The following is a 57,671-nucleotide window of genomic DNA, read 5'->3' on the forward strand; positions in this document are numbered from 1 at the left end:
ATAAGTTGGAGTCATTACCGAGAAATAGTTTCCTTATTTGCATATTCATTACAAAACGCCATTTCATTTTATGAGCTAAGGCGAAAACATTTTTGGCTTAATCCCTGACACTGTATAGGGATAAGATGACGTTTAAGCTGACTTAAAAATGTACGATTTGGCCGCCGACAGCTAACGTTATAGTGGCAGCGATCACACTTTTCGCTCATCCCTGCGACTCCTCCCCGGCTAATCCAGGACAGGAGGAGGAAGTCGCGCAATCAGCCCGGCACACTAGCGCTAATGTTTATGTAAAAAGGATTCTAATTCGCTATGTCACAGCCTACTTTTAATCACGATTCATTCCAGGCTGCCCTGACGCGTCAGTGGCAGCGCTTTGGCCTACAGGCCGCTTCCGAAATGACGTCTCACCAGTGGTGGCAGGCTGTGAGCGGCGCGCTGGCAGAGCAGCTTTCCGCACAGCCGGTAGCTAAGCCGGCAAAAAATCAGCGCCATGTGAACTACATCTCCATGGAGTTCCTGATTGGCCGTCTGACCGGCAACAACCTGCTCAACCTCGGCTGGTACGAAGGCGTCAGCGAGGCGCTGAAAGGCTACAACATCAACCTGACTGACCTGCTGGAAGAAGAGACCGATCCGGCTCTGGGCAATGGTGGGCTGGGGCGTCTGGCAGCATGCTTCCTCGACTCAATGGCCACCGTTGGCCAGTCGGCGACCGGCTACGGCCTGAACTACCAGTACGGCCTGTTCCGTCAGTCCTTTGACGACGGCCATCAGATGGAAGCGCCGGACGACTGGAAGCGCGGCAGCTACCCGTGGTTCCGCCATAACGCGGCGCTGGACGTTCAGGTAGGTATCGGCGGTAAAGTGGTGAAAGGAGAGTGGCAGCCGGCATTTACCATCACCGGTGAAGCCTGGGATCTGCCGGTGCTGGGTTATCGTAACGGCGTGGCGCAGCCTCTGCGTCTGTGGCAGGCGACCCACGCGCACCCGTTTAACCTGACCAAATTCAACGATGGCGATTTCCTGCGTGCAGAACAGCAGGGTATCGACGCCGAGAAGCTGACCAAAGTGCTCTACCCGAACGACAACCATACCGCCGGTAAAAAGCTGCGCTTGATGCAGCAGTACTTCCAGTGTGCCTGCTCGGTAGCCGATATTCTGCGCCGTCACCATCTGGCGGGCCGCAAGCTGCACGAACTGGCTGATTTCGAAGTCATTCAGCTTAACGACACCCACCCAACCATCGCGATTCCAGAACTGCTGCGCGTACTGATTGATGAGCATCAACTGAGCTGGGACGATGCCTGGGCCATCACCAGCAAAACTTTCGCCTACACCAACCACACGTTGATGCCAGAAGCGCTGGAATGCTGGGATGAAAAACTGATTAAAGCGCTGCTGCCGCGTCATATGCAGATTATTAATGAGATCAACAAACGCTTCAAAGTGCTGGTCGACAAAACCTGGCCGGGCGATGAGGCAGTTTGGGCGAAGCTCGCCGTGGTGCATAACAAGCAGGTTCGCATGGCGAACATGTGTGTGGTCAGCGGCTTTGCGGTTAACGGCGTGGCTGCACTGCACTCGGATCTGGTGGTGAAGGATCTGTTCCCGGAATATCACCAGCTGTGGCCGAACAAATTCCATAACGTCACCAATGGTATTACCCCACGTCGCTGGATCAAACAGTGCAACCCGGCGCTGGCCGCGCTGCTGGATAAATCGCTGAAGAAAGAGTGGGCCAACGATCTTGATCAACTGATCAATCTGGAAAAATACGCCGACGACGCGAAATTCCGTCAGCAGTACCGCGAGATCAAGCTGGCGAACAAACAGCGTCTGGTGAAATTTATCAAAGCGCGTACCGGTATTGAGATCACCACCAACGCTATTTTTGATATTCAGATCAAACGTCTGCACGAATACAAACGTCAGCACCTGAATCTGCTGCACATTCTGGCGCTGTATAAAGAGATTCGTGAAAATCCGCAGGCAGACCGCGTACCGCGCGTGTTCCTGTTTGGCGCGAAAGCGGCTCCTGGCTACTACCTGGCGAAAAACATCATTCTGGCGATCAACAAAGTTGCCGAAGCGGTGAACAACGACCCGAAAGTGGGCGATAAGCTGAAAGTGGTGTTCCTGCCGGATTACTGCGTGTCGGCGGCCGAGATGCTGATCCCGGCGGCAGATGTGTCCGAGCAGATCTCCACCGCGGGCAAAGAGGCTTCCGGTACCGGCAACATGAAGCTGGCACTGAACGGCGCGCTGACCGTCGGTACCCTGGACGGTGCGAACGTTGAAATCGCCGAGCAGGTGGGCGAGGAAAACATCTTTATCTTCGGTCACACCGTCGAGCAGGTGAAAGCGCTGAAGGCGAAAGGCTACGATCCGCTGAAATGGCGTAAAGCCGACAAGCAGCTGGACGCGGTGCTAAAAGAGCTGGAGAGCGGTAAATACAGCGACGGCGACAAACACGCGTTTGACCAGATGCTGCACAGCATCGGCAAGCAGGGCGGCGACCCGTATCTGGTCATGGCCGACTTCGCCGCCTATGTAGAAGCGCAGAAGCAGGTTGATGTGCTGTACCGTGACCAGGAAGCCTGGACGCGTGCCGCCATCCTGAATACCGCGCGCTGCGGCATGTTTAGCTCCGATCGCTCTATCCGCGATTATCAAAAACGTATCTGGCAGGCAAAACGCTAAGGACAGGCAATGGAAAGCAAACGCCTCGATAATGCCGCGCTGGCGGCGGGGATTAGCCCAAACTACATCAATGCCCACGGTAAGCCGCAGTCTATCGGTGCCGACACCAAACGGCGTTTGCTTGACGCGATGCACCACGGCGCTGCTGCCGATGTGGCAGCCACGCCGGTGCCGAACGTGATGGTCTGGACGTACGGCAAGAAAATGGCGCTGCCGGTGGAGGGGAAAGGCGAGTTTAGCTGGATCCTCACTACCGAAGAGGGCAAGCAGTATCAGGGGCAGGTGGCTGGGGGGAAAAACCTCAGCCTGCCGACCCGCTTGTCGGAAGGGTATCATTCACTGACTTTGACGCAGAGCGATGAACGCTGGCACTGCCGGGTGATTGTAGCCCCTGAGCGCTGCTATGAACCGAAGCCGCTCAAAGAGGCGAAAAAGCTGTGGGGCGCCTGCGTGCAACTTTATACGCTGCGTTCGGAGAAAAACTGGGGGATTGGCGATTTTGGCGACCTGAAGGCGATGCTGCCGGAAGTCGCCAAACGCGGCGGCGCGTTTATTGGCCTCAACCCAATCCACGCGCTCTACCCGGCGAACCCGGAAAGCGCCAGCCCGTACAGCCCTTCTTCGCGCCGCTGGATGAACGTTATCTACATCGACGTCAACGCGGTGGAAGACTTTGCCAAAAGTGAAGAGGCTCAGGCATGGTGGAAACTACCGGCAACGCAGAAGAAGCTGAAAGCCGCGCGTGACGTGGAGCAGGTGGACTACACCGCGGTCACCGAACTGAAAATGGCCGCGCTGCGTATGGCGTGGAATCGCTTTGCCAAACGCAATGATGAGCAGATGACGGCCTTCCGCTACTTTGTCGACAAAGAAGGCGAGAGTCTGTATTGGCAGGCGGCATTTGATGCGCTGCATGCGCATCAGGTGAAAGAAGATCCGATGCGTTGGGGCTGGCCGGTATGGCCGGAAGCCTATCGCACGACCGAAAGCCCGGAAGTGCACGCGTTTTGCAAGAAACATGCTGACGAGGTGGATTTCTACCTGTGGCTACAATGGCTGGCGTATAGCCAGTTTGCCGACTGCTGGCAGACCAGTCAGCGCGATGACATGCCAATTGGCCTCTACCGCGATCTGGCGGTAGGTGTGGCAGAAGGCGGCGCGGAAACCTGGTGCGACCGCGAGCTTTACTGCCTGAAGGCATCCGTTGGGGCACCGCCGGATATCCTCGGGCCGCTGGGGCAAAACTGGGGATTGCCGCCGATGGATCCGCATATCATCGCGGCCCGCGCCTATGAGCCGTTTATCGAACTGCTGCGCGCTAATATGAAGAACTGCGGCGCACTGCGTATCGACCACGTGATGTCGGTGCTTCGCCTGTGGTGGATCCCGTACGGTGAAACCGCCGATCATGGTGCCTACGTGCAGTATCCGGTGGATGCGCTGCTGTCGATTTTGGCGCTGGAAAGTAAGCGTCACAACTGTATGGTGATTGGCGAAGACTTAGGAACGGTGCCGGTTGAAATCGTCAGTAAGCTGCGTAAGAGCGGTGTTTACTCCTACAAAGTGCTCTATTTTGAGAATGACCACGAGAAGACCTTCCGCTCGCCAAAAGCGTATCCGGAGCAGTCGATGGCCGTGGCTACCACCCATGACCTGCCAACGCTGCGCGGCTATTGGGAGAGTGGAGATCTGACGCTGGGCAATGAGCTGGGGCTTTACCCTGACGCTGACGTTCTGCGCGGGCTGTATCAGGATCGCGAACTGGCGAAACAAGGGCTGCTGGATGCGCTGCACAAGTACGGCGCGCTGCCGAAACGTGCGGGTCACAAGGCGTCGCTGATGTCGATGACCACCACCTTAAGCCGCGGTATGCAGCGCTATATTGCGGATAGCAACAGCGCGCTGCTGGGACTGCAACCGGAGGATTGGCTGCAAATGTCCTCGCCGGTGAATATTCCGGGAACCAGCACTGAATACCCGAACTGGCGGCGTAAGCTCTCCACCTCGCTGGAAGCGATGTTTGCCGATGACGGTGTGAACAAGCTGATTAAAGATTTGGATAAGCGCCGGAAAGCGGCGAGTAAGAAGAAGTAAAAATGAAAACGCCGGAGGCTTGCCCCGGCGTTTTTTTATCTGTCATTTGTGGTGTTAAACCACCATCCCCAGCAGCAGACAACCTACCAGACCGCAAACCGAGATAATGGTTTCCAGCATCGACCAGGACTTGATGGTCTCGCCGATAGTCAGGTTGAAGTACTCTTTGAACAGCCAGAAACCTGGATCGTTCACGTGAGAGAAGATGACGGAACCGGAACCGACCGCAATAACCATCAATTCTGGGCTGACGCCGGTGGTGGCAATCAGTGGTGCCGCGATGCCGCCTGCGGTAATGGCCGCAACGGTCGCTGAACCCAGCGCAATACGCAGAACGGCGGCGATAGACCATGCCATAAACAGCGGAGAGACGTTAGATTCGTGCATGATAGAGGCGATGTATTTATCCACGCCGCTGTCGACCAGAACCTGTTTGAACGCACCGCCACCGCCGATAATCAGCAGCATCATGGCGATGATTTTGATAGAGGAGATCAGCGTATCGTTGATTTCGTCCATCGAACGACCACGGTTCAGGCCGAAGGTGAAGATAGCAATCAGCACGGCAATCAGCGTCGCCATCACCGGGTCGCCGAAGAACTCAGCGGCAGGCAGCAGGGCGTGACCTTTCGGCAGCACCATTTCAGCAACGGCACGCAGTGCCATCAGAATAACCGGAACCAGAGAAGTCCAGACGCTGACGCCGAAGGACGGCATTTCTGCATCGGTGAAGGTTTTCGGGTTGTGCAGACCTTCCGGGATTGGCTTGTCGATGCCTTTCAGGCAGCGAGCGTAAACCGGGCCCGCCAGAATAACGGTAGGGATTGCCAGCAGCGTACCGTACAGCAGCGTTTTACCCATATCCGCGTGGAAAATGGTGGCGATAGCGGTTGGGCCTGGGTGCGGTGGCAGGAAGCCGTGGGTAACGGACAGCGCCGCAGCCATTGGCACACCGACGTACAGCAGTGGAATACGCGCGGAAGCGGCGATGGTGAAGACCAGCGGCAGCAGCAGCACGAAGCCCACTTCATAGAACAGCGCGAAGCCTACGGTGAAACCGGTCAGAACAACGGCCCACTGGATGTGCTTGCGACCAAATTTGTCGATAAGGGTGGTAGCGATACGCTGTGCACCACCGCAGTCGGCCAGCATCTTACCGAGCATGGCGCCGAAGCCCATAATCAGCGCCAGACCACCGAGGGTGCCGCCTACGCCGTTTTTAATGGAGACGATCACTTTGTCCAGGGGCATGCCCTGCATCAATCCGACGGCAAGTGCCACCAGAACCAGTGCGATGAATCCGTTCATTTTGAAGCGGATCATCAACAGTAATAAGAGGATAACCCCGATTGCTACGATGATTAATGGCATAATTTTTCCAGCCTTTAATATGTTATGGGTAACGTCATTGTTGCTGCGACAACTTCCAATTGTCCCTACAGAGGGAATAGGCACTGACTACTTCACGCCACCGCAATGTTGTATGACTCAGACAGAGAATAGCTGGCTATTATTTAACTCGGTGGCGTATGGCGGGATGATACGGGTAACATGGCGTGTTTGAGAATATGCCAGAGGGTGGAAATGTGAAATATGCGACTCCAGTCAAACTATTGGCTGGTTTTATGCAGCGTTGCGGATAGCAAAATGAGAGAAATGTTGCGCGGTAACATGGGAAATGAGGGGATATTGTTCAGACAGGCTAAGCGCCATCAGGAGAATGCTGATACTAACCCGGGGTCGGCAAAACGCCTTGCCCGGGCCGAGGGAAAACACTCGAATACTTAGTAGTAAGAGTGCTCGCCGCGCTGGTGTTCGGTGAGATCGCGTACGCCTTTCAGCTCAGGGAACTCGACCAGCAGCTGTTTCTCGATGCCTTCTTTCAGGGTCACGTCGACCATGGAACAACCGTTACAACCGCCGCCAAACTGTAGGATGGCCAGGCCGTCGTCGGTGATTTCCATCAGCGTAACGCGGCCGCCGTGGCCTGCCAGCTGTGGGTTAATCTGTGATTGCAGCATGTACTCAACGCGCTCCATCAGCGGTGCGTCGTCGGTCACTTTACGCATTTTGGCGTTTGGCGCCTTCAGCGTCAGCTGAGAACCCAGCTGGTCGGTGACGAAATCAATTTCCGCATCTTCCAGATACGGAGCGCTCAGTTCATCGACATAGGCGGTGATCTGTTCAAATTTCAGTGCTGTGTCACTTGCTTCCACCGCATCCGGCGGGCAATAAGAAACGCCGCATTCTGCGTTAGGCGTACCAGGGTTGATCACAAATACACGGATCTGTGTCCCTTCTTCCTGATTTTGCAGAAGTTTGGCAAAGTGCGCTTGCGCAGTATCGGAAATACGGATCATAGCTTTGACCTAATAGTTGACTACTTTAGTTGGTTATAATACGCCCATCGCTGGGGGTCTACAAGGTGCGACACAGACACCATACCTGAACGCTTGCCGCGCCATTTCGCAAAAGCAGGCGGGAAATCTCGGCCACGGTGCTGCCCGTCGTCACAACATCATCCACAATAACCATATGGCGACCCTGTACCGGTAATTCAAGCTGGAAAGCATTTTTCAGGTTGTGCCGACGTCGCCTGGCGTTGAGTTGATGTTGCGTAGCGGTGGGCCGGATGCGGGAAAGCGTTCGTGGGTTATATTCGCAGGGCAACCACGCGCTGAGCGCCTTACACAGCAGTTCACTTTGATTAAAGCCGCGCCGCCAGTGCCGTCGCTGCCATAGTGGCACGCTGATAAGTTGCTCAGGGGCCGGCAGCCCCGAGTGCTGGCGAACGGCTAAAAGCAGCAGGCGAGCCAACGTGGATGCCAGTTCGGCCTGGCCGCTGAACTTGAAGCGATGCACCATCTGACTGAGCGGCGGCTGATAGTCATTCACCGCCACTAACCGCTGCCATGGCGGCGGTTTTTGCAAGCAGCGGCCGCACGGTGTATTCATGCTGGCTGATGGTAATCCACACTGCGGGCAACCGCACATCTTGCTAAATAACGTTCTGGCACAGCGTGAGCAAACGCCCCATGCCGGTAGCGCCAGCGGCATTTTGCATAGCCAGCATAAGCCGTGGACTGTTAGCATAATCCCCCCTTGAAGCGAAGAAATGAGAACAATAGCTGATGAACGACATCTGGTGGCAAACCACGGGCGAAGGAAATTGTCATCTTGTGCTGCTGCACGGATGGGGACTGAATGCACAGGTCTGGGATTGCATCACGGCGGAATTAGGTGCGCATTTCACATTGCATCTGGTCGATTTACCGGGCTACGGACGCAGCGTCGGTTTTGGCGCTTTATCGCTGGAAGAGATGGCCGAGAAGGTGCTGGAGAAAGCGCCAGCGCAGGCCGTCTGGCTTGGCTGGAGCCTGGGAGGGTTGGTCGCGAGCCAAATTGCATTACGCCATCCTGAACGCGTACAGGCGCTGGTGACCGTTGCGTCATCGCCATGCTTTGCTGCGCATGATGAGTGGCCGGGGATCAAACCCGAGGTATTGAGCGGTTTCCAGCAGCAGCTCAGCGATGATTTTCAGCGTACCGTCGAACGTTTCCTGGCGCTGCAAACCATGGGCACCGAGAGTGCCCGCCAGGATGCCAGAGCGCTGAAGCAGACGGTACTGTCTTTGCCTATGCCGTCATCAGAGGTCCTTAACGGTGGGTTGGAGATTCTAAAAACTGCCGACCTGCGTCAGTCGCTGGTGGAACTGAGTGTGCCATTTTTGCGTATGTACGGGCGGCTGGATGGGTTGGTTCCGCGTAAAATCATCCCGCTGCTTGATGCGTTGTGGCCAGCGAGTGAATCGGTGATGTTTGATAAGGCGGCGCACGCGCCGTTTATCTCTCATCCGCAGGCGTTCTGCGAACCGCTGGTGGCTTTGAAAAAGCAGTTAACGAATTAATTCCTGCAGGACGTGGTAAAACAGATATTCATAGCAATACTTAAGCTGTTGCGACAGGTGATTATTTCATCCGAACGTCGTGGCGCAAAAACAACCCTTATGGAGAGTAGAGGCTATGAAACTTATTACAGGTATTGTTGCATCTCTGGTAATTGGCTCCCTGTCGTTCGGTGCGTTTGCTGCTAAAGAGATCCAAAAAGATGATGTCGCCAAGATGAAGTTGACCAAAATCGGCAACATCACCACCTCAAGAACCACGTCACCAATGGACGCTAAGCGCGATCTGTCTAAAAAGGCGGATGAGCTGGGCGGGAAGTACTACGTGATCATTGCGGGTGGGAAAAACGAAAAAACCGTTCACGGTAATGCGGACGTCTATAAATAGCTTCTAACCTTCTATTCCCGGCGTCAGGTTAACGCCGGGAATAGGGTATCAACGCAGTGCCCACCATTCTCGTAAGCAGGCTTTCCCTTCCGGGCAGCTTTTGCAGCTGCCGGAAAGGCAGCCATCAGGATCTTCGCTAATCTTCACGACTTTCCCCATGGCTTCCAGGCGGCCCAGCATGGCATCGACCAGCGCCTGTGGCGTATGCAGTTGGGCGCTAAGCTGTGCGGCTTCCATGCGTCCTTGCAGTGCCAACATATCGCGTACTTCGATCAATGATGCCATTTTGACTCCTAGTGGCAATCGCCAGCCGGGCTGGAGCAGCATGACGCTGGCGTTTTGCGTGTTGCCAGCAGCGAAACTTCTACGCGGCTACGGGCACGGCGCAGCAGCCCCAGTAGCACGACGTTGAACAGAATCACCGCCAGAATGCACACCAGGCTGTAGCGCGGATGCTGGCTAAAGCTGACGGTCTGGTAGTACAGCGTGGAAAGCGAGTAGGCGATGTTCAGACCCCAGAGGATAGAGAAGGTCATCCAGCCACGGCTCGACTCGCGGGCTACCACCCCCATTACCGAGATGCATGGAATATAGAGCAGAACGAAAATCAGGTAGCTGTAGGCTGCTGCAGCGCTGCCGAACTTGCTGCCCATCACGCCCATCGCGCCGGTTTCCATTTCACCATCGCCTTTGCTGGCTTCAATTGGGTTTGCCAGTACGCTCAGGCTGAAGGTGTCTTTCAGCCCCTGCCAGGTTTCATCCGCGGCGGCCAGCAGTTCATCTCCAAGGTGGAATTCCTGCGGGTTAAACTCTTCGTTCTGAATATTTTCCGCGGTGTAGAGGGTGTTCAGCGTACCGACAACCACTTCTTTGGCCATCGCGCCGGTAAACAGCCCGACGGTCGCCTGCCAGTTATCTTCGTGCACGCCAATCGGTTTAAACACCGGCGTGATGACTCGGCTAACGGATGCCAGCGCAGAGTCGTTGATGTTATCGACAATCTTGCCGCTGAACGAGAAGCTGTTCAGCGCGCTGAGGAAGATACTGACGATGACGATAACTTTACCGGCGCGCAGCACGAAGCCTTTCAGGCGCTGCCAGGTCTGGATAATCAGGCTCTTCACGTGCGGTACGTGATACACCGGAAGCTCCATCACGAACGGCGACGCTTCACCACGCATGATGGTGTATTTGAGCATCAGGCCGGTCAGGATGGCGATAGCAATACCCAGCACGTATAGCGAGAAGACGACCAGCGCGCCGCCCTGACCGAAGAAGGCCGCGGCGAAGACGGCAAAAATTGCCAGACGCGCGCCGCAGGACATAAACGGTGCCATCATGATGGTCATCAAACGCTCGCGAGGTGCATCAAGCGTACGCGCACCCATCACCGACGGCACGTTACAGCCGAAGCCAACGATCAGCGGTACGAAGGATTTCCCTGGCAGACCTAAAGCCTGCATCAGACGGTCCATCACGAACGCGGCGCGGGCCATGTAACCGGAATCCTCAAGGAAGGAGAGGAACAGATACATCATGCCGATTTGCGGTACTAACGGCAGGACGGTGTTGATACCGCCGCCGATACCTTGCGCCAGGAAGACGGTGAGCCAGTCAGGGAAGTGTAGCGTGTAGCCAATCCACTGAATGCCGTGGATAAAGATAGCGACCGAACCGCCGTCAAAAATAGGCTGTAGCGCGCCGCCGATGTTGATCGCCAGTAAGAACATCAGATACATGACGAACAGGAAAATCGGTAATCCCAGCACCCGGTTAAGGATGATTTTGTCGAGAGCAGTGGTGAAACGGCTCGGTTCAGCGGTTAAGGTATTGCTGACGGCGTCGCAGATGGCGGCGATGCTTTGATAGCGCGCATCGGCGATATACAGCGCCGGGTCATCCATCTCTTCGCTCAGATTAGCGAGCGAAATATCCAGCTTGTGCGCGGCGTCACCGGCGTAGGCGCGGCTATAAATATCACCTTCCAGCATCTGCATACCTAACCACTGACGCTGACGCTCTGGGATATCCTGTGCCATTTCACCGGCCAGAATATTGGCTTCGCGCAGCAGCGGCTGCGGGTAGTGCACCAGTTCCAGCGGGTTGTTCGCCTGGTGGCGGTCGATGGCCATCTTCAGCGCTTCAATACCGCGACCACGGGTTGAAACCAGTGGTACAACCGGGCAGCCCAGACGAGCGGCGAGGGCGTCAACGTCGATGCGGATTTGTTGCTTTTCAGCAATATCGAGCATGTTCAGTGCGACAACGCAGGGAATGCCCAGCTCCAGCAGCTGCAGCGTCAGGTAGAGGTTACGCTCAAGGTTGGAGGCGTCGACAACGTTAATCAACAGGTCCGCATCGCCGCTGAGGATATAGTGACAGGCGATTTGTTCGTCCAGCGAGGTCTGCGACGAGATGGTGGTGAGTGAATAGGTGCCCGGTAAGTCGACCAGCGTGACCTGATTATCGGTGGTGGAAAATGCCCCTTCTTTACGCTCAACCGTGACCCCGGCCCAGTTCCCCACGCGCTGGCGCGCCCCGGTTAACTGATTGAATAACGTTGTTTTGCCGGAATTAGGATTGCCAATTAAACCAATGGTTAATTTTTTCATATTTCAGACTCTTAGTACCAGGCTGGAGTTATTGTGCAACGGCTTCTAATTCAATGAGCGCGAGATCTTTTTTACGCAGTACCAGGCTAACGCGACGGGTTTCGATATGAATAGGATCGCCGAGCGGAGCCACGCGAACTACGTTAAATGATGAACCCGGCAGCATCCCCAGAGACAGCAGTTTCTGACGATAAGCTGGGCTAATTTCGCGGGAGAAACCGACAATCTTCCACGCAGTATCAGGTGTAAATTGCATATAACCTACTTGTGTATCAGCTAGCCGAACAGCGGAGATACCGCCGCGCGCTGTGAGCAGCGGCAGGGATATCGTCAACAAATGAAGAGTAAAGACTTACTGGGAATAATGGTAATGAGAATGGTTTTTATCATCAATACATAACATGCGATTGAAAGGAATTTCGGCGGAAATTTGCACTTTTTTTGATATGACGCAAGCAACGCCTTGTAGCGGTAAATGAATTAAATATTCTTTAGTTCACTTAATGTTTAATTAAGGTTTCATTGGTTAATAAAATAAAAACGGCTGAAGCGTATTATTACAAATGGAAAATAATATAACGTTGGAGAGAGGTTCCGGAATTATTGCGCTCGATTTCGGGTATTGCTGGATGATGGGGTGAACGTCTGATTGGCTCTGTGAGGGATTATGTAGCCCGGCGTTGCAGCGCTCGGCCGGGCTAAAAGAACGACCGATTAGCGCTTTTTACCCATGGCGGCTGCCAGGGCATCCATCATGGCGCTGTTACCCGCAGGCTGAGCTTCGCGAGCGCGTGGTTTAGCCGCTTTCGCCGCCGGGCGGTTATTGCCCTGGCTACGTTCGTTGCCTGAACTGCGGCGGGCGTTAGTTTCCCCTGGCTGTTCGTCCAGACGCATAGTCAGCGCAATACGCTTACGCTGCAGGTCCACTTCCATCACCTTCACTTTGACAATATCGCCTGCTTTCACCACGGTATGTGGATCTTCGACGAACTTATCTGCCAGTGAAGAGATGTGGACCAGACCATCCTGATGCACGCCAATATCGACAAAGGCGCCAAAGTTGGTGACGTTGGTCACTGCACCTTCGAGGATCATCCCCGGCAGCAGGTCGTTCATGGTTTCCACACCGTCGGCAAACTTCGCGGTTTTAAACTCAGGACGCGGATCGCGGCCCGGTTTTTCCAACTCTTTGATGATGTCGGTAACGGTTGGCAGGCCAAAGCGCTCATCGGTGAAATCAACCGCTTTGACGTTGCGCAGCTCGCTGCTGTTACCCATCAGGTCTTTTAGCGCCTGTTGGGTCGCCGCCAGAATACGTTCAACGATAGGATACGCTTCCGGGTGAACGGTGGAGGCATCCAGCGGGTTATCGCCGTGGTTGATACGCAGGAAGCCAGCGCACTGCTCGAACGCTTTCGGCCCCAGGCGGCTTACTTTCAGCAGCTGTTGGCGGTTCTGGAACTGACCGTTTTCATCGCGCCAGGCGACGATGTTTTGCGCCATCATACGCGTTAACCCGGCCACGCGGGTCAGCAGCGGTACGGAAGCAGTATTCAGGTCTACGCCAACGGCGTTTACGCAGTCTTCCACTACCGCATCCAGTTTACGCGCCAGTTGAGTCTGGCTAACGTCGTGCTGGTACTGGCCCACGCCGATGGATTTTGGGTCGATTTTCACCAGCTCGGCCAGCGGATCCTGTAAACGACGGGCGATAGAGACTGCGCCACGCAGGGAAACATCAAGATCCGGGAACTCGAGTGCAGCCAGCTCGGAGGCGGAATAAACCGATGCGCCCGCTTCGCTGACAATCACCTTCTGGGCAGTAACTTTCGGGAACTGCTGCTGCACATCGAGGAAGAAGCGTTCCGTTTCACGTGAGGCGGTACCGTTACCGATAGCCACCAGTTCAACGTTATGTTTTTCACACAGTGCGGCAACGGCAACCGCGGCTTTTGCCGCCTGGCCGGTGTGCGGATAAATAGTGTCGGTGGCCACCAGCTTACCGGTGCCATCCACGACCGCGACTTTAACGCCGGTGCGCAGACCGGGATCGAGACCCATGGTGGCGCGCAGGCCAGCCGGCGCGGCCATCAGCAGATCGTGCAGGTTGCGGGCGAAGACGTTGATCGCTTCATCTTCCGCGCGCTCGCGCACGGTACCCATCAGCTCGGTTTCGAGGTGCATCAGTACCTTGATGCGCCACGTCCAGCTAATCACCGCTTTACGCCAGCTGTCCGCCGGGGCGTTGTTCAGGCGCAGACCGAGGTGGTCGATAATGATTTGTTCGCAGTAGCTCTCTTTTGGCGGCTCATCGAACTGCGGATCGGCATTCAGCGCCAGCTGCAACACACCTTCGTTACGCCCGCGGAACATGGCCAGCGCGCGGTGGGAAGGGGTGGTGGAAATCGGTTCGTGATGGTCGAAGTAGTCGCGGAATTTGGCGCCTTCCTCTTCTTTACCGCTGACCACGGTGGCGACCAGATGGGCATTTTTCCACAGGTAGTCACGCACTTTTGCCAGCAGTCCGGCGTCTTCAGCGAAACGCTCCATCAGGATATAGCGTGCGCCATCGAGAGCAGCTTTGCTGTCGGCAATGCCTTTATCGGCATCGACAAATTTCGCCGCTTCCGTCTCCGGATCGTGGGATGGGTCGGTCCACAGCAGATCCGCCAGTGGTTCCAGACCGGCTTCAATGGCTATCTGCCCACGGGTACGGCGTTTTTGCTTATAAGGCAGGTAAAGGTCTTCGAGCTCGGTTTTATTCAGCGTGCCGTTGATGGCTTTCGCCAGTTCATCGGTCAATTTGCCCTGCTCGGAAATGGATTTCAGGATGGTCTGACGACGGTCTTCCAGCTCACGCAAATACCCCAGTCGGGTTTCCAGATTACGCAATTGCGTATCATCCAGACCGCCGGTGACTTCCTTACGATAACGTGCGATAAACGGCACGGTGTTCCCTTCATCAAGCAGGCGAACGGCGGATTCCACCTGTTCTGCTCTGGCCTGAAGTTCACCCGCAATAATGCGGCAGAGCGAATCATTCAACATGGCTTGGTTTCACTGTTAGGTCATAAAATCAGGGGACAGTTATACGGATTGACTGGCAAAAATGCCAGCCATCAGCAGGGTCTTCGGATTGTTCCGGCTCATTTAACGTATTCAATCTCGTTAACGTACCAGCTGGCTTCACCGGCAGGGGTATTGACCACCGCCAGGTCGCCCACCTCTTTTTTCAGCAGCGCGCGGGCCATCGGAGAGTCGATGGAAATGTAGTCGTTACGGCCAAAGATTTCATCATAGCCGACGATGCGAAAGCGCTTCGTCGCGCCGTCGTCGTTTTCTATTTCGACCCAGGCGCCAAAGAAGACTTTGCCTTCCTGCTGCGGTGAGTAATCAACTATCTTTAAGTATTCGAGGCATTTCGTTAAATAACGCACGCGGCGATCGATTTCTCTTAACCGCTTTTTATTATATTGGTAGTCAGCATTTTCACTGCGATCGCCAAGGCTTGCGGCCCAGGTCACTTTTTTGGTGACTTCCGGGCGTTCTTCGCGCCAGAGATAATCCATCTCTTTTTTGAGCTTTTCGTACCCTTCACGGGTGATCAACGGTGTTTTCATCTTTGAGTGCTTACCTGTCCGCCGGGTTATCTTTGCGCACAATACGTAGTACGCCAGCATACCGACAGAATAAATAATGTGTACTAAGATCCATTGTATACTTAACTCGCTGTTAAATATGCTTTGTAACAATTTAGCCTGGAATATATACCAGATTTAGCTGGTCGTTCGTGCGGGCTTTTTTGAGAATACGTACTGAATAATTGTTGCGAACCTTTGGGAGTAAAAACAATGCAAGAGAATTATAAGATTCTGGTTGTGGATGACGATATGCGCCTGCGCGCGCTGCTTGAACGTTATCTGACCGAGCAGGGTTTCCAGGTTCGAAGCGTCGCTAACGCCGAACAGATGGACAGATTGCTGACTCGCGAATCTTTCCATCTGATGGTGCTCGATTTAATGCTGCCTGGCGAAGACGGTTTGTCTATTTGTCGCCGCCTGCGTAGCCAGAGCAACCCGATGCCGATAATCATGGTAACGGCAAAAGGGGAAGAAGTTGACCGTATCGTCGGCCTGGAAATTGGCGCCGACGACTACATTCCGAAACCGTTCAACCCGCGTGAACTGCTGGCCCGTATCCGCGCGGTGCTGCGTCGTCAGGCGAATGAGCTGCCGGGTGCGCCGTCCCAGGAAGAGGCGGTGATTGCCTTTGGTAAGTTCAAGCTGAACCTCGGGACTCGCGAGATGTTCCGTGAAGACGAGCCTATGCCATTGACCAGCGGTGAGTTTGCGGTGTTGAAAGCGCTAGTCAGTCATCCGCGCGAGCCGTTGTCCCGCGATAAACTGATGAACCTGGCGCGTGGCCGTGAATACTCCGCGATGGAGCGTTCTATCGACGTACAGATCTCTCGTCTGCGCCGCATGGTGGAAGAAGATCCCGCGCATCCTCGTTATATTCAGACCGTTTGGGGTCTGGGCTACGTCTTCGTCCCGGACGGTTCTAAAGCATGAGGCGATTGCGCTTCTCGCCACGAAGTTCGTTTGCCCGCACGCTGTTGCTGATTGTCACCCTGCTGTTTGTCAGCCTGGTGACAACCTATCTGGTGGTGCTGAACTTCGCGATTTTGCCAAGCCTGCAGCAGTTTAATAAGGTCTTAGCCTACGAAGTCCGTATGCTGATGACCGATAAACTGCAGCTGGAAGACGGGACGCAGCTTGTCGTGCCGCCGGCATTTCGCCGCGAGATATACCGTGAGCTTGGTATCTCACTCTATTCTGACGAAGCCGCAGAGGAAGCGGGGCTCCGTTGGGCGCAGCACTATGAGTTTTTGAGCCAACAGATGGCCCAGCAACTTGGTGGACCGACCGAAGTTCGCGTTGAAGTGAACAAAAGCTCTCCGGTGGTCTGGCTGAAAACCTGGCTGTCGCCCAATATCTGGGTGCGGGTGCCGCTGACCGAAATCCATCAGGGAGACTTCTCTCCGCTCTTCCGCTATACCCTCGCCATCATGCTGCTGGCGATAGGCGGCGCATGGCTGTTTATCCGCATCCAGAACCGACCCCTGGTCGATCTGGAGCATGCGGCGCTGCAGGTGGGTAAGGGCATCATTCCGCCGCCGCTGCGTGAGTATGGCGCATCAGAGGTGCGTTCGGTGACCCGGGCCTTTAACCATATGGCCGCGGGGGTGAAGCAGCTGTCTGACGACCGTACGCTGTTGATGGCCGGGGTTAGCCACGATCTACGCACTCCGCTGACCCGTATTCGTCTCGCCACCGAAATGATGAGCGAGCAGGATGGCTATCTTGCCGAATCGATCAACAAAGATATCGAAGAGTGCAACGCCATCATCGAGCAGTTTATTGACTATCTGCGTACCGGTCAGGAGATGCCGCTGGAGTTTATCGATCTCAACGCCGTGCTCGGTGAGGTGATTGCGGCAGAAAGCGGTTACGAACGTGAGATCGACACGGATCTGTTTGCTGATGAAATTCCGGTACGTGTGCATCCGCTTTCCATCAAGCGCGCGCTGGCCAATATGGTGGTGAATGCTGCGCGTTACGGTAACGGCTGGATTAAAGTCAGCAGCGGTCGTGAAGCGCATCGCGCCTGGTTCCAGGTGGAAGATGACGGCCCGGGTATTAAGCCCGAGCAGCGTAAGCATTTGTTCCAACCGTTTGTGCGCGGCGACAGTGCCCGTACCATCAGCGGAACAGGGCTGGGGCTGGCGATTGTGCAGCGTATTATCGATAACCATAACGGGCTGCTGGAACTGGATACCAGCGAACGGGGTGGACTGTTGATTCGCGCCTGGCTACCGGTACCGGCAAGCCGCATACAAGGGCCGATGAAAGAGAGTTAAAAAAAACCGCTGGGGGAGACCCCGGCGGTTTTTTCATATTGCACCTGCGTTGGTTTTAATCGGCCATCGTGGTGACGCTTAGCGTTATTCCATTACAGCTTCGGCCCTGCGCTCACCAGCGCGGCGCCTGCAGGCGTATCGGTGTACTTCTCAAAGTTTTCCGTAAACAGCGTAGCCAGCTTCTCGGCTTTCTCTTGCCACTGCTCTGGCGAACCGTAGGTGCTGCGCGGGTCGAGGATATGGCTATCGACGCCTGGCAGTGCGGTTGGGATTTGCAGGTCGAACATTGGCAGAGTGAAGGTTTCTGCATTATCCAGAGAACCGTCGAGAATCGCATCGATGATGGCACGCGTATTTTTAATCGAAATACGTTTGCCGGTACCGTTCCAGCCGGTGTTGACCAGATACGCCTGGGCACCTGCGGCCTGCATGCGTTTCACCAGCACTTCTGCGTACTGCGTTGGGTGCAGTGATAAGAATGCTGCGCCGAAGCAGGCGGAGAAGGTTGGGGTCGGTTCGGTTACGCCGCGTTCAGTTCCTGCCAGTTTGGCAGTAAAGCCTGAGAGGAAGTGATACTGCGTCTGGTCGGCGGTGAGGCGCGATACCGGAGGCAGAACCCCAAACGCATCCGCGGTCAGGAAGATAACTTTGGTGGCGTGACCCGCTTTCGACACCGGCTTAACGATATTGTCGATGTGGTAAATAGGGTATGAGACGCGGGTGTTTTCAGTTTTGGAACCGTCGTCGAAATCAATGGTGCCATCTTCGCGCACTACCACGTTCTCCAGCAGCGCATCGCGGCGGATAGCGTGATAGATATCCGGCTCCGCCGCTTCGGAGAGTTTGATAGTCTTCGCGTAGCAGCCGCCTTCGAAGTTAAACACGCCGTCGTCGTCCCAGCCGTGTTCATCATCGCCAATCAGACGACGTTTCGGGTCGGTAGAGAGAGTGGTTTTACCGGTGCCGGAAAGGCCAAAGAAGACTGCCACATCGCCTTTCTCGCCAACGTTCGCCGAGCAGTGCATGGAGGCAATGCCCTGCAGCGGCAGCAGGTAGTTCATGATAGAGAACATCCCTTTTTTCATCTCGCCGCCGTACCAGGTCCCGCCGATAAGCTGGACGCGTTCTGTCAGGTTAAACGCGACAAAGTTTTCTGAATTCAGGCCCTGTTCTTTCCACTGCGGGTTAGTGCATTTTGCGCCGTTCATCACGATAAAGTCTGGCTTGAACGTCCCCAGCTCTTCATCGGTTGGGCGAATAAACATGTTCTTGACGAAGTGTGCCTGCCAGGCCACTTCGGTGATAAAACGGACGGACAGACGGGTGTCTTCGTTGGCGCCACAGAAGGCATCAATGATGAACAGGCGTTTGCCGGACAGTTGTGTAGAGACCAGGCCTTTAAGATGTTGCCAGATTTCAGGTGACAACGGTTTGTTGTCATTTTTCCCGTTACCCTTATCAGACCACCATACCGTATCGCGAGTTGTCTCATCGCGAACGATATATTTGTCCTTCGGGGAGCGGCCGGTAAAAATACCGGTGTCGACAGAAATTGCGCCCAGACTTGTTAGCACACCGCGTTCGTAACCTTCCAAGTTAGGATCGAGCTCTTCTTGATACAATGTATCGTAGTCTGGGTTATAGACGATATTCTGTACGTCGTTGATACCATAAGCCTTGAGGTCCTGCGGGGTTATACCGTTGCGCATTTCACTGCTCCTTAGCCAATTTGTACTACCATAAATTCTATGGGTATTTCAGGGGTGTTGACCGCGACCAGGCTCATAGATTTACGTATCCCGACAAACGTCTTACTTACGAAAACGTTGTGACTCCTGTCACGAAGCGACAGGGATTATGACAGGAAAACCCGCGTATTTGGCGTGAATGTTCTTAAATGGTTAATAAATGGTTTAACTGACGGCATAAATGTGAAATTAATCGCATTTATGAAAGAAAATTACGTAATGCTTTCATGAAGAAAATCGATTCACCTCGCTGAGCGAAATCCGTCTTTTTGATTCTAACGGATACCTAAAATGGCCTAATTCTTTACTTCAGGAACGAGATTATCGATATGGATGCTGTGACTCCTCTTTCATCACCGACGCGTTGGGGCATGGTGATAACGGGCGTAGTACAAGGGCTATTGTGCTATCTGCTAACGGTCTACCTGATTCCGAAAGAGATCGGGTGGATGTATTACGGCCTGCCGGGAAGCCTGGCATTATCTTCTGTACTGCTGTTTACCGTTGTCTCCTTCAAACAGCGGGCGTTGTGGGGTTGGCTGGCGCTGATCCTTGTGGTGGTGCTGGGAATGGGGGGATGGCTGAAGAGCAGCCTCAGCGGTGAGACCTGGCGGCAGTACAGCGCCATGTGGAATTACGGCTGGTGTCTGCTGCTGATGGCGTTGCTGGTGCTGCCGTGGATGCAGTATCACCTTCAACCCCAACCAGGAACAACGCGCTACGCACACTTCTATACGCAGCAGTGGCAAAACACGCTGACTTTGCTGCTGATTGCCGTGGCGAATGGGCTGGTCTGGCTAATTTTACTGTTGTGGAGCGGGCTGTTTGAGCTGGCGAATATTACCTTCTTTTCGCGGCTGTTCTTTGAAACTCAATGGTTTGTCTACCTGGTCGTGGGGCTGGTTACTGCGCTGACGGTGATTCTTGCGCGCCAGCAAACGCGATTGATCGCCGCCATTCACAAGCTGCTGGCGCTTGTCGCGACCGGCCTGCTACCGCTGGTATCGCTGCTGGCATTGCTGTTTCTGGCCACGCTGTCGTTTAGCGGGCTGGCGGTGATTTCTCAACGAGTTTCAGCCGCCGGGCTGCTCTCGGCGCTCGCGCTGATTCAGCTCCTGTTGACGGCAATGGTCTGGGAGCCACAAAAACCTCAGCTTCCCTACCCGCAGGCGCTTCGCTATCTGATCCTTGCGGCAATCGCGTTAACGCCGGTCTATGCATTGATTGCGGGCTGGGCGCTGTGGCTGCGTATTGGGCAATACGGCTGGACGACGGACCGGCTGTATGGCGCGCTGGTGGTTGTGGTGCTGCTGGTGTGGTCGGTAGGTTATCTGGTGAGTCTGTTACGCTATCGCGGCGATCCTTCTGCGTCGATGGGCAAGGTGCATTTGGCCGTATCGCTGTTGGGCCTGGTTCTGCTGGTGTCGCTCTATACGCCAGTGCTTGATAGCTGGCGCATCAGCGTGAACAGCCATATGGCGCGTTATCACAGCGGAAAAATCACTGCGGACCAGGTCAGCCTGTATATGCTCTCACGCAGCGGCAAACCTGGGCACAAGGCGCTTCTTGAATTACAAAACGATGCCGAATTTATCAAAGATGCCAAGCGAGCACGGCTGCTTACGCGCTTGATAAAGGGCGATCTCAGTCCGGTAGAAACACTGACGGCAGCGACGCTGGCGAAAAATGTGCTGGTGGCAAAGGGCAGCTTGTCAGCGGATGACGCGCTATGGGCGGCAGTGATAGAACGCCGCTACCAGGTTGAATCATGCAACGATATGGATAGCTGCGTGCTGGTGAGTCAGGATTTGAACGGCGATGGTCAACCGGAGCAGGTTCTGTATGCCTTTGGCGATCGCACGGTGCTGGTATTTGGCCGTGGGGAGAAAGGCTGGGAGTTTAAGGCCAGCGCATCGTTGCCCGCAGGGATAACCAAAGCGACGTTGCTGGAGGCGGTGAAAGAGGGCCGCGTAGGGGCCAAGTCAAAAGCCTGGCGCGACATGACGCTGGGAGATGAGACGGTGGTGCTGGAGTACCGGCGGTAGTGTGACACAATTTTCGGCGTCGCTTCCAGATACAGGCGACCCGCCACAATAGAAAAAGGCGCCAATGGCGCCTTTTTTATCGTCCGACGAAGCAACGCCCGCCGGAGAGGGCCGAAATTAATGAACCTGCGGGTCGGCCGGAGAGGCGTTGTGACGGATCTCCGCAATGTTCATGGCATTGAACACGTAGTGGCTGCCGCAGTAATCGCAGTGCATGTCGATCTCGCCTTCTTCTGCCAGGATGCTATTAATTTCTTCATCCGGTAGGGTTCTCAGCGCGTCGGCACAGCGTTCGCGTGAACAGGTACACTTGAACTCAACGCCCTGCGGATCGTACAGCGTGACCTCTTCTTCGTGGTACAGACGCCACAGCACATCGTTGGCCGGCAGCGTAAACAGCTCTTCGGCTTTGATGGTGTCGGTCAGGGCCGCCAGGTGTTCGAAATCTTCCGGCTGTGCGTTCTGCGCAGGCATAACCTGCAGCAGCATACCGCCCGCAGCAGGTTTGCCTTCTGACTCACCGGTACGGATGATCAGACGCGTTGGCAGCTGCTCGGAACGCTGGAAGTAATCTTCCAGGCACGCCGCCAGCGTATCGCCTTCCAGACCCACCACGCCCTGATAACGCTCACCTTCCGCCGGGGAAATGGTGATAACCAGATAGCCGTTGCCAATCAGCGTTTTCAGGTCAGCATCTGCTGGAATATCGCCCTGCACGCGCGCAACGCCGCGCAGCTGCTGGTGATTGTTGCCGTTAATCACCGCCAGCGTCATCGGGCCATCGCCCTGAAGCTGAACGGTAATATCGCCTTCGAATTTCAGCGTAGCGGTCAGCAGGCTGGTGGCGACCAGCAGCTCTGACAGCACGTTTTTCACCGGCTGCGGGTAGTTGTGGCCAGCCAGGATCTGTTCGAGCGTTTCGGATACGGTGACCAGTTCGCCACGCACGGCATAGTTTTCAAACAGATAGCGATGTAATTGATCGTGTTGAGTCATAATTTTCTCTCTTGGGGTGGCAGTTATTCACTGTCGCCGTATTTAAATCTCATCAGGTCGCGCCGCTCCTTTTTATCCGGTCGTCTGTCCGGATGCGGCATCGTCAGCGCATTGAGCTTGCGCGCGAGCGCGACTTTTTCACGCTTCTCGATACTTTCCGCCGTCTCTTCATACAACGCTACGGCTTCTGTCGCCGGGCGTCGCTGTTCCGTGATGGCTTTTATCACCACGGTGCGTTCATCATTTCCTTGACGAAGCGTGAGCTGAGCGTTGAGTTCGACCACTTTGCTGGGCTTGCTGCGCTGCCCGTTGTAGTGGACTTTACCGCCTTCAATCATCTCTCGTGCAATGGCGCGGGTTTTATAAAAACGCGCGGCCCAGAGCCATTTATCCAGCCTGACGCCTTCGATGGACTTCTCTTTCACGGTTACTCCTTCACGTTAAGTGAGGGGATCAAACGACGGTAATCGTTAAGCGCGGGATGACGCAGGTACTGCTTTTCCGCCAGACCCGAGTCGGGATTGGAGACACCGAGGCAATAGCGGATCCCAAAGTGGGCGGCAGCGTCCAGAATCGGCTCGCTATCGTCGATAAACAACGTCCGTCCGGCTTCCAGACCCGTATGTTCCTTGACTGCCTGCCATAACCGCTGATCCTCTTTCGGATAACCAAATGTATGGGTGGAAAGTAATAAATCAAGGTGTGAGTCCAACCCGGTGTGCTCAAGTTTAACCGCCAGATTATGCGGGTGGGCGTTGGTCAGCAGAATACGCCGCTTGCCGCTGGCCTTAAGGGCATCGAGGAAGGGGACGGTATCATCGCGCAGAGCCGCACGTGGACCCTGCTGGCTGGTCATGGCACAAATATCCAAACCCAGGCGCTCGCTCCAGTAGTCCAGGCAGTACCAGTTTAGCGTATGTTGTACCGCATGATACTCCTGACTGATGGCCGCCTGCGCCGCCTGCGGGCTGATACCCAGCTTCGCACCGTAAGTTTCCGGCACCAGTTTCTGCCAGAAATAGTTATCGAATGCGAGGTCAAGAAGGGTGCCATCCATGTCCAGAAGAACGGTATCCACCTCTTTCCAGGCGATATCAAAATGCATGGTGAGTCTCCAGACGGAAGAATTGCGCGACAGAGTAGCACAACCTGTCGCGCGGTGTGATGGGGCTTAGTTCGTCGGGAAGTCCGACTTAAAGTTATCCGCGGCTGGGAGCAGGACGGGATTAATGCAGCTTTCGTAGTATTTCTGAATATCCGCCAGACGTTCCCGATGGCGATGATAGCGGCGAAGCGCCTGCACTCCGTTGTAAATTGCGCACACAATCATCGCCAGTATCAGCAGCGTGGTTTCGATGTAGTGCCACAGCCCGCTGCTGTCCGGCATCCGGTGCAGGTTCACGTGCTGCGTGCCGTTGGCGTCGGTGAAGACATTGGTGACAATCCCTTCGGCGCGGAACGGAGTATGCATCAGCATGCCCGCCAGTCGCTGGAATTCATCCCACTGTTCACGCGCAGGGTAATCATACAGGCTGGTAGAAGGGTACGGCTGACTGACCAAATCACTGCCTTCATCGCTGGTAATCAGAAAACCGCCGGGGGCTGGGCTGTTCAATGACTGCGCCGCACGTGCGGTTTCGCGCAGAATAAACGGTGCCGTAGAGGTATCAACCAGATTGTCCAGCGACTCCGCGCTGACTGGGCGTAGCAGGACGTTCACGCCGTCGAGCTTGCCGGAGTTGGCGCGCTTGACCAGTGCATCCCAATCGCGGGTATTGCCGAGGTTCACCAACGCATTTTTCAGCCGTACGCAGTCGTCGGCGGCTGCGCACAGATCTTTGGTCTTCAGCACAATATCGGCAAAGTCGTCGAGCAGCACCATCCCTGATTTTTGGATGGCTGAGCGCAGGGCCGGGCTGACGCGAGAATCATCATCCGGCGTTGGGTGCAGTTGTCGACTGACGGCCTGGACCAGCGCGGTGGCCTTATTGACGGTTTCCGATTCCGGAAACGGCAGACGAGGCGCGTCGTTCCAGATGATCTGCGAGCAGTCAAACGGCAGGAACGGCGAGTTTTCCTGGGCAGTCCAGGTCCCCGGGGAATGAATGTTACACATCCCGGTACCGCGGATGTGCAGCGTATCGCCGACGCGAATACCTGCCTGCGCCAGCTGGCGTACGTCGCTGGCTTCAATGGTTTGCGCACCTTTGAGCCAGGAGAGGGTAAACTTGAACGGCATGTTCAGTGGCACGCTGACCCACATCATCACCACCACCAGTAGCGCGCCACAGCCGATAACCATGCTGCGAAGCCAGTGCTGAAGCGGGAAATTTTTAACTTCATCGTGCAGGGAGAGAAAACGTCCCTGGCGTACAACGTGTCTGTCCAGGTAGATATCGATATCGGTTTTCTGCCCCAGATCCTGAGCAACAAACGGCTGCCAGTGACGCGGATAGATGAGGTCGATTATGCCCAGGGAAATATTGTTGATCTGCTCTTGATCGTTTTCACCAAACAGCCCCCAGCGCTTTGGCGTGCCGCGCAGGCAGTGGATCTCGCGCAGTGATGATTTGGTCGGCGGTGCAAACAGTCCCCATAGCCCACCGCATAGCATGAGCACGGCGCCGCATAAAATCCATGGGCTAAATACGACAGGTGAAATCAAGCTACAGTAAAAGAGCAAGAAGGCGGCAGCAATCAGCAGGGCTTCTCGCAGACCGTCCGGGCGGCTGAGCGCGTGCTCTTCGTGGGTTTCCTGACGAATATTCAGCAGCTCTATCTGCTCGCTTTCTTCGCCGCGGATGGAAGCCTGAGTTGAGGATGAGGACTCGAGTACGAACTGTCTGTTTTCCTGAGAGTAGGCTTTGAGCGAGTGGCCATTCAGCGTAATCACCAGCGGCATATCGTCAGTAACGATAAGCTCAATGCTGTTTTCATCGGTGATGTGCTGCTCCCAGAACGGCGGCAGGTGAACTTCCACGGAGTCGAGGAAATAGCGCCATTTATTAGGATCGTCAGTGGTGATGCCGTAGCGCGTAATGGCGCGGGTCAACCGGAAAACGGTGTGGCTTTGGGCGCTGAGCGTCAGCGCAGCAGGCGCGATGGTTGCTCCAGAAGCCGGTACCTGTCTGTCACGGTTGAGATCGCCGAGGTAGTTTTCAACGCCCTGACGTTCTTCATCGGTCAATTTACGTGTCGTTGCGCCTGGGAACAGGTGCAGCCACGGAAGTTGCAGACGTTTAGTCCTTTTACGAAACAGCCAACCGACCAGCACGGCGCAGATCAGTATCGCTATGGTAAAGATCATCAGTGTGCCCATGCTTTTCCCATCATACTTATATTAGAGGTCTCTTTAGTTGCCTGCTTTTGTATAAACCATTGGCACGTATTGCAGAGGTTATCAATTGAGAGCTTATAGACTCCCGCAACACGTAAGCATAACAAACCCATAGCACGTCGAGTATCAGTAAATTCCCAATTGTAATTCAACCTCTTGACATTTATCCATAAATGAGAGATGAGAAGTAAAAGGTTGCAACAATGTAAATAAAGCGCTTTATGCATTGCTGGAACCGCATACCTATCGCACAATGATAAAAGTCACTACAGCAAAGATCCCGGCCCAATGAGCAAATCATTACAGAAACCCACCATTCTTCATGTTGAAACCGTCGCACAGTCTCGTCTTTTTAATGTGGAAAGCGTTGATTTAGAGTTCAGCAATGGCGTACGTCGCGTTTATGAACGTATGAAGCCGTCCTCGCGCGAAGCGGTGATGATCATGCCTATTGTCGACGATCACATCATCTTGATTCGTGAGTATGCGGTGGGCACTGAATCCTATGAGCTCGGCTTCCCGAAAGGGCTTATCGATCCTGGTGAAACGGTGATGGAAGCGGCCAACCGCGAGCTGAAAGAGGAAGTGGGTTTTGGCGCCCATCAGATGGTGTTTCTCAAAAAACTGAGCATGGCGCCGTCCTATTTTTCCAGCAAAATGAATATTGTGGTGGCGGAAAATCTCTACCCGGAATCCCTGCCTGGCGATGAACCGGAACCTCTGCCGCAGGTGCGCTGGCCGCTCACCAATCTGATGGCGCTGCTGGATGATCCTGATTTCAGTGAGGCGCGTAACGTCAGTGCACTGTTTCTGCTGCGCGAGTGGCTGCAGGCGCAGGGGCGTTTTTAAGGCACGTATCCACAATAAAAAAGGCGCCGAGGGCGCCTTTTTTGTCACCAGAGCAAACCTCGCTCGGGTGGAACTGCCGCATAAACTGGCAGCCCTCCAGGTTTGACTAGAACAGCTCGTGGGTTTCCCCGTTATCAATAACCTCAGTACCCACTTCATGAACCGCCTGCTGCGTTGGCTGCGTTCCCTCGATAAAGTACTCCTGACGACTGCTGCCACCGCTAGCTAACTGGCCGGTGTTGCGGTCAATATTGACCGTTATGATACCCGGTGGTGGGGTCAGCGGCTCTACGGGAACGCCGGCCAGAACCTGCTTCATAAAGGCATCCCATGCGGGTTGCGCGCTCTTCGCGCCGCCTTCGTAGCCGGAGATCTGATCTTTAATCGCTCCGGATGCGCTGGTACGACCCAGATCGCGGCGGTGATCGTCAAAGCCAATCCAAACCGACGTCACCACACCTGGGCCATAACCGGAGAACCAGGCATCTTTTGAACTGTTGGTGGTGCCGGTTTTGCCGCCGATGTCCTGACGCTGCAGGTCACGGCCAGCACGCCAGCCGGTGCCCTGCCAGCCCGGTTCACCAAAGATGTTGGTGTTCAGTGCGCTCTTAATCAGGAACGACAGCGGCGTATTGATCACGTGCGGAGCATATTCCTGGGCGTTGTTTTGTGCGACCAGCTGCTGATTAGCTTGCTCAAGCGCAGGCATTGGCACCACTGAGTTACGTGGTTCCTGGGAAACGGCAACGTCTTCAACGTCATTGTTTTCCAGGACGTTAGACTTTGGCGTATCGCCGTAAATGACCGGTAGATTACACTCGGCGCAGGCAATTTTTGGCTTCGCCTCAAACAGCACGCCGCCCTGATCGTTCTCAATCTTACTGATGTAGTAAGGGTCAACCAGGAAACCGCCGTTCGCCATTACCGCGTAACCGCGAGCGACCTGTAGCGGGGTAAACGATGCGGAGCCGAGCGCTAGTGACTCGGTATGCACGATGTTACTTGCCGGGAAACCAAAGCGCTGCAGATACTCAGCCGCGTAGTCGACGCCCATTGCGCGCATCGCGCGAACCATCACCACGTTCTTCGATTGCCCCAGACCCTGACGCAGACGAATCGGCCCGGCATACTGCGGCGGGGAGTTCTTCGGCTGCCAGTCAGAACCCGCGCCGGCATCCCAACGGGAGATTGGGACATCGTTCAGCATGCTGGCGAGGGTTAACCCCTTGTCCATGGCGGCGGTGTAGAGGAACGGCTTGATATTGGAACCGACCTGGCGCATCGCCTGCGTTGCACGGTTAAATTTGCTTTGGTTGAAATCGAAACCACCGACCAGCGCAATAATGGCGCCGTTTTTGGGGTTAATCGACACCAGCGCGGAGTTGACGTCAGGAATCTGCCCCAGCCACCAGCTGTCACCGTTTTGACGCACCCAAATTTGTTGTCCTGCCTGAACCACATCCGTGACTTTGCGCGGCGTCGGGCCTTGCGCCGTATCGGAACGATAAGGACGCGCCCAGCGCATGCCTTCCATGGTTAACGATACGGACGTGCCATCAGCTAGTTCAGCGGTGGCTTCTTGCGGATTGGCCGCTGTCACAACCGCTGCTTGCATCGGGCCATAGGACGGCAGTGGTCTGAGCGAGGCACGAATTTTCGCACTATCCCAGGCCGGTTCACCGGCTTTCCACAGCACGTTGGACGGGCCGCGGTAGCCATGACGCATGTCGTAATCCATCACGTTATTGCGCAGCGCCTGTTGAGCCGCCTGCTGGTTCTTCCGGGTGATGGTGGTGTAAACGCGATAACCGTCTTCGTAGGCCTGTTCACCGTACTGCTTCACCATATCCTGACGCACCATTTCGGTGAGATACGGTGAGGAGAAGGCGATTTCCGGCGCGTGATAATTGGCATCGATCGCTTCGCTACGCGCCTGGTCGTACTGCTGCTGGCTGATATAGCCTTCGCTCAGCATGCGCGACAGCACGACATTACGACGCGCGGTAGCACGATCCATCGAGTACAGCGGGTTGAAGGTTGACGGCGCTTTAGGCAAACCGGCAATCACTGCTATCTCGCTCAGCGAAAGCTGGTCGGCAGGTTTGCCAAAGTAAACCTGCGAGGCCGCCCCCACGCCATAAGCGCGGTAGCCGAGGTAAATCTTGTTCAGATACAGTTCAAGAATTTCATCTTTACTCAGCAACTGCTCAATGCGGATAGCAAGGAACACTTCCTTTATTTTACGCATCAGCGTTTTTTCAGGACTGAGGAAGAAGTTACGGGCGAGCTGTTGGGTAATGGTGCTGGCACCCTGTGACGCATGGCCGTTGACCAGCGCTACGCTTGCCGCACGGAAGATACCAATTGGATCAATCCCGTGGTGCTCGTAGAAGCGGCTATCTTCGGTCGCAATAAACGCCTTCACCATCACCGGTGGGATCTGGTCAAGGGTCATTGGGATACGACGTTTTTCGCCATATTGCGCGATCAGTTCGCCGTCCGCGCTATAGACCTGCATTGGCACCTGCAGGCGCACGTCTTTGAGCGTAGCTACGTCTGGCAGCTGCGGCTCAATATATTTGTAGAGGCCATAGATCGAGCCTGCTCCCAGCAGAATGCAACAGACTGCAAGGATGAATAAATACTTTACGAACTTCACCGGAGATTTCCCATTGAGTGTCATTTGGGCAGTTTATAAACAAACGCGCGGTAGTATAAAGGCAAGCCTGAATCATTGATATAGCCGTCATTATCATGGCAGCGTAAGGATAATCGTGAAATGGCTTTCAAATATTGGCAAGTGGGTATTCATCTCCAGCAAGAGAATGTCTTCATCGTTGCACTTCAGCATAGTCGAAATAGATGGTCGCTGAAGCGCTGGTGGCAACTGCCGCTGCCGCCAACCACCTCTTCACAGCAGGCGGATGACGCGCTGCTGGCGGTCCTCTCTGCCTGGCGGCGCGAACTGCCCTGGCAGCACGCGGTTAGCATCGCGTTTCCCGCCCATCGAACATTGCAGAAAACCCTGCCGCGTGCGGCGATGACGCTGCGGGAAAGCGAACAGTCTGCATGGATTGCCAGCGCAATGTCACAGCAACTGGAGATGCCAACCGCCTCGTTCTGCTTTGATTACCATTCGGCGGATGAGCAAGGGCACTGGAACGTAACTGCCGCCCAGCAGCAGGATGTTTTACGTCTTCAGCGGCTGGCGAAGATTCTACGTCTCCAGATTGTGGCTATCACTCCGGATGCCTGTGCGTTGCAGGCATTTCTGCCGTATCTGGAGGCGGGTGACGCGGTATTGGTCTGGCGCGACCAGGCGCAGTGGCTATGGGCCAGCCGGGAAGGTTGGGGAGCTGAGCCACAGGACCACGCCGTATCACCGCTGTCGCTCGGCGAACGGCTGGGCGTTGAGCCACAACGGCTGGTGCACTGTATGGCGCAATCTGCCGATAGCCGCGGTTTCGACCCTTGGGAGGTCGTTGCCCAGAAACAGCCGCCACTTCCCGCCTGTGGCGATGATTTCGCGGTGGCCATTGCGCTGGCGATGAGGGTGTCATGGTGATGACGGCAAGCGTAAATTTTCTGCCCTGGCGGCGCACCCAATTTTACCGGGGCCTGTGGATCTGGGGGCTACGGGTTTGCAGTAGCTGGCTGGTGTGTGGCTGCCTGACGTTTTACGCCATCCTGAACTGGCAGGTGGAGCAGCGAATGAGCGAGCTTCACGTATCGGCTGAGCGACAAATTCGCCAGCAGATATCGCGGTGGGAGCAACGGCTTAGCGTGGACGCGCAGCAAAGAGCGCAGGCTCAAAAACGTCGGGCCGCCAGGGAAGCGACTCAGGCCTGGTCATCGCGGCTTGCGTCGCTAGCGGAACATCTTCCGCCGCAGGCCTGGCTTAATGAATTGACCTATCAACGTGGCGCGCTGTCAATTTCGGGAGTGCTGACACCGTTTTCCGCATTGACGAAGGTGGACCGCCAGCTTCAGAGCATTTCAGGTTTTTTACCCGGTAAAGCCGGAAAGATTCAGCGCAATAGCGAGGGGTATTGGCAGTTCCAATATCAGCTACCGGAGGAGGCGTCGTATGCAGCTCCCAGATAGTTGGTTGAGGATTTCATCGACGACGCTCATCGCTGGAGGAGCATGCCTTGCCATTCTGCTCGGCGTTTATGCCGCTTATGTGGTTGGGCATCAGGCATATCAGCGGGTGTCAAAAAGTCACCAGTCATGGCAAACCGGACGGGTACACAACGCGGAGGGCTGGCGTCGGATGATGCAAATAAAGGCCGCCGCGCAGCGCGAAACAGAGCAGGGCGATGTACCGCTGATTCCATTCTCTCCGGTTGATTTGCAGCGTGAGGGCGTCCGGCTGGTGAGCTGGGTGCCTTCAGCTGTAGGAGGGGAAATGTCGCTGGAAGCCGACTGGCAGCAAATCCCCGCTACGTTTTCAATGCTGGCCGAGCGCGGTATGCAGGTTATCGCCTTCTCCCTGAGCCCCGGAAACGGTGCGCTGAACTTCAGCCTCCAGTTGGTACGCGATGATGAACCCTAGCCGACGGTGGCTTTTATGCCTCATCGTCCCGCTGATTTGCGGTATGCGCGATCCCTTCGCACCGGTTGTCGACGTGTGTCAGACGGCGCAATTTCCCCTGTGGCACTACCGGGGCGTAACGCAATCAGCGGAGCGGTTGATTGGCATCGTGCAAAACGGTGAAGGCAAATGGCAGCGTATTGAGCAGGGAAAGCGGCTCAATACGGGTTGGCGGGTCAGTGAAATAACGTATGACAACCTGACCGTCGATGCTGGAGAAGGCTGCGAGCCACGATATGGACAATGGAAAAGACAAGGAGATCGTAATGATAAAAAGGATAAGTCTACTGATGTTACTGGCCGTGTCGCCGTTGAGTCCGGCGAAAAACGTCACGCTGGTGGTTGACGATGTACCGGTAGCACAGGTGCTTCAGAGCCTGGCGGATCTGGAACAGAAAAACCTGGTGATAGCCCCGGACGTTCAGGGCGTTGTCTCGCTGCAGTTGCGTAATCTCCCCTGGAAGCAGGCATTACAAACGGTAATCGCCAGCGCAGGGCTGGTGCAGAGCCAGGAGAACGGTGTTTTGTATGTACACGCGAAAGGTTGGCGTGAAGAGGAGAGGGCGCGGTCCGAGGCGGAGAAAGAGCGGCGTCAGTCAGCGTTGCCGCTTAGCAATAGCAGCGTCGTACTGAACTATGCCGATGCCGATGAGTTGGCGAAGTCCGGAATTAAACTTCTCGGCAAACGGGGAAGCCTGACCGTGGATAAGCGGACTAACCGGCTGCTCGTGCGCGATGACGGTGAGCATCTTGCAGCCTTTACCGCATGGGCTCACGAGATGGATATTCCTGTCGGTCAGGTGGAGTTGGCGGCGCATATTGTGACGATTAATGAGACGAGCCTGCGGGAGTTGGGGATCAAATGGAGTCTTGCGGATGCCGAAGGAACCACGGGCGTGGGAAAAATAACCACGTTAAGCAGCAATCTCTCGGTCGCCGATGCCACCACGCGTGTCGGTTTTAACATTGGCCGTATTAACGGAAGGCTGCTGGAGCTTGAGCTTTCCGCTCTGGAGCAAAAGCAGAAGGTCGATATTATCGCCAGCCCACGGCTGCTGGCATCGCATTTGCAGCCGGCAAGCATCAAACAGGGTAGTGAAATCCCTTATCAGGTATCGAGTGGCGAAAGCGGCGCCACCTCGGTGGAGTTTAAAGAAGCGGTGCTGGGGATGGAGGTCACGCCGACGGTTTTGCAAAACAACCGTGTGCGCCTGAAGCTGCGGATCAGTGAAAATATGCCGGGGCAGGTGCTGCAACAAGCCGATGGCGAAATTATGACTATTGATAAGCAGGAAATTGAAACACAGGTCGAAGTGGTCAGCGGCGAGACGTTGGCGCTGGGCGGAGTCTTCTCACAGAAGCATAAAAATGCCAGCGATAGCATTCCGTTGCTGGGTGATATCCCTCTGTTAGGCCATCTTTTTCGCCACGACGGCAAAGATAATGAACGACGTGAATTGGTGGTGTTTATTACCCCGCGTATTATTTCTGCACAATAGCAGCCGATAAACAGGACTATTTAGGGGGGAAGGAGTGCCCCGGGTTTGACGTGGGCCCCGATTTAGCATACAAGGAGTACCGATTTGAGTGTCACTGATACCATCTCGTCTCATACAGTCTGCTGATTTAATCTGTTGCCAAACCAGTCGTAGTATTGAGATAATTTTCAGTCTGACTCTCGCTCTATTGCATAAGAGGTTTCAGTTCATGTCCTGCGACGCGCGATCGACTGCGGCGCGGATTTATCATTAACGAATAGTCTTAGTAGTACCAAAAAAATGGCAGAGAAACGCAATATCTTTCTGGTTGGGCCCATGGGTGCCGGCAAAAGCACTATTGGGCGCCAGCTGGCTCAACAGCTCAATATGGAATTTTACGATTCTGATCAAGAGATTGAGAAACGAACAGGCGCTGACGTGGGCTGGGTCTTCGATGTCGAAGGCGAAGAAGGTTTCCGTGACCGCGAAGAAAAAATCATCAATGAGTTAACGGAAAAGCAGGGCATCGTTCTGGCAACAGGCGGCGGCTCTGTAAAATCACGTGAAACGCGCAATCGTCTCTCCGCTCGTGGTGTCGTCGTTTATCTGGAAACGACCATTGAAAAACAGCTAGCACGTACTCAGCGTGATAAAAAACGCCCGCTGCTGCAGGTTGAAACACCGCCACGCGAGGTGCTCGAAGCGCTGGCTGATGAACGTAATCCGCTGTATGAAGAGATTGCTGACGTCACCATTCGCACCGACGATCAGAGCGCAAAAGTTGTCGCCAACCAGATTATCCATATGCTGGAAAGCAACTAATACTGGCCCGCAAGGTAGAACGCCAGCGAATATAAGTCACTAAGGTGGACGTCGCGTTATGGAGAGGCTTACTGTAACTCTCGGGGAACGTAGTTACCCGATAACCATCGCGGCTGGTTTGTTTAACGAGCCAGCTTCCTTCTTACCGCTCAAGTCTGGCGATCAGGTTATGCTGGTCACCAACGAAACGCTGGCACCTCTCTATCTGGACCAGGTTCGTTCCGTGCTGGAGCAGATTGGCGTGAAAGTTGATAGCGTCATTCTGCCGGACGGCGAACAGTATAAAAGTCTGTCGGTCATGGATACCGTTTTTAGCGCGCTTTTGCAAAAACCGCACGGTCGTGACACCACCCTCGTCGCATTAGGCGGCGGTGTGATTGGCGACTTAACCGGTTTTGCTGCGGCGAGCTATCAGCGCGGCGTACGCTTTATCCAGGTACCTACCACCTTGCTGTCGCAGGTGGATTCTTCGGTTGGCGGCAAAACCGCGGTCAACCATCCTCTCGGTAAAAATATGATCGGTGCATTCTGGCAGCCAGCGTCCGTCGTGGTTGACCTTAATTGCCTGAAAACATTGCCGAAACGTGAGTTATCATCCGGCCTTGCTGAAGTGATTAAATACGGCATCATCCTTGATGCACCGTTCTTCGACTGGCTGGAAGAGAATATCGACGCGCTGATGGCGCTCGATGAAAAAGCGATGGCGTACTGTATTCGCCGTTGCTGTGAGCTGAAAGCCGATGTTGTCGCTGCCGACGAGCGCGAAACAGGGTTACGTGCTTTACTCAATCTTGGACATACGTTCGGTCATGCGATCGAAGCTGAGATGGGTTACGGTAATTGGCTGCACGGTGAAGCGGTTGCTGCCGGTATGGTGATGGCGGCGCATGCCTCCGAACGTCTGGGGCAATTTGCTGCCAAAGACACGCAGCGCATTATTACTCTGCTGAAGCGTGCGGGTCTGCCGATTGCCGGGCCTCAGGAAATGTCAGCAGAAGCCTATCTGCCTCATATGATGCGAGATAAAAAAGTCCTGGCGGGCGAGATGCGGTTAGTGTTGCCGCTGGCCATCGGGAAGAGTGAGGTACGCGGTGGCGTATCCCACGATGTGGTTCTTGGCGCTATCGCTGATACTCAGCGGGCGCAAATATAAGAAAGGTCTAGCCGCGTTTTGCGGTGTTTTAACTTCAGGCGATGTGCAAAAGTCGTAGCATAAGCCTTTTAGCGGGGTGTGAAATGGATGAATTTAAACCAGAAGACGAGCTGAAACCCGATCCCAGCGATCGTCGTACTGGTCGCTCTCGTCAGTCTTCCGATCGTGACAGCGAGCCACAGATCAATTTTGATGATGTGGAACTCGATGCCGACGAGCGTCGTCCGTCCCGTAGCCGCAAAGCACGTGAAGAAGCTGAGCCGGAAGACGAATACGATGAATCTGATGATGAAGATAGCGCAGATGAAGCGGTAGAGCGTCGCCCGCGTAAACGTAAAAATGCTGCACCGCATAAACCGGCCTCCCGTCAGTACATTATGATGGGTCTGGGTATTGTCGTGCTGCTGGTGCTGATTGTTGGCATCGGTTCGGCATTGAAAGCACCTTCATCGTCCAGCGATCAAAGCGCATCAACTGAAAAGAGCGTCTCTCTTTCCGGTGATAGTGCCTCGCAAACTGCTGCAACGACTACGCCATCTGCTCAGGAAACTAACCCGCAGCAGGATGTTTCTCTGCCGCCAATTTCCTCCACGCCGACCCAGGGCCAGGAAGCGACTGCGCCAGATGGTCAACAGCGTGTCGAAGTGCAGGGCGACCTGAACAATGCGCTGACCCAACAGCAGGGCCAGATTGATAACGCCGTGGTGAACTCTACGCTGCCGACTGAACCTGCTACCGTTGCGCCAATTCGTAACGGCGCGCGTCCAGCGGTAACTGCTCCGGAAACCCCACGTCAGACCACGGCAGCTACGCCGCGTCCTGAACGTAAACATGCGGTTATCGAAGCGAAGCCTCAGCCAGTGGCCACGGTGAAAACGTCGACCACGCCTGCGCAAAGCAAACCTGTTGTCGAAGCGAAGCCGGTGACTACCGCACCTAAGGCGACGGCAACGACCACCACACCGGTGAAAGCGCCAGCAACGACGACTGAAACGGCTAAACCAGCAGCGACCACCGCACCAGCGGCAACCGCAACTGCTGCCACTACGGCACCTGCCGCAGCGGCAACCGGTAAATCTGCGGGTGACGTTAACGCGCTGAAGTCCGCTTCGGGTTCCCATTACACCCTGCAGCTCAGCTCCTCTTCTAACTACGACAACCTGAACGGTTGGGCGAAGAAAGAGAATCTGAAAAACTATGTAGTGTATGAAACGTCCCGTAACGGCCAGCCGTGGTATGTGCTGGTGAGCGGTATTTATGCGTCTAAGGATGATGCAAAAAATGCTGTAACCACGCTGCCTGCCGATGTTCAGGCGAAGAACCCGTGGGCGAAACCGCTGCGTCAGGTTCAGACCGACCTGAAATAAGCGTCGTTTCAATATCGACACCGTTCCTTCGTGTGGCCCTTACGGCGCATGAAGGAACGAAGAAGCGCAGGATGCTGTCGGAGCCTTTCTCCACAGCCGGAGAAAGTGTAATTAGTCAGGCCGCATGAAAAAAAATCGCGCTTTTCTTAAATGGGCGGGGGGCAAGTACCCTCTACTCGACGATATAAGACATCATCTGCCGACTGGCGATTGTCTGGTTGAACCCTTCGTTGGTGCTGGATCGGTATTCTTGAATACCGATTTTTCGCGTTATATTCTGGCTGATATCAACAGCGACCTTATCGAGCTCTACAAAATCGTTAAAACACGTGCCGATGAGTACATTGCGCAGGCGCAGGCTCTGTTTGTGCCCGAAACCAACGATGCTGAATGCTACTACCAACTGCGCGAAGAGTTTAACCGTAGCACCGATCTGTTCCGTCGTGCGGTGCTGTTTTTATACCTCAACCGTCATGGCTACAACGGCCTGTGCCGCTATAACCTGCGCGGTGAGTTTAATGTCCCGTTTGGGCGTTATAAAAAACCTTACTTCCCGGAAGCCGAACTGCGTCACTTTGCCGAGAAAGCCCAGAATGCGGAGTTTTACTGCGAATCTTATGAAGAGTGCATGAAGCGAGCTGGGAAGGATGCGGTCGTTTATTGCGATCCACCGTATGCGCCGCTGTCGGCGACGGCGAATTTTACCGCCTATCACACCAACAGCTTCAGCCTCGAGCAGCAAGAAATTCTGGCAAAGAAGGCTGAGGAACTGATGGCAAAGCGGATCCCGGTGTTGATTTCCAATCACCGAACGCCGCTGACGCTGGACTGGTACAAAAACGCGACGGATACCCATACCGTAAAAGTTCGACGCAGCATCAGCCGCAACGGCGGCACGCGTAAAAAGGTGGAAGAGCTGCTTGCGCTCTACCGGCCACCTGGCAAAAAACAACGTTAATAGCCTAATGGGATAGGCTTTGAGGAGATGCGGATGAAACAGTACCTTATTGCCCCTTCAATTTTGTCGGCTGATTTTGCCCGTTTGGGGGAGGACACTGCCCGTGTGCTGGCCGCCGGGGCAGATGTGGTTCATTTCGATGTTATGGATAACCATTACGTGCCGAACCTGACCATCGGACCGATGGTGCTCAAATCACTGCGTAATTACGGCATCACCGCACCTATTGACGTGCATCTGATGGTGAAACCCGTTGACCGAATCGTTCCGGACTTTGCCGCCGCAGGCGCCAGTATCATCACCTTCCACCCGGAAGCTTCCGAACACATTGACCGTACTTTGCAGCTTATCAAAGAGAATGGCTGTAAGGCGGGCCTGGTGTTTAACCCAGCAACCCCACTGAGCTATCTCGACTACGTGATGGATAAGCTGGACGTGATTTTGCTGATGTCGGTAAACCCAGGCTTTGGCGGCCAGTCTTTCATTCCTCACACCCTGGAAAAACTGCGTGAAGTGCGTCGCCGTATTGATGAATCCGGCTATGACATTCGCCTGGAAGTGGACGGTGGCGTGAAGGTGAACAACATTAGCGAAATCGCTGCGGCCGGTGCCGACATGTTTGTCGCCGGTTCGGCGATTTTTGACCAACCAGACTACAAAAAAGTCATTGATGAAATGCGCAGTGAACTGGCAAAGGTAAGTCATGGATAAATTACAGACCATTCGCGGCGTCGCGTTTGACCTCGACGGCACGCTGGTGGACAGCGCGCCGGGATTAGCTGCGGCGGTAGACAGCGCGCTGTACGCGCTCGAACTGCCGGTTGCTGGCGAAGAGCGAGTTATCACCTGGATCGGCAACGGTGCCGATGTGCTGATGGAGCGGGCGCTGAACTGGGCTCGCCAGGAGCGTGCAACGCTGCGCGCCTCGCAGGGCAAACCTTCCGTCGATAGCCACGATATCCCGCAGGATGAGCAGCTTCGTGTGCTGCGTCGCCTGTTCGACCGCTACTATGCGGAGTTTGCCGAAGAGGGCAGTTTCCTGTTCCCGCAGGTTGAGCAAACTCTGGCAGCGTTGCATGACAGCGGCCTGCCGCTGGCGCTCGTCACCAATAAGCCGACGCCGTTTGTGGCACCGATTCTGGAAACGCTGGGTATCGCCAGCTATTTCACGGTGGTGATTGGCGGCGACGACGTACAGAACAAAAAGCCGCATCCAGAGCCGCTGCTGAAAGTGGCGGAGAAGCTGGGGCTGGCGGCGGAAGCGCTACTGTTTGTTGGCGATTCCCGTAACGATATTCAGGCTGCCAAAGCGGCAGGTTGCCCATCCGTCGGCCTGACCTACGGCTATAACTATGGTGAAGCCATCGCGCACAGCGAACCGGATGTTATCTTCGACCATTTCAATGAACTTTTGCCCGCTCTCGGGCTGCCTAATCTTGAACCTCAGGAATCAGAACATGACTAAGCCCATCGTATTTAGCGGCGCACAGCCGTCAGGTGAACTGACCATCGGTAACTACATGGGTGCGCTGCGTCAGTGGGTTAACATGCAGGATGACTACCACTGCATCTACTGTATCGTTGACCAGCACGCCATTACCGTTCGTCAGGACCCTCAGGCGCTGCGTAAAGCGACTCTCGACACCCTGGCGTTGTATCTGGCCTGCGGTATCGACCCGGAAAAGAGCACCATCTTCGTGCAGTCCCATGTGCCAGAGCACGCACAGCTGGGCTGGGCGCTGAACTGCTACACCTATTTCGGTGAACTGAGCCGCATGACCCAGTTCAAAGATAAATCTGCGCGCTACGCAGAAAACATCAACGCCGGTCTGTTTGACTATCCGGTACTGATGGCCGCCGATATCCTGCTGTATCAGACTAACCAGGTTCCGGTAGGTGAAGACCAGAAACAGCACCTGGAGCTGAGCCGCGATATCGCCCAGCGCTTCAACGCGATTTATGGCGATGTGTTCAAAGTGCCTGAGCCGTTTATTCCTAAGTCCGGTGCGCGCGTGATGTCGCTGCTGGAGCCGACCAAGAAGATGTCCAAGTCGGATGACAATCGCAATAACGTGATTGGTCTGCTGGAAGATCCGAAATCGGTGGTCAAGAAGATCAAACGTGCCATGACCGACGGCGATGAGCCGCCAGTCGTGCGCTACGACGTGCAGAACAAAGCGGGCGTTTCTAACCTGCTGGACATCCTCTCCGGCGTGACCGGCCAGAGTATTTCTGAGCTTGAGCAGCACTTTGAAGGGAAAATGTACGGTCACCTGAAGGGTGAAGTGGCCGAAGCGGTTTCCGGCATGCTGACTGAGTTGCAGGAACGCTATCACCGTTACCGTAACGACGAAGCTTTCCTGCAGAAGGTGATGAAAGACGGAGCGGATAAAGCCAGCGCACGTGCGGCGCAGACGCTGAAAGCGGTATACGAAGCGATTGGCTTTGTGGCCAAGCCATAAGCCGATTGCCTAATCTGGCCTTGCTGACCAGATTAGCAGTGAATAAAAAAACCGGGATTATCCCGGTTTTTTTGTCTCTAGTGGTTAGAGAACCAGTTCAGTTTGTCGCGAAGTCCCACCACGCGGCCGACGATAATCAGCGCTGGGCTGGCCATTTGCTGTGCCAGTTCGCCCAGTTGTGTCAGTTGGCCGTCAATCACGCGCTGGGTAATCGCGGTGCCGTTCTCGACGATAGCCACCGGCATATCGGCCTGCATACCGTGCTCAATCAGCTTCTGCTGGATGGTGGTGGCCTGATTAAGCCCCATGTAAAACACCAGCGTCTGTTTCTCGGCGGCCAGGTTTTCCCAATCCAGCTCGCCGCCGGTCTTCAGATGCCCGGTAACCAGGCGTACGCTCTGTGCATAGTCACGATGGGTTAGCGGAATACCGGAATAGGCGGAGCAGCCAGAGGCGGCGGTAATACCCGGGACGACCGAGAAGGGAATGCCGGCTTCGCACAGCGTTTCCAGCTCTTCACCGCCGCGCCCGAAGATGAACGGGTCGCCGCCTTTCAGGCGCACAACGCGTTTACCCTGCTGCGCTTCACGCAGCAAAATCTGGTTGATTTCATCCTGAGGCACGCAGTGGTAGCCCGCGCGTTTGCCGACAAAAATACGGTCGGCATCGCGGCGCACCAGATCCATAATATCGTCGGAAACCAGACGGTCGTAGACCACTACGTCCGCCTGTTGAATTTGCTGTAGGCCTTTCAGCGTGAGTAGACCGGCATCGCCTGGGCCCGCGCCGACCAGTACCACTTCGCCACGATGATCCAGCGGCGTATTGAGCAGATGGTCGGTGGTTTCTGCGATAGCCTGCTTATCCTGATTCGCCAGCGATTGCGCCAGGCGGTCATTCATAAACAGCTTTTCCCAAAAACGGCGGCGCTCACCCATGGTGGCAAACTGCTGCTTCACGCGTGCGCGCAGCTGTCCGGCGTAGAGCGCAACCTGACCCAGATGCTGCGGCAGCACGGCTTCGAGCTTCTCACGCAGCAGGCGTGCCAGTACCGGCGAGGTTCCGCCGGAAGAGACGGCCACCATCAGCGGCGAGCGGTCGATAATCGAGGGCATAATAAAGCTGGCGGCCTTCGGCGCATCGACCACGTTACAGAAGATGCGGCGAGCTTCTGCTTCATCGCTTACCTGCTGATTGACGGTATCGTCGTCGGTGGCGGCAATGGCCAGCCAGCAGGTATCCAGCAGCGAGGGCTGAAAATCACCGGTTGCTAGCGTAAGCATTCCCGCGTCGGCCCATACGTGAAACTGCGGGACATAATCCCGGGCATTTACCGTCAGACGCGCGCCCGCGTCGAGCAGCAAGCGTGCTTTACGTTCAGCAACATCACCGCCGCCGACCAGCAAGCAGTCGCGATTGCGCAGTTGGCAAAAGATGGGTAAATGATCCACGGGGCAACCTCACGGAATTAGCAAAGGAAATACACGAGATGATTAATGTGGGTAAGGATAACAGCAGACATCGTATGGGATACACGATTTTTCCTGCTGTTACCCCTTTAAGGTCATAAGTTTTAGCTATTACTTATGCTTAAAACGCTCAAGCTTTTAGCTGTACCTGACCGTCTTTAACGCGGGCGTCATAATGGGTGACGGAGTGGCTTTCGTCTTCCATACACAGCCCATCACGCAGGCGGAAGCGCTGTTTTTTCAACGGGCTGGCAACCCACAGCTCACCCTGATGTTCAGCAATCAGACCGCGTGAGAGCACGCTCGACTCGAAGAACGGGTCGATGTTGCTGATGGCGAAAACCTGGTCGTCGGCATACGGACGGAACACGGCGACCTGTTTGTCGCCCAGCAAAGCACAAACGCCCGTTGCTGGCAGGATTGCGTCAATCTTGCAGATATTTACCCACTGGCTCATGCGTTTTCCTCCACCAGAGTGACCGGGATGCGTTCGTAAGGCGTAGCCGGACGGTGCTGTGCACGCTCGGCAACCACCTGCACGTTCGGGTCACGCTGTTCGCTGTTGATAAAGTGTTTGAAACGAACCTGAGCGGCCGGATCGTTCACCGTTTCGGTCCATTCACAGGCAAACACGGCGCGCAGACGGGCGATCTCTTCTTCCAGATGCTGGTTGAGGCCCAGTTTGTCGTCGATGATCACGGAACGCAGGTAGTCGATACCGCCTTCCATGTTGTCCAGCCACGGTGCGGTACGCGTCAGTTTGTCGGCAGTACGGATGTAGAACATCATGAAGCGGTCGAGGTATTTGACCAGCGTATCGCGGTCGAGGTCAGCTGCCAGCAGATCCGCATGACGCGGTTTCATGCCACCGTTACCGCAGACGTACAGGTTCCAGCCTTTCTCGGTGGCGATAATGCCCACGTCCTTGCCCTGGGCTTCCGCACATTCGCGGGTACAGCCGGAGACGCCAAACTTCATCTTATGCGGGGTACGAATGCCCTTGTAGCGGTTTTCCAGCTCGACGCCGAAGCCTACGCTGTCGCCCACGCCATAACGGCACCAGGTGCTGCCTACGCATGTTTTGGCCATACGCAGCGCTTTGGCATAGGCATGACCGGTTTCGAAGCCCGCTTCAATCAGCTGACGCCAGATTTCCGGCAGGTCATCTTTCTGCGCGCCGAACAGGCCGATACGCTGAGAACCGGTGATTTTGGTGTACAGGTTAAACTCGCGGGCGATCTGACCAACAGCCACCAGCCCTTCCGGGGTGATTTCACCGCCTGCGGAACGTGGGATCACGGAGTAGGTACCGTCTTTCTGGATATTAGCCAGGAAGTTGTCGTTGGTATCCTGCAGCGGCGTGTGCTGTGGTTTGAGGATGAACTCATTCCAGCAGGAAGCTAGCAGGGAACCGACGGTAGGCTTACAGACTTCACAGCCGTAGCCTTTGCCGTATTTCGCCAGCAGTTCATCAAAGGTTTTGATGCCTTCGACGCGAATCAGGTGGTAAAGCTCCTGACGGGTAAAGGCGAAGTGTTCGCACAGGCTGTGGTTAACTTCGATGCCCTGTTTCGCCAGTTCGGCATTCAGTACCTGAGTTACCAGCGGAATACAGCCGCCGCAGCCGGTGCCGGCTTTGGTTTCGGCTTTCAGCGCCGCGACGGTATGGCAACCTTTGTTGATAGCCGCAATCAGTGCGCCTTTGGTCACATCGAAGCAGGAGCAGATCTGCGCGCTGTCCGGCAGCTTGTCGACGCCGATAGACGGTTTACCGCCGCTGGCATGCGCCGGCAGAATCAGCGAATCCGGATTTTCCGGCAGTTCAATGGCGTTCAGCGCCAGCTGCAGCAGGTTGCCGAAGTCGCTGGTGTCGCCGACCAGTACCGCACCGAGCAGCGTTTTGTTATCTGGGCTGACGATCAGGCGTTTGTAGACCTCTTTGTTTTCATCGAGGTAAACGTAGCTGCGTGCGCCTGGCGTACGGCCATGCGCATCGCCAATCCCACCGACGTCAACGCCCAGCAGTTTCAGCTTGGCGCTCATGTCCGCACCCTGGAAGCTGTTTTCGCTGCCGAGGATATGGTCAACGGCAACCTGCGCCATTTTGTAGCCCGGCGCAACCAGGCCGTACACGCGGTTTTTCCAGCTGGCGCATTCGCCGATGGCGTAGATATCCGGATCGGAGGTCTGGCAGCTGTCGTTAATCATGATGCCGCCGCGTTGGGCGACCTCGAGACCGCACTGGGTCGCCAGTTTGTCGCGTGGGCGGATACCGGTGGAGAAGACGATAAAGTCAACTTCCAGCTGGCTGCCGTCGGCAAAGCGCATGGTTTTACGCGCGTTCTCGCCTTCCTGCACGATCTCTTTGGTGTTCTTGTTGGTGTGAACTTTCACGCCCATGCTTTCGATTTTGCGCTTCAGCTGCTCGCCGCCCATCTGATCAAGCTGCTCTGCCATCAGCATAGGGGCAAATTCGATAACGTGGGTTTCGACGCCGAGGTTTTTCAGCGCACCGGCGGCTTCAAGGCCCAGCAGGCCGCCGCCGACTACCGCGCCGCGTTTGCTACGGCGCGCGCAGTTTTCAATGGCGTTCAGATCTTCAATCGTACGATAGACGAAGCAATCCTGAGTTTCAGAGCCTTTGATTGGCGGGATCCATGGGTAAGAACCGGTGGCCATAATCAGCTTGTCATAAAAGACGGTACGGCCTGCGCTGGAGTGAATCACCTTCTCTTTGCGGTTGATGGTGATAGCGCGTTCGCCGACCAGAACCTTCACACCGTGCTTCTCATAGAAGCCTTCGCGTACCAGCGACAGCTCTTCTGCCGTGTGGTGAGAGAAGTAAGACGAGAGGTGGACGCGGTCGTAGGCGATGCGGGGTTCTTCACAGAAGACGGTAATATCGAACTGGCTGGCGTCGGCTTTATCGAGAATATCCTCAATAAAACGGTGGCCGACCATGCCATTACCGATAATTGCGAGTCTGACTTTGCTCATTTTTGCCTCGATTTCTATTCTAATACTGCCTACCTTAACGATTCAGCTATTGCGATTATTGATTCAAATCAATTTAGCCTTTACCTACTCCTTAATGAGTAGGGTGATGATTTTTAAGTGATTTTGTAAGTTGCGGAAAATACTCAACTTTATTCTATGTTTGTTTTTTGTACAAAATGCGTAAATAAACGGCAGGGGCGGGAACGGTGCGAGGGATAAATCGAGGCGCCCCTTTTCTTAGCGAAAAGGGGCGGGGCGGATTAGTGAGAGGCTGTCGTCGCGTGCTGGCGATGACGGCTCACGAAGCCGAGGACAATACACATCACGAAGACCACGGCGTACAGCGCGTTAGCGGTGGTCAGCGCTGCTAGCGGGCCACTGCTGGCCACAATTGGGCCGGTCACAACGAAGGTCAGCATGGTGCCGATGGTGCCGCAGGTCAGGACAAAGTTAACCAGTTTTGGGGAGGCAACTTTGGTCTGCAGGGAACCCAGCGTAATGATGGAGGTGTAGATGGCGCTGGAGAAGAAGCCCAGGGTCAGAATAAACCACGCCAGATGCTGCGGCTCGCCGTGGTTGAACAGATACATCATCACGGTCGCAATGCCTGCCAGCACCGTCAGGATACGCTGCAGGTCGAAGAAACGCAGGATGAAGCTGAAGGCCCACATGCCGAACATGTATGACATCCAGAAATCGCTCACCAGCTTACCGGCGTCGTTCAGGCTCATGCCCAGACCTTTGGCATATTCCGGTACCCAGGAGATGAAGCCCAGTTGGCCGAGGATGTAGCACAGCGCAGCGATGGACAGGAACAGTACACCGATGCCCCATTTTTCTTTCGCCACCGGCTGGTCTTCCTGCTGTGCTTTTTTGCCCAGAACCGGGAAGTCACAGCCAAAGGTCAGGATAAAGATCGCCACGTAAACCAGGCCAATGCAGGCATAAACCCAATACCACTCAATGCTGCGCGCCAGGAGAACGGCGGCGACCATCGGGAAGATCATCCCGGCCATGCTGAAGAAGGAGTCGGTAAACAGCAGACGTGCGCCGCGCTGACGACCTTCATACATGTGGGTGATAAGGAAAGTACCGATGGACATGGTGATACCGCTGACCAGACCCAGAACGAACATGGCGGCAGAGAACAGCGCCAGGCTGTGAGTGGTCATCAGGCCCGCAACGGCGAGAACCATCAGCACAAAACCAAAACGCAGCTGCGTTTTCAGCGGCACGATTTCCATCAGCCAGGCATTGAGGAAGATGGAGATCAGGATCCCGGCGTTCAGGAAGGTGAAGGTGTTACTCATGCTGGAAACGGGCAGATTAAAGTAATCGGCAATATTTCCCATCACCATCCCGGTGACGATCACCAACGCGCCGGTAAGGGCGTAGGAGAAGAAGCTGATCCATGTGAGCTTGATACGGTTGCTGTTAGTCATGACTGGCCTGTGAATAGTTGTGTAAAGCGCATTGACTCTGCGCTGAGCGTGCAGATTTTATTCACTGAAGTGATGTATTCATAGTTTTATTACGCAAACGATGGCGTATTACATGATTCAATGTGATCGAGATCACAAAAATCAATTCACCATTTCTTACCCTGATCATTATAAGCGTTACATCCGCGTAAACTTTGGTAAAGCACTGGCCTGAGGGGCTAAGCCTCTTTAGAATCAAGCCACTTGCTTCTCTACTGCACTCGTTAAAGGAATTCTCATGCTCAAATCAACTCTGGCGGCCGTGGCGGCTGTTTTCGCTCTCTCCACTATGGCGCCCGCTGCATTAGCTGCGACCAATAATCCGCACGTGCTGCTGACCACCTCGGCTGGCAACATCGAGCTGCAGCTGGATAGCCAGAAAGCGCCAGTATCGGTTGAAAACTTCCTGAAATACGTCAACAGTGGTTTTTATAACAACACCACCTTCCACCGCGTGATCCCGGGCTTTATGGTTCAGGGCGGCGGCTTTAACGAGCAGATGCAGCAGAAGCAGCCGAACCCACCGATTAAAAACGAAGCCGACAACGGCCTGCGTAACACCCGTGGCACTATCGCCATGGCGCGTACTGCTGATAAAGATAGCGCAACCAGCCAGTTCTTCATCAACGTCGCGGATAACGCCTTCCTGGATCACGGCCAGCGTGACTTTGGCTATGCCGTATTCGGTAAAGTGGTGAAAGGCATGGACGTGGCGGATAAGATTTCCCAGGTACCGAGCCACAACGTTGGGCCGTACCAGAATGTGCCGTCTAAGCCTATCGTCATCCTGTCTGCCAAAGTACTGCCGTAAAGGATATGGGCGGCATCGGCATGAGGCTGCCGCCCTTATCGCTAAAGCAGTAAGCACCCGGTAGAATGGCGGCAGATAAACGACCGGAGCCGCCATGATCCTGCTGATTGATAACTACGATTCTTTTACCTGGAACCTCTACCAGTACTTCTGTGAACTCGGGGCCAGCGTAACGGTCAGGCGTAATGACGACATTACCCTTGATGAAATCGCTCAGTTGGCGCCGGACAAAATCGTTATCTCCCCCGGTCCCTGCACGCCGGATGAAGCCGGTATCTCCCTCGATGTGATTCGCCACTATGCCGGTAAAGTACCGCTGCTCGGCGTCTGCTTAGGCCACCAGGCTATCGCTCAGGCATTTGGCGCGCGCATTGTCCGCGCGGCAAAAGTGATGCATGGCAAAACCTCACCGATTACCCATCAGCAGCAGGGCGTGTTTCGCGGCCTGAATAACCCGCTGACCGTCACTCGCTATCACTCACTACTCATTGACCCGGATACCCTTGCCGACTGCTTTGAAGTCACCGCGCGCAGCGAAGCGGGTGAAATCATGGGGATCCGCCATCGTGAATGGGATCTGGAAGGCGTGCAGTTCCACCCAGAGAGCATTCTCAGTGAACAGGGGCATGAGCTGCTGGCTAACTTTCTCAACCGATAGTAGTTGCTATGATGTGATTTTTTATGCATATTTTGTGGATATAATTTCACAATCATTGCTGCATCGTTTGAAGAAGGGCATGACATGGTAACCAAACAACCTGCAATCACCCGCGCGACCTTCGATCAGGTCATTTTGCCAATCTATGCACCGGCGGAATTTATTCCGGTGAAGGGCAAAGGCAGCCGCGTGTGGGATCAGCAAGGCAAAGAGTACGTCGATTTTGCGGGCGGTATTGCGGTGACGGCGCTGGGCCACTGTCACCCGGCGCTGGTTGAGGCGCTGAAAAGCCAGGGTGAAACGCTGTGGCACACCAGCAACGTGTTTACCAACGAGCCTGCGCTGCGCCTGGGCCAGAAGCTGGTGGATGCCACCTTCGCCGAGCGCGTGGTGTTTATGAACTCAGGCACCGAAGCGAACGAAACCGCGTTTAAGCTGGCGCGTTATTACGCTTCTACCCGTCATAGCCCATACAAAACCAAGATTATTGCCTTCCACAATGCTTTCCACGGTCGCTCGCTGTTTACCGTCTCCGTGGGCGGTCAGCCGAAATATTCCGACGGCTTTGGTCCAAAACCGGCCGATATTATCCACGTTCCGTTTAACGATCTGCATGCGGTCGAAGCGGTGATGGACGATCACACTTGCGCCATCGTGGTGGAGCCGATTCAGGGCGAAGGCGGCGTGCTGGCGGCAACGCCGGAATTCTTACAGGGCCTGCGCGCGCTGTGCGATAAGCATCAGGCGCTGCTGGTATTTGATGAAGTGCAAAGCGGGATGGGCCGTACCGGTTCACTGTTTGCCTATATGCACTACGGCGTGACGCCGGACATTCTGACCAGCGCCAAAGCGCTGGGCGGCGGTTTCCCGGTGAGCGCGATGCTAACGACCGAGGACATCGCCAGGGCCTTCCACGTCGGCTCCCACGGTTCAACCTACGGCGGTAACCCGCTGGCCTGCGCCGTTGCTGGTGCCGCGTTCGACATCATCAACACCCCGGAAGTGCTAAACGGCGTCAACGCGAAGCGCGAACGCTTTGTGCAGCACCTACAGCAGATTAATGCGAAGTACGATATCTTCAGTGATGTACGCGGTATGGGCCTGCTGATTGGCGCTGAGCTGAATGCGAAGTACAAAGGTCGGGCGCGTGATTTCCTGTACGCAGCAGCAGACGTTGGTGTAATGGTACTGAATGCTGGCCCGGACGTAATGCGTTTTGCGCCATCGCTGGTGGTGGAAGAAGTGGATATCGATGAAGGCATGCAACGTTTCTCGCAGGCCGTGGCGAAGCTCGTTAGCTAGTTCGCCGTTTTAACCAGCCGCCTTGCCGTGGTCTCTGCCGCCAGGCCACCGAAGAGATGGTGTGCATGGTGTTCAGATGCCCCAGAATACGCTGGAGATGCTGTTCCATGGTGCTCAACGGCCCATGGGACAGTGCGTCCGGCGACTCCATAATGTTGACCTCACCGCTGCTTCCCGCTTCATCGTATTCCAGACGCTGCTGACAGCGCTGGAGCGCAATTTCACTTGACTCCAGATACTGCTGCGCCAGATTAGGCGTCAGCATCTCATGCTCGCGCGCCAGCGTGGTCATGGCGTTGATATGTTCGACGATAAACTGACTGTGAGTCACCCACAGCTTCATATCTTCCAGATAGCGCGAGTTAAAGCCCGGTTCCTGCATCGCCTGATTGAGCGTGTTAAACAGCGTGTTATGCGCCTGGTTTACGCGCATACGCAGATACGCCAGTTTAGGTGCCTGTGGATCGGGGCTTAAAATCAGGCGGATAGCTTCCTGATCGGCCTCCAGCGCGGCCTGGGCGTTCTGCCGTAGCTGGCCACTTTGCCACTGGGGCCACAGCCAGAGCATGCCGCCGAAGGCAATCAGGCAGCCGATGATGGTGTCGATAAAGCGGGCAACGATAAATTGTTCACCGTTGAGCGTCAGAATTTGCAGCGTGTATACCGCGGTGACGGTGAACCCGACGGTAGCCCAGCCGTAGTTGCGGCGGATAATCAGATAGCTGCCAAGCGTGATAAGCAGCATCCCGGAGAGCGCCAGCCCCTGCGGCGTATGGAAGTGCAGGGCGAAGGCGGCAATCACCAGGCCTGCCAGGGTTCCCGCCGCTCGGTGGAAGATACGCACCCGAGTTGCGCCATAGCCGTTTTGTGTCACCAGCAGCACCGTCATCAGGATCCAATACGGTTTGGGTAAATGCAGCGCCGTCCCCATCAGGCTGGCAATACTCAGCATCACGCTCAGCCGCGCGGCATTGCGCAGGGCCGGGGATTTCAGCGACAGATAGCTTTTCAGCGCCGGGAACAGCGGTAGACGCCGCTCTTTGTCAGCCATCAGATTGCGTGGATAGAGCGGACGCTGGCTGCGTAGCACTTTGGCAATGCGGCTGAAGTGCCAGGCGCAGAACTGCCCAACCGGGTTATCGGGATGCTGATGGGCAATTTTTTCCAGCGCGCCAATCTGTTTTTCCATCGTGAAGCGGCTGGGATAGCGATGGTAGAGAATATCGTCCGCCAGTACGCGCAGGCGGGCGGCGACGGTCTGGGCATTCCAGCGGATCACGGCTTCGGCGTGGCTACGCTCAACCAGTTTTTGCACCTCTTCCGGCTGATGCAGGCTGACGGAAATGTGTTCCTGTAAATCCAGCCCAACCTGAAACGCGCGCAGCAGGCGCTTGTAATCGTTGTGCTGATTGGCCGCCAGCATATGCAGCTGCTGATAGCACTGGGAGATTAAATCCACCACCTTCTGCTGACGGTTTAACAGCGGGGGCAGCGCGGTGCCGGGGTCGGTATGCTGGGTCAGCAGGCTGTATTTGGCTTCGCAGTAGTCGGCAAGTTGACGATAGAGCAGGCTTAGCGATTCTCGCAGCGGCTGTTCCCGCCACATCCAGAACCACCACCAGTTGAATAAACCGAACCACAGCGTACCCAGAGCGTAGAGCAGCAACGGCTGCCAGATAGGCATATTGCCGGCGAGGCTGAGGGTAAAAATAGAGGCAATAAGCGATGCCGGCAGCAGACGCCCGTGCAGGGCGCTGATCTCCGCCGTCACGCCAAGAATGAGAGCTAGCCCGGTGAGTATCAGCGGCAGCGGGATTTCGTGTTCCAGCAAAAGCTGGACGGCCAGGCTACAACCGGCAAACAGGCAGCCGCCGATGGTCAGGCGCTTGAAGAAACGCTTATGTGGGGTATCAAGACCGGCAATATTGCAGCAGGCGGGAACCAGTGAAAACAGGAGGCCTTGCTGAAGGTGGCCGAGAATCAGGCCGATGGCAACCGGCAAACATAACACCAGCGTTTGCCGCAGTGCATAGTTGACTTCCGGATGGTAAATCAGCCTGCGCCACATAGGGGGATAAGTAAAAACGGCATATTGCTGAGACAATATGCCGTTTTAGCGGGATCAGCGGGTACCGTAAACGACAATGGTCTTGCCGTGTGCGGAGATCAGGTTTTGATCTTCCAGCATTTTCAGAATACGGCCCACGGTTTCGCGGGAACAACCGACGATCTGACCGATTTCCTGACGGGTAATCTTGATCTGCATACCGTCTGGGTGGGTCATGGCGTCCGGCTGTTTGGCCAGATTCAGCAGAGTCTGAGCGATACGCCCGGTCACGTCCAGGAATGCCAGGTTACCCACTTTTTCAGAAGTAATCTGCAGACGACGTGCCATTTGCGAAGACAGGCGCATCAGGATGTCTGGGTTAACCTGAATCAACTGACGGAATTTTTTATAAGAGATTTCAGCAACTTCACAAGCGGTTTTTGCTCTTACCCATGCGCTGCGTTCCTGGCCTTCTTCAAACAGGCCTAACTCACCGATGAAATCGCCCTGGTTGAGGTAAGAGAGGATCATCTCTTTGCCTTCTTCATCCTTGATGAGTACAGCCACTGAGCCTTTTACGATGTAATACAGCGTCTCTGCCTTTTCACCCTGGTGAATCAGCGTGCTCTTCGATGGGTACTTATGAATATGGCAATGAGACAAGAACCATTCGAGAGTCGGGTCTGTTTGCGGTTTGCCAAGCACCATGCGCGGTTATCCTCTGTTATAAGCTCTTCCCAGCGGCAAAACCTTGCAGCCACTGGTTGCAATAGTATCCTTCCCGTTACCTGGGAAGTCGGCTGTCGAATAGCGCCGCAGCCTGTAATGTGATGTCCTCTGCATACATGCAGTACGTTTATGTATTACCGTAGCATCCCGACTGTTTTAGCATAGCTTTAGCCGCGTGTCTCCTGGTGTCTCGCTTCAGCATGACGGGGATCGCCTTCCGTTGCGAGAATTGTTATGTGCGCGTAATCTGAGAAGAAAATTGCAACCTGGGAGTTAAAAATTATGCAAGCACGTGTGAAATGGGTTGAGGGGTTAACCTTCCTCGGTGAGTCTGCTTCAGGACATCAAATTCTGATGGACGGCAATTCTGGTGATAAAGCGCCAAGCCCTATGGAAGTGGTGCTGATGGCTGCGGGTGGCTGTAGCGCCATTGACGTGGTTTCTATTTTGCAAAAAGGTCGCTACAACGTGACCGACTGTGAAGTGAAGCTGACTTCCGAACGTCGTGAAGAGGCACCGCGCCTGTTTACCCATATCAATCTGCACTTCATCGTGACCGGCAAAGAGCTCAAAGACGCGGCGGTGTCGCGTGCGGTCGATCTCTCTGCCGAGAAGTACTGCTCCGTGGCGCTAATGCTGGAGAAAGCGGTCAATATCACCCACTCTTACGAAGTTATCGAGGGGTAATCCCCTCGACGTTAATTTCGACCTTCCATCAGACGCTGCACCAGCGGCGTCATGATGAGTTCCATCGCCAGCACCATCTTCCCGCCAGGCACCACCAGCGTGTTCATATGTGAGATGAATGACCCCTGTAGCATGGCTAATAGCCATGGGTAATCGATCCCTTCCAGATTGCGGAAATGAATCACCACAAAACTCTCATCAAGCGACGGAATACTTTTCGCGGCGAATGGGTTTGAGGTGTCAACCGTGGGTACGCGCTGGAAGTTGATGTGGGTGCGAGAGAACTGTGGCGTAATGAAGTTGATGTAATCTTCCATTGAGCGCACGACGGAGTCCATCACCGCTTCGCGGGAATGACCGCGCTCGCTGGTGTCACGGATCATCTTCTGGATCCACTCGAGGTTAACGATAGGCACTACGCCCACCAGCAGATCCACGTGACGCGCGACGTCGTGCTGCGGCGTGACGACGCCGCCGTGCAGCCCTTCATAAAACAGCACGTCGGTCGGTTCCGGCAGCGGCTGCCACGGGGTAAATGTCCCCGGCACCTGATTCCACGGTACCGCTTCATCGTAAGTGTGCAGGTATTTGCGCGATTGCCCTTTACCGTTCACACCGTAGTCGCGAAAGGTTTGTTCCAGCAGGCCAAAATCATTGGCGTCCGGGCCGAAGTAGCTGATATGTCGGCCTAGGTCGCGGGCTTTACGAATCGCCATATCCATTTCAGGACGGGTATAACGGTGGAAGCTATCCCCTTCAATTTCTGCCGCTCGCAGATTGAGTTGAGCGAAGATTTTACGAAATGCCAGGCTGGTAGTGGTGGTTCCCGCTCCGCTGGAGCCGGTGACGGCGATAACTGGATGTTTGGCAGACATGCGAATAACTCCCTGAACAGGCTATCGGAAGCGGGGCGTGCTTCCGATAAGTATAGTTAACCGCGAAATTGGTTACGGGGCATGATGTTGACGGTCTCGTGAAGTTCGGACCACACCAGCACCGCTTCGCCTGTTTGTAGCTGCTGTTTTACGTCGGCGACCTTTTGCGCAAGTGAACGCTCATATTCACCATAATCAGTGCCTTCGCGCAAGACAAAGCTTTCAATCAATCTATCCAGCGTTTCCGGGTCGAGGTCCTGCCAGGGAATCATCATGCTTTCGTCCCAAGCCAGGTCATTAGCCAGGCGGGGATGCGTTTCTCCAGCCACATTTCCGGGTGGCGCAGGGTGCCGCCGATAAATCCGACGTGGCCGCCATGCTCGGTCAACTGGTACTCCACGTTATCCGGCAGCTCTCCCTGGGCGGGAATAGAGTGGTGATCCATAAACGGATCGTCTTTGGAATGGATGATAAGCGTCGGCTTGGTGATTTTGCTGAGCGTTGGCATCGCGCTGCACTGGCGGTAGTAGTCGATAGCATCGGCGAAGCCATGAATCTTCGACGTAATCGAGTCATCAAATTCACGGATCCGACGCATGCTCTTCAACTGGCGCAGGTCAACCGGCAGCGAGCCTGGATAGGCTTTGAGTTTACGTGCCGCATTGCCTTTGAGCAGGTTCAGCAAATAGCGCTGATAGACGCGCGAGAAGCCTTTATCCATATGGTAGCTACAGGCTTCGAGCATAAACGGCGCGGAGACAATGACCGCCGCATCAATAGGAACCTCGTCAGCTTCTTTTGCCAGCAGGCAGGCCAGCATATTGCCGCCGAGTGAATAACCGACTGCGGCGGTTGGCGCGGGGCCAAACTCACGCGCCAGCCAGCGTAAGAACCAGCTACCGTCTTCCGTTTCTCCGGAATGGTAAATGCGGTTCAGGCGATTAGGTTCACCGCTGCAGCCACGAAAATGCATCACCACGCCCAGCCAACCCTGCTGTTTTGCGGCATTAATCAGGCCGTGGGCGTAAGGGCTATGCAGGCTGCCTTCCAGACCATGAAACACCACCAGCCGCGGTTTATGCCGCGCGCCCTCGGGGTCTTCACTCCACGCTAAATCGACAAAATCGCCGTCCGGCAGTTCAAGGCGCTGCCAGCATGGCGTGAACTGCAGCTTGCGGCGGATAAGACGCGGCAGCATCGTCTGGAGATGACGATTGCTGACGCCGCGCATCGGCACAAAGTCCGCGCTGCTTGAGGTGTCGATGTTGAGGTCGTGGTGGGTTGTTTCAGTCATAACTCGCGATGTTCACTTAAAATCTGGCGCCTACTATACCGCCACTTTGCCGCCGTGTTTATGAAAATGAGGGATGGGTAGCCTTTTTTGTCCCTTCTGAATCTGATCCTAATCACAAATTGTTACTTCAATTATTACTCTCAGGCTAATGATTGGCGCCTACGCTTAATTGATGACTTTCTCACCAGGGTGCACACTCTTTCCAGTGTTAAGCAATCAAAATGATTAGCTGAATCAGGAGGTTAATAATGTTATCTGGGCAAACACCAGCACGCGTCTGGAACACTCGTCGCACGGAAAAACAGCGACGTCTGGCTTCCATTCCGGTGCAGGGCAAGGTTCTGCCGACCGCAGACCTGACCGCCATGCTGGAAAAACTGATCGCGCCGGGTGACCGCGTGGTATTAGAAGGGAATAACCAAAAGCAGGCAGATTTCCTGTCCCGTATGCTGGCTGAGGTTAACCCGCAGATTGTGCACGACCTGCACATGATCATGCCAAGCGTCGGGCGTAGTGAACATCTGGATATCTTTGAAAAAGGTATCGCCCGCAAGCTCGATTTCTCCTTCTCCGGCACGCAAAGCCTGCGCATCTCGCAGCTGCTGGAAGATGGCCTGCTGGAAATCGGTGCTATCCACACCTACATCGAGCTTTATTCCCGTCTGTATGTCGATCTCTCGCCAAACGTGGCGCTGATTGCCGGCTTCAAAGCGGACCGTAAAGGCAACCTTTATACCGGCGCAAGTACTGAAGATACTCCTGCGCTGGTGGAAGCCGCCGCGTTCCACGACGGTATCGTCATCGCCCAGGTTAACGAACTGGTGGACGATGAGTGCGATCTGCCGCGCGTGGATATCCCGGGTTCGTGGATTGACTACGTGGTTGTGGCCGACAAACCGTTCTTCATCGAACCGCTGTTTACCCGAGATCCGCGCCTGATCAAACAGGAACATATCCTGATGGCGATGATGGCCATCAAAGGGATCTATGCGGAGCACCAGGTACAGTCGCTCAACCACGGTATCGGTTTTAATACCGCGGCGATTGAACTGCTGCTGCCAACCTACGGCGAACAGCTCGGTCTGAAAGGCAAAATCTGTAAACACTGGACCCTGAACCCGCATCCAACGCTGATTCCGGCGATTGAGAGCGGCTGGGTTGAAAGCGTGCACTGCTTCGGCGGCGAACTGGGGATGGAAGAGTATATCCGTGCTCGGCCTGACATCTTCTTCACCGGTGCCGATGGTTCCATGCGTTCTAACCGCGCGTTCTGCCAGCTGGCAGGTCAGTACGCGGTGGATATGTTCATTGGTTCCACTCTGCAGGTCGATGGCTATGCCAACTCTTCTACCGTTACTCGCGGCCGTCTTTCCGGCTTCGGCGGGGCGCCAAACATGGGCCACGACCCGCACGGTCGCCGTCATGCAACGCCAGCCTGGCTGAACATGATAACCGAGCCTGACCCAATGCAGCGCGGTAAAAAACTCGTCGTGCAGATGGTTGAAACCTTCCAGGCCGGCGTGAAACCCACGTTTGTCGAAAAACTCGATGCGGTTGAAGTGGCCAAAAGCTCCGGTATGCCACTGGCTCCCGTCATGATCTATGGCGACGACGTCACCCACGTGCTGACCGAAGAGGGGATTGCGTACCTCTATCGTGCCGAGAGTTTGGAAGAGCGTCGTGCGATGGTCGCGGCGGTTGCCGGGATTACCGACATTGGCCTGGGCGTTGATGCGAAACGCGTCGCCGCACTGCGCCAGAGCGGTAAGGTCGTTTATCCAGAAGATATGGGCATCCGTCGTACCGACGCCACCCGTTCTCTGCTGGCGGCCGGTAGCGTGTCTGACCTGGTTGAATGGTCCGGCGGTCTTTACAACCCACCTGCGAAATTCCGGAGCTGGTAATGAAACTTCTGCCCCAGATTCACGTTGAAGGCGGTGCCGAATGGCTGGCGCGAACCGCCACGCAATGTCTGATTGACGAAGCACGATTAAGCCCAAAACCGGGTCTGGTGGACAGTCGGGGGAACGGCGCGCACCACGATCTTACTCTGGCGCTCATGGAGCGCTCGGCGCACAGCCTGACCTCCACGTTTCAGGCGCTGGCGCAGCAAAGCTGGCAGCGTCCAGCGGATATTGCGCTCAGACAAACCGTAGGGCGACTCGGCCGTGAAGGCGAGAAACAGATGATGGCCGCCACCGACGGCGTGAATACCCACCGCGGTGCTATTTGGGCGCTGGGGTTGTTGGTCAGCGCCGTCGCGATGCACGGCGGCACGGGCAGCGCGCAGCAGGTTGCGGCCACCGCCGCAGAGCTGGCGAAGCTGCCGGATGCCGCTGCACCCAAGGTCTTCAGTAAAGGGCTTCGCGCCACCCACCGTTATCAGGTGCCGGGGGCGCGCGAAGAGGCGCAGCAGGCGTTTCCACACGTGATGCAGCGCGCGTTACCGCAGCTGCGGTTAAGCCGATTGAACGGCAGCAGCGAAACGCAGGCGAGGCTCGACGCGCTGATGGCGATTATGACCTCGCTGACCGACACCTGCGTGCTGTCCCGCGCGGGGCTGGAAGGGCTTGATGCCATGCAGGACGGCGCTCGCGCCGTGCTCCGCGCAGGCGGCTGCGCTCATCCGGCCGGTCAGGCGGCGCTGGCGGTGCTCGACGAGCAAATGCTGGCGTTGAACGCTTCGCCGGGCGGCGCCGCTGATTTACTTGCCGCGACCCTGTTTCTCGATCGCATCGAATCGCCTTATTTCAAGAATTAAGAGGATGTTATGGAACACATTACGTTAACCGTACCGGCGAGCCGCACCTTAAGCGGTAAAGCGCTGGCAGGCGTTGTGGGCTCCGGGGATATGGAGGTGTTATTCACCGCCGACCAGGGCCAGACATTAACTATTGATATCACCACTTCCGTCGATAACAGCCGTAGCCGCTGGGAAGCACTGCTTAACCGTCTGCAAACGGTCAGCAGCCTGCCGGCCGGGAAACTGACGATCCACGACTTCGGCGCGACGCCCGGCGTGGCACGCATTCGTATCGAACAGGTCTTTGAAGAGGTGAGCTATGCGTGATGACCGCAGTTTTATCGAATTGAAAGCGCGTCAGCGCGCCCATGCGCTGCTTGATGAAGGCAGCTACCGCGAACTGCTCGACCCGTTTGAAGGCGTGATGTCGCCGTGGCTGGGCGCACAGGGTATCGTGCCGCAGGCCGATGACGGCATGGTTGTCGCGAAAGGCACCATCAACGGCAAACCTGCAGTTGTGGTGGCCATTGAAGGCGCTTTCCAGGGCGGCAGTATGGGCGAAGTGTCCGGTGCCAAAATGGCAGCGGCGCTTGAGTTGGCGGCAGAAGATAACCGTAACGGCATCCCAACCCAGGCGGTTCTGAGCCTGGAAACCGGCGGTGTGCGTTTACAAGAGGCCAACCTTGGCCTTGCGGCGATTGCCGATATCCACGCGGCGATTGTTGATCTACGTCGCTATACCCCGGTGGTTGGCATCGTCGCCGGTACCGTCGGCTGTTTCGGTGGGATGTCCATCGCGGCGGCGCTGTGTAGCTATCTGATTGTCACTCGTGAAGCACGTCTGGGTCTGAACGGCCCGCAGGTTATCGAACAGGAAGCCGGGATTGAAGAGTATGACTCCCGCGACCGTCCGTTTATCTGGAGCATGACCGGTGGCGAAATTCGTTACCAAAGCGGACTGGTGGAAGCGCTGGTGGGTGACGGCGTGAATGCGGTGAAAGCCGCGATGAACGATGCGCTGGCCAAAGGCGTACCGGCTAAACACCGCACCGATAACTATCAGTGGTATCTCGACCGTCTAAGCAATTTCGATACGCGTAAACAGGCGGATACTGAACAGATTCACGCGCTTTTCGCCCGGGATGTG

At 55.3% G+C, this 57,671-nt stretch carries 51 protein-coding genes (1 of these 51 running past the window's edge); 28 read left to right on the plus strand and 23 right to left on the minus strand.

The features are described 5' to 3' along the window. Positions 1-312 precede the first annotated feature (312 nt). Together malP and malQ are read left to right on the plus strand one after the other, a co-directional pair. Positions 313-2,703 (plus strand): maltodextrin phosphorylase, encoded by a 2,391-nt coding sequence (gene malP / locus LZ634_RS04565; protein WP_234502634.1) that lies wholly within the window; start codon positions 313-315, stop codon positions 2,701-2,703. Between the two features lie 9 nt (positions 2,704-2,712). Further along, entirely contained in the window at positions 2,713-4,797 is a 2,085-nt protein-coding gene (gene malQ / locus LZ634_RS04570; protein ID WP_234502637.1) for a 4-alpha-glucanotransferase, read from the plus strand. A gap of 54 nt (positions 4,798-4,851) precedes the next feature. On the opposite strand, the gene gntT is transcribed toward malQ, so the two are convergent. The 3 genes from gntT to gntX all read right to left on the minus strand — a co-directional run bounded on the left by gntT (position 4,852) and on the right by gntX (position 7,890). Beyond that, positions 4,852-6,168, minus strand: a complete 1,317-nt coding sequence (gene gntT, locus LZ634_RS04575) for a gluconate transporter (protein WP_052282841.1) — start codon at positions 6,166-6,168, stop codon at positions 4,852-4,854. 413 nt (positions 6,169-6,581) lie between these two features. After that, the gene (gene nfuA / locus LZ634_RS04580) at positions 6,582-7,157 is read right to left on the minus strand and encodes a Fe-S biogenesis protein NfuA (RefSeq protein ID WP_234502639.1); all 576 of its coding nucleotides are present in this window, start codon (positions 7,155-7,157) and stop codon (positions 6,582-6,584) included. A 58-nt stretch (positions 7,158-7,215) separates the two neighbouring features. Further along, complete coding sequence (gene gntX / locus LZ634_RS04585; RefSeq protein ID WP_234502641.1) at positions 7,216-7,890, minus strand: DNA utilization protein GntX; 675 nt, start codon at positions 7,888-7,890, stop codon at positions 7,216-7,218. Between the two features lie 38 nt (positions 7,891-7,928). On the opposite strand from gntX, the gene bioH reads away from it, so the two are divergent. Then, positions 7,929-8,705 carry a pimeloyl-ACP methyl ester esterase BioH gene (gene bioH / locus LZ634_RS04590; RefSeq protein ID WP_234502643.1) on the plus strand — a complete coding sequence of 259 codons (777 nt, stop codon included), beginning with the start codon at positions 7,929-7,931 and terminating at the stop codon, positions 8,703-8,705. Between the two features lie 115 nt (positions 8,706-8,820). Then, positions 8,821-9,090, plus strand: coding sequence for a YdgH/BhsA/McbA-like domain containing protein (locus LZ634_RS04595; protein ID WP_234502644.1), 270 nt, complete (start codon positions 8,821-8,823; stop codon positions 9,088-9,090). Positions 9,091-9,138: 48 nt separating this feature from the next. Here LZ634_RS04595 and feoC read toward each other — a convergent pair whose 3' ends face one another. The 5 genes from feoC to greB all read right to left on the minus strand — a co-directional run bounded on the left by feoC (position 9,139) and on the right by greB (position 15,322). Continuing rightward, positions 9,139-9,375: a [Fe-S]-dependent transcriptional repressor FeoC gene (gene feoC / locus LZ634_RS04600; RefSeq protein WP_052282836.1), complete on the minus strand. Its 237-nt coding sequence runs from the start codon at positions 9,373-9,375 to the stop codon at positions 9,139-9,141. An 8-nt stretch (positions 9,376-9,383) separates the two neighbouring features. Next, a complete protein-coding gene (gene feoB, locus LZ634_RS04605; protein WP_234502647.1) occupies positions 9,384-11,702 on the minus strand; it encodes a Fe(2+) transporter permease subunit FeoB in 2,319 nt (772 codons plus the stop codon). A 28-nt stretch (positions 11,703-11,730) separates the two neighbouring features. Further along, positions 11,731-11,958 (minus strand): ferrous iron transporter A, encoded by a 228-nt coding sequence (feoA, locus tag LZ634_RS04610; RefSeq protein ID WP_052282977.1) that lies wholly within the window; start codon positions 11,956-11,958, stop codon positions 11,731-11,733. 458 nt (positions 11,959-12,416) lie between these two features. Further along, complete coding sequence (locus LZ634_RS04615) at positions 12,417-14,750, minus strand: Tex family protein (protein ID WP_234502649.1); 2,334 nt, start codon at positions 14,748-14,750, stop codon at positions 12,417-12,419. A gap of 98 nt (positions 14,751-14,848) precedes the next feature. Further along, positions 14,849-15,322: a transcription elongation factor GreB gene (gene greB, locus LZ634_RS04620; protein WP_234502651.1), complete on the minus strand. Its 474-nt coding sequence runs from the start codon at positions 15,320-15,322 to the stop codon at positions 14,849-14,851. 231 nt (positions 15,323-15,553) lie between these two features. Between greB and ompR the strand changes: the two genes are divergently transcribed. Beyond that, on the plus strand, positions 15,554-16,273 hold the full coding sequence (ompR, locus tag LZ634_RS04625; protein ID WP_001157751.1) for a two-component system response regulator OmpR: 720 nt from the start codon (positions 15,554-15,556) through the stop codon (positions 16,271-16,273). Further along, a complete protein-coding gene (gene envZ / locus LZ634_RS04630; RefSeq protein WP_234502653.1) occupies positions 16,270-17,622 on the plus strand; it encodes a two-component system sensor histidine kinase EnvZ in 1,353 nt (450 codons plus the stop codon). The genes ompR and envZ overlap by 4 nt, the downstream gene beginning before the upstream one ends. Positions 17,623-17,714: 92 nt before the next feature. On the opposite strand, the gene pckA is transcribed toward envZ, so the two are convergent. Next, the gene (pckA, locus tag LZ634_RS04635; RefSeq protein WP_234502655.1) at positions 17,715-19,331 is read right to left on the minus strand and encodes a phosphoenolpyruvate carboxykinase (ATP); all 1,617 of its coding nucleotides are present in this window, start codon (positions 19,329-19,331) and stop codon (positions 17,715-17,717) included. Between the two features lie 368 nt (positions 19,332-19,699). On the opposite strand from pckA, the gene LZ634_RS04640 reads away from it, so the two are divergent. Continuing rightward, positions 19,700-21,415, plus strand: coding sequence for a DUF4153 domain-containing protein (locus LZ634_RS04640; protein ID WP_234502657.1), 1,716 nt, complete (start codon positions 19,700-19,702; stop codon positions 21,413-21,415). Between the two features lie 117 nt (positions 21,416-21,532). On the opposite strand, the gene hslO is transcribed toward LZ634_RS04640, so the two are convergent. The 4 genes from hslO to LZ634_RS04660 all read right to left on the minus strand — a co-directional run bounded on the left by hslO (position 21,533) and on the right by LZ634_RS04660 (position 25,730). Continuing rightward, entirely contained in the window at positions 21,533-22,411 is an 879-nt protein-coding gene (gene hslO, locus LZ634_RS04645; protein WP_234502658.1) for an Hsp33 family molecular chaperone HslO, read from the minus strand. A 23-nt stretch (positions 22,412-22,434) separates the two neighbouring features. Further along, entirely contained in the window at positions 22,435-22,836 is a 402-nt protein-coding gene (gene hslR / locus LZ634_RS04650) for a ribosome-associated heat shock protein Hsp15 (protein WP_234502660.1), read from the minus strand. 2 nt (positions 22,837-22,838) lie between these two features. Further along, positions 22,839-23,516 carry a GMP/IMP nucleotidase gene (gene yrfG / locus LZ634_RS04655; protein ID WP_234502662.1) on the minus strand — a complete coding sequence of 226 codons (678 nt, stop codon included), beginning with the start codon at positions 23,514-23,516 and terminating at the stop codon, positions 22,839-22,841. Between the two features lie 66 nt (positions 23,517-23,582). After that, positions 23,583-25,730: an intracellular growth attenuator family protein gene (locus tag LZ634_RS04660; protein ID WP_234502664.1), complete on the minus strand. Its 2,148-nt coding sequence runs from the start codon at positions 25,728-25,730 to the stop codon at positions 23,583-23,585. A gap of 306 nt (positions 25,731-26,036) precedes the next feature. Between LZ634_RS04660 and nudE the strand changes: the two genes are divergently transcribed. Beyond that, positions 26,037-26,597, plus strand: coding sequence for an ADP compounds hydrolase NudE (gene nudE / locus LZ634_RS04665; RefSeq protein WP_234502665.1), 561 nt, complete (start codon positions 26,037-26,039; stop codon positions 26,595-26,597). 106 nt (positions 26,598-26,703) lie between these two features. Here nudE and mrcA read toward each other — a convergent pair whose 3' ends face one another. Further along, on the minus strand, positions 26,704-29,256 hold the full coding sequence (mrcA, locus tag LZ634_RS04670) for a peptidoglycan glycosyltransferase/peptidoglycan DD-transpeptidase MrcA (RefSeq protein ID WP_234502666.1): 2,553 nt from the start codon (positions 29,254-29,256) through the stop codon (positions 26,704-26,706). Between the two features lie 120 nt (positions 29,257-29,376). Between mrcA and LZ634_RS04675 the strand changes: the two genes are divergently transcribed. The 12 genes from LZ634_RS04675 to trpS all read left to right on the plus strand — a co-directional run bounded on the left by LZ634_RS04675 (position 29,377) and on the right by trpS (position 39,431). After that, positions 29,377-30,162: a pilus assembly protein gene (locus tag LZ634_RS04675; RefSeq protein ID WP_234502667.1), complete on the plus strand. Its 786-nt coding sequence runs from the start codon at positions 29,377-29,379 to the stop codon at positions 30,160-30,162. Further along, positions 30,162-30,701: a PilN domain-containing protein gene (locus LZ634_RS04680; RefSeq protein ID WP_234502668.1), complete on the plus strand. Its 540-nt coding sequence runs from the start codon at positions 30,162-30,164 to the stop codon at positions 30,699-30,701. The genes LZ634_RS04675 and LZ634_RS04680 overlap by 1 nt, the downstream gene beginning before the upstream one ends. Then, complete coding sequence (locus tag LZ634_RS04685; protein ID WP_234502669.1) at positions 30,685-31,152, plus strand: hypothetical protein; 468 nt, start codon at positions 30,685-30,687, stop codon at positions 31,150-31,152. The genes LZ634_RS04680 and LZ634_RS04685 overlap by 17 nt, the downstream gene beginning before the upstream one ends. After that, positions 31,139-31,537, plus strand: a complete 399-nt coding sequence (locus LZ634_RS04690) for a HofP DNA utilization family protein (protein ID WP_234502670.1) — start codon at positions 31,139-31,141, stop codon at positions 31,535-31,537. Before LZ634_RS04685 ends, LZ634_RS04690 begins: the two co-directional genes overlap by 14 nt. Next, positions 31,458-32,690 (plus strand): DNA uptake porin HofQ, encoded by a 1,233-nt coding sequence (gene hofQ / locus LZ634_RS04695; protein ID WP_234502671.1) that lies wholly within the window; start codon positions 31,458-31,460, stop codon positions 32,688-32,690. The genes LZ634_RS04690 and hofQ overlap by 80 nt, the downstream gene beginning before the upstream one ends. 279 nt (positions 32,691-32,969) lie before the next feature. Then, positions 32,970-33,491 (plus strand): shikimate kinase AroK, encoded by a 522-nt coding sequence (aroK, locus tag LZ634_RS04700; RefSeq protein ID WP_035892101.1) that lies wholly within the window; start codon positions 32,970-32,972, stop codon positions 33,489-33,491. A 58-nt stretch (positions 33,492-33,549) separates the two neighbouring features. After that, a complete protein-coding gene (gene aroB, locus LZ634_RS04705) occupies positions 33,550-34,644 on the plus strand; it encodes a 3-dehydroquinate synthase (RefSeq protein ID WP_234502673.1) in 1,095 nt (364 codons plus the stop codon). Positions 34,645-34,727: 83 nt separating this feature from the next. Further along, on the plus strand, positions 34,728-36,011 hold the full coding sequence (gene damX / locus LZ634_RS04710; protein ID WP_234502674.1) for a cell division protein DamX: 1,284 nt from the start codon (positions 34,728-34,730) through the stop codon (positions 36,009-36,011). A gap of 124 nt (positions 36,012-36,135) precedes the next feature. Beyond that, entirely contained in the window at positions 36,136-36,969 is an 834-nt protein-coding gene (gene dam, locus LZ634_RS04715; protein ID WP_234502675.1) for an adenine-specific DNA-methyltransferase, read from the plus strand. A 33-nt stretch (positions 36,970-37,002) separates the two neighbouring features. After that, positions 37,003-37,680, plus strand: coding sequence for a ribulose-phosphate 3-epimerase (gene rpe / locus LZ634_RS04720; protein WP_234502677.1), 678 nt, complete (start codon positions 37,003-37,005; stop codon positions 37,678-37,680). Then, a complete protein-coding gene (gene gph, locus LZ634_RS04725; RefSeq protein WP_234502679.1) occupies positions 37,673-38,434 on the plus strand; it encodes a phosphoglycolate phosphatase in 762 nt (253 codons plus the stop codon). Before rpe ends, gph begins: the two co-directional genes overlap by 8 nt. Next, positions 38,427-39,431: a tryptophan--tRNA ligase gene (trpS, locus tag LZ634_RS04730; RefSeq protein ID WP_061282523.1), complete on the plus strand. Its 1,005-nt coding sequence runs from the start codon at positions 38,427-38,429 to the stop codon at positions 39,429-39,431. Before gph ends, trpS begins: the two co-directional genes overlap by 8 nt. Before the next feature lie 77 nt (positions 39,432-39,508). On the opposite strand, the gene cysG is transcribed toward trpS, so the two are convergent. From cysG to tsgA, 4 genes are all read right to left on the minus strand, one after another. Next, positions 39,509-40,882, minus strand: coding sequence for a siroheme synthase CysG (cysG, locus tag LZ634_RS04735; protein WP_234502681.1), 1,374 nt, complete (start codon positions 40,880-40,882; stop codon positions 39,509-39,511). Positions 40,883-41,030: 148 nt separating this feature from the next. Next, on the minus strand, positions 41,031-41,357 hold the full coding sequence (gene nirD, locus LZ634_RS04740) for a nitrite reductase small subunit NirD (protein ID WP_234502682.1): 327 nt from the start codon (positions 41,355-41,357) through the stop codon (positions 41,031-41,033). Further along, the gene (nirB, locus tag LZ634_RS04745; protein ID WP_234502683.1) at positions 41,354-43,897 is read right to left on the minus strand and encodes a nitrite reductase large subunit NirB; all 2,544 of its coding nucleotides are present in this window, start codon (positions 43,895-43,897) and stop codon (positions 41,354-41,356) included. Before nirB ends, nirD begins: the two co-directional genes overlap by 4 nt. Positions 43,898-44,157: 260 nt before the next feature. Next, complete coding sequence (tsgA, locus tag LZ634_RS04750) at positions 44,158-45,339, minus strand: MFS transporter TsgA (protein ID WP_234502684.1); 1,182 nt, start codon at positions 45,337-45,339, stop codon at positions 44,158-44,160. A gap of 277 nt (positions 45,340-45,616) precedes the next feature. On the opposite strand from tsgA, the gene ppiA reads away from it, so the two are divergent. The 3 genes from ppiA (at position 45,617) to argD (ending at position 48,149) form a co-directional block, all read left to right on the plus strand. After that, a complete protein-coding gene (ppiA, locus tag LZ634_RS04755; protein WP_061282513.1) occupies positions 45,617-46,189 on the plus strand; it encodes a peptidylprolyl isomerase A in 573 nt (190 codons plus the stop codon). Between the two features lie 94 nt (positions 46,190-46,283). Next, a complete protein-coding gene (pabA, locus tag LZ634_RS04760; protein WP_234502685.1) occupies positions 46,284-46,847 on the plus strand; it encodes an aminodeoxychorismate synthase component 2 in 564 nt (187 codons plus the stop codon). An 84-nt stretch (positions 46,848-46,931) separates the two neighbouring features. Beyond that, a complete protein-coding gene (argD, locus tag LZ634_RS04765) occupies positions 46,932-48,149 on the plus strand; it encodes a bifunctional acetylornithine/succinyldiaminopimelate transaminase (RefSeq protein WP_234502686.1) in 1,218 nt (405 codons plus the stop codon). On the opposite strand, the gene LZ634_RS04770 is transcribed toward argD, so the two are convergent. Beyond that, a complete protein-coding gene (locus tag LZ634_RS04770) occupies positions 48,142-50,217 on the minus strand; it encodes a YccS/YhfK family putative transporter (protein WP_234502687.1) in 2,076 nt (691 codons plus the stop codon). The genes argD and LZ634_RS04770 overlap by 8 nt on opposite strands. A gap of 54 nt (positions 50,218-50,271) precedes the next feature. Continuing rightward, the gene (gene crp / locus LZ634_RS04775) at positions 50,272-50,904 is read right to left on the minus strand and encodes a cAMP-activated global transcriptional regulator CRP (protein ID WP_039332728.1); all 633 of its coding nucleotides are present in this window, start codon (positions 50,902-50,904) and stop codon (positions 50,272-50,274) included. 303 nt (positions 50,905-51,207) lie between these two features. Between crp and LZ634_RS04780 the strand changes: the two genes are divergently transcribed. After that, the gene (locus LZ634_RS04780; protein WP_052282806.1) at positions 51,208-51,612 is read left to right on the plus strand and encodes an OsmC family protein; all 405 of its coding nucleotides are present in this window, start codon (positions 51,208-51,210) and stop codon (positions 51,610-51,612) included. Positions 51,613-51,623: 11 nt separating this feature from the next. Here LZ634_RS04780 and LZ634_RS04785 read toward each other — a convergent pair whose 3' ends face one another. The 3 genes from LZ634_RS04785 to LZ634_RS04795 are packed head-to-tail and all read right to left on the minus strand — an operon-like array spanning position 51,624 to position 53,781. Further along, positions 51,624-52,487, minus strand: coding sequence for a phosphoribulokinase (locus LZ634_RS04785; RefSeq protein WP_234502688.1), 864 nt, complete (start codon positions 52,485-52,487; stop codon positions 51,624-51,626). A 56-nt stretch (positions 52,488-52,543) separates the two neighbouring features. Then, positions 52,544-52,762 (minus strand): YheU family protein, encoded by a 219-nt coding sequence (locus LZ634_RS04790; protein ID WP_234502689.1) that lies wholly within the window; start codon positions 52,760-52,762, stop codon positions 52,544-52,546. Next, positions 52,759-53,781 carry a hydrolase gene (locus LZ634_RS04795; RefSeq protein ID WP_234502691.1) on the minus strand — a complete coding sequence of 341 codons (1,023 nt, stop codon included), beginning with the start codon at positions 53,779-53,781 and terminating at the stop codon, positions 52,759-52,761. Before LZ634_RS04795 ends, LZ634_RS04790 begins: the two co-directional genes overlap by 4 nt. A 248-nt stretch (positions 53,782-54,029) precedes the next feature. On the opposite strand from LZ634_RS04795, the gene mdcA reads away from it, so the two are divergent. The 4 genes in view from mdcA to LZ634_RS04815 are tightly spaced (at most 9 nt apart) and all read left to right on the plus strand, a layout consistent with a single transcriptional unit that may run on beyond the window. After that, complete coding sequence (gene mdcA, locus LZ634_RS04800) at positions 54,030-55,685, plus strand: malonate decarboxylase subunit alpha (RefSeq protein WP_052282802.1); 1,656 nt, start codon at positions 54,030-54,032, stop codon at positions 55,683-55,685. Further along, entirely contained in the window at positions 55,685-56,542 is an 858-nt protein-coding gene (locus LZ634_RS04805) for a triphosphoribosyl-dephospho-CoA synthase (RefSeq protein WP_234502693.1), read from the plus strand. The genes mdcA and LZ634_RS04805 overlap by 1 nt, the downstream gene beginning before the upstream one ends. 9 nt (positions 56,543-56,551) lie before the next feature. After that, complete coding sequence (gene mdcC, locus LZ634_RS04810) at positions 56,552-56,851, plus strand: malonate decarboxylase acyl carrier protein (RefSeq protein WP_052282800.1); 300 nt, start codon at positions 56,552-56,554, stop codon at positions 56,849-56,851. Then, on the plus strand, positions 56,844-57,671 hold the 5' portion of the coding sequence (locus LZ634_RS04815) for a biotin-independent malonate decarboxylase subunit beta (RefSeq protein ID WP_234502694.1). The gene runs 6 nt beyond the window's last position; 828 of the gene's 834 nt are visible here — the first part of the coding sequence; its start codon is at positions 56,844-56,846; the stop codon falls past the right edge of the window. Before mdcC ends, LZ634_RS04815 begins: the two co-directional genes overlap by 8 nt.

Origin of the sequence: Kluyvera intermedia, from assembly GCF_021440345.1 — a bacterium.
Taxonomy (GTDB): domain Bacteria; phylum Pseudomonadota; class Gammaproteobacteria; order Enterobacterales; family Enterobacteriaceae; genus Kluyvera; species Kluyvera intermedia_A.

Excerpts from the sequence above, each read along its gene's own strand:
- malP (WP_234502634.1), top strand. The coding sequence starts at position 313 with ATGTCACAGCCTACTTTTAATCACGATTCATTCCAGGCTGCCCTGACG.
- malQ (WP_234502637.1), top strand. The coding sequence starts at position 2,713 with ATGGAAAGCAAACGCCTCGATAATGCCGCGCTGGCGGCGGGGATTAGC.
- gntT (WP_052282841.1), bottom strand. The coding sequence starts at position 6,168 with ATGCCATTAATCATCGTAGCAATCGGGGTTATCCTCTTATTACTGTTG.
- nfuA (WP_234502639.1), bottom strand. The coding sequence starts at position 7,157 with ATGATCCGTATTTCCGATACTGCGCAAGCGCACTTTGCCAAACTTCTG.
- gntX (WP_234502641.1), bottom strand. The coding sequence starts at position 7,890 with ATGCTAACAGTCCACGGCTTATGCTGGCTATGCAAAATGCCGCTGGCG.
- bioH (WP_234502643.1), top strand. The coding sequence starts at position 7,929 with ATGAACGACATCTGGTGGCAAACCACGGGCGAAGGAAATTGTCATCTT.
- LZ634_RS04595 (WP_234502644.1), top strand. The coding sequence starts at position 8,821 with ATGAAACTTATTACAGGTATTGTTGCATCTCTGGTAATTGGCTCCCTG.
- feoC (WP_052282836.1), bottom strand. The coding sequence starts at position 9,375 with ATGGCATCATTGATCGAAGTACGCGATATGTTGGCACTGCAAGGACGC.
- feoB (WP_234502647.1), bottom strand. The coding sequence starts at position 11,702 with ATGAAAAAATTAACCATTGGTTTAATTGGCAATCCTAATTCCGGCAAA.
- feoA (WP_052282977.1), bottom strand. The coding sequence starts at position 11,958 with ATGCAATTTACACCTGATACTGCGTGGAAGATTGTCGGTTTCTCCCGC.
- LZ634_RS04615 (WP_234502649.1), bottom strand. The coding sequence starts at position 14,750 with ATGTTGAATGATTCGCTCTGCCGCATTATTGCGGGTGAACTTCAGGCC.
- greB (WP_234502651.1), bottom strand. The coding sequence starts at position 15,322 with ATGAAAACACCGTTGATCACCCGTGAAGGGTACGAAAAGCTCAAAAAA.
- ompR (WP_001157751.1), top strand. The coding sequence starts at position 15,554 with ATGCAAGAGAATTATAAGATTCTGGTTGTGGATGACGATATGCGCCTG.
- envZ (WP_234502653.1), top strand. The coding sequence starts at position 16,270 with ATGAGGCGATTGCGCTTCTCGCCACGAAGTTCGTTTGCCCGCACGCTG.
- pckA (WP_234502655.1), bottom strand. The coding sequence starts at position 19,331 with ATGCGCAACGGTATAACCCCGCAGGACCTCAAGGCTTATGGTATCAAC.
- LZ634_RS04640 (WP_234502657.1), top strand. The coding sequence starts at position 19,700 with ATGGATGCTGTGACTCCTCTTTCATCACCGACGCGTTGGGGCATGGTG.
- hslO (WP_234502658.1), bottom strand. The coding sequence starts at position 22,411 with ATGACTCAACACGATCAATTACATCGCTATCTGTTTGAAAACTATGCC.
- yrfG (WP_234502662.1), bottom strand. The coding sequence starts at position 23,516 with ATGCATTTTGATATCGCCTGGAAAGAGGTGGATACCGTTCTTCTGGAC.
- LZ634_RS04660 (WP_234502664.1), bottom strand. The coding sequence starts at position 25,730 with ATGGGCACACTGATGATCTTTACCATAGCGATACTGATCTGCGCCGTG.
- nudE (WP_234502665.1), top strand. The coding sequence starts at position 26,037 with ATGAGCAAATCATTACAGAAACCCACCATTCTTCATGTTGAAACCGTC.
- LZ634_RS04675 (WP_234502667.1), top strand. The coding sequence starts at position 29,377 with ATGGCTTTCAAATATTGGCAAGTGGGTATTCATCTCCAGCAAGAGAAT.
- LZ634_RS04680 (WP_234502668.1), top strand. The coding sequence starts at position 30,162 with ATGACGGCAAGCGTAAATTTTCTGCCCTGGCGGCGCACCCAATTTTAC.
- LZ634_RS04685 (WP_234502669.1), top strand. The coding sequence starts at position 30,685 with ATGCAGCTCCCAGATAGTTGGTTGAGGATTTCATCGACGACGCTCATC.
- LZ634_RS04690 (WP_234502670.1), top strand. The coding sequence starts at position 31,139 with ATGATGAACCCTAGCCGACGGTGGCTTTTATGCCTCATCGTCCCGCTG.
- hofQ (WP_234502671.1), top strand. The coding sequence starts at position 31,458 with ATGATAAAAAGGATAAGTCTACTGATGTTACTGGCCGTGTCGCCGTTG.
- aroK (WP_035892101.1), top strand. The coding sequence starts at position 32,970 with ATGGCAGAGAAACGCAATATCTTTCTGGTTGGGCCCATGGGTGCCGGC.
- aroB (WP_234502673.1), top strand. The coding sequence starts at position 33,550 with ATGGAGAGGCTTACTGTAACTCTCGGGGAACGTAGTTACCCGATAACC.
- damX (WP_234502674.1), top strand. The coding sequence starts at position 34,728 with ATGGATGAATTTAAACCAGAAGACGAGCTGAAACCCGATCCCAGCGAT.
- dam (WP_234502675.1), top strand. The coding sequence starts at position 36,136 with ATGAAAAAAAATCGCGCTTTTCTTAAATGGGCGGGGGGCAAGTACCCT.
- rpe (WP_234502677.1), top strand. The coding sequence starts at position 37,003 with ATGAAACAGTACCTTATTGCCCCTTCAATTTTGTCGGCTGATTTTGCC.
- gph (WP_234502679.1), top strand. The coding sequence starts at position 37,673 with ATGGATAAATTACAGACCATTCGCGGCGTCGCGTTTGACCTCGACGGC.
- trpS (WP_061282523.1), top strand. The coding sequence starts at position 38,427 with ATGACTAAGCCCATCGTATTTAGCGGCGCACAGCCGTCAGGTGAACTG.
- nirD (WP_234502682.1), bottom strand. The coding sequence starts at position 41,357 with ATGAGCCAGTGGGTAAATATCTGCAAGATTGACGCAATCCTGCCAGCA.
- nirB (WP_234502683.1), bottom strand. The coding sequence starts at position 43,897 with ATGAGCAAAGTCAGACTCGCAATTATCGGTAATGGCATGGTCGGCCAC.
- tsgA (WP_234502684.1), bottom strand. The coding sequence starts at position 45,339 with ATGACTAACAGCAACCGTATCAAGCTCACATGGATCAGCTTCTTCTCC.
- ppiA (WP_061282513.1), top strand. The coding sequence starts at position 45,617 with ATGCTCAAATCAACTCTGGCGGCCGTGGCGGCTGTTTTCGCTCTCTCC.
- pabA (WP_234502685.1), top strand. The coding sequence starts at position 46,284 with ATGATCCTGCTGATTGATAACTACGATTCTTTTACCTGGAACCTCTAC.
- argD (WP_234502686.1), top strand. The coding sequence starts at position 46,932 with ATGGTAACCAAACAACCTGCAATCACCCGCGCGACCTTCGATCAGGTC.
- LZ634_RS04770 (WP_234502687.1), bottom strand. The coding sequence starts at position 50,217 with ATGTGGCGCAGGCTGATTTACCATCCGGAAGTCAACTATGCACTGCGG.
- crp (WP_039332728.1), bottom strand. The coding sequence starts at position 50,904 with ATGGTGCTTGGCAAACCGCAAACAGACCCGACTCTCGAATGGTTCTTG.
- LZ634_RS04780 (WP_052282806.1), top strand. The coding sequence starts at position 51,208 with ATGCAAGCACGTGTGAAATGGGTTGAGGGGTTAACCTTCCTCGGTGAG.
- LZ634_RS04785 (WP_234502688.1), bottom strand. The coding sequence starts at position 52,487 with ATGTCTGCCAAACATCCAGTTATCGCCGTCACCGGCTCCAGCGGAGCG.
- LZ634_RS04790 (WP_234502689.1), bottom strand. The coding sequence starts at position 52,762 with ATGATGATTCCCTGGCAGGACCTCGACCCGGAAACGCTGGATAGATTG.
- LZ634_RS04795 (WP_234502691.1), bottom strand. The coding sequence starts at position 53,781 with ATGACTGAAACAACCCACCACGACCTCAACATCGACACCTCAAGCAGC.
- mdcA (WP_052282802.1), top strand. The coding sequence starts at position 54,030 with ATGTTATCTGGGCAAACACCAGCACGCGTCTGGAACACTCGTCGCACG.
- LZ634_RS04805 (WP_234502693.1), top strand. The coding sequence starts at position 55,685 with ATGAAACTTCTGCCCCAGATTCACGTTGAAGGCGGTGCCGAATGGCTG.
- mdcC (WP_052282800.1), top strand. The coding sequence starts at position 56,552 with ATGGAACACATTACGTTAACCGTACCGGCGAGCCGCACCTTAAGCGGT.